This is a genomic window from Gordonia sp. B8661-1 (assembly GCF_059427765.1).
In genome coordinates this window covers 1-56,296 of the sequence record NZ_JCAHRL010000010.1, presented here as the reverse complement: position 1 = coordinate 56,296, position 56,296 = coordinate 1, and the positions used below count along the sequence as shown (strand labels likewise).

Below are 56,296 nucleotides of genomic sequence, written 5' to 3'. Positions count from 1 at the left end.
GCCGTGAGCGGCGGGAGCGCCCGACGGACACGGTGGATGCGTTGGCGGCGGTCGTCGACCGGCGGAGCTCGCCGCCCGCCCCACTGGTCACGCGGCTGGTGGAGGAATTCGTCCACGGGGAGGACATCCGGCGGCCGCTGGGCATCGTCGCCGACTATCCGCTCGACGCCGTCGTCGACGCTCTCGCCTATCAGCTGCGGACGTCGGTGGACTTCGGTGGCGGACGCCAGCGGGTCGACGGTCTCACGGTGGAGGCGATCGACGCGGATTTCACGCACGGTTCCGGGCCGGTGGTCTCCGGCCGTGCCATCGATCTGCTCCTCGCCGTATCCGGCCGGCCGGTACCCGAGGGGGCACTGTCCGGACCGGGCGCGTCGCGTCTGCCGACCGCCTAGACGGCCAGCGGGTCGGGCACCTCGCCCTCGCGGATGGGGCAGCGGGTGCCGCTGTATATCGTCGGCATGCAGAGGTTGCAGTGGACGCACTTCGAGGTGGTCGACGGATCCTGCGCGATGCGCAGCGGCAGGTCGGGTTCACGCAGCAGTGCCCGGCCCATCGCCACGAAGTCGAAGCCCTCCGCCAGGGCCATGTCCATCGATGCGCGGTCGGTGATCCCGCCGAGCAGGATCATCGGCATCGACACGGCGGCACGCAGATGCCGGGCGAGCGGCAGCAGGTATCCGTCGTGGTACTCGTACTTCTTGAGGAACACCGGGGCGCCGACCTTGAGGCCCGCGCGCAGCACGCCGGTGAACGCCGCCGCGAACTCCTTGCGCGGAGCATCGCCATGGAAGAGATACATCGGGTTCAGCAGCGAGCTGCCCGCGGTGGGCTCGATGGCGTCGATGTAGCCGTCGGATTCGAAGAGCTGGGCCACCGCGCACGCCTCGTCGACGTTGAACCCGGTGAATTTCCCGGCCCAGCCGTTGCCGTGGCCCGGTCCAGGAGTGCCGACACCGTCGAACATGTTGAGCTTCGCCCAGACGGCGGCCTCGTCGCCGACCTCCTCGCGGACGGACTCCAGGACCTCACGCGCGAGGCGGGCCCGATTGACGAGCGGCCCACCGTACTGATCCCGCCGCCGGTTGAGCGACGGCGACAGGAACGACGAGATCAGATAGTTGTGCCCGCAATGGATCTCGAGTCCGTCGAACCCCGAGTCCACGGCGATCCGGGCAGCCCGGCGGAACGTCACCCGGAGATCGGCGATGTCGTCGACGGACACCTTGCGGGTCAGCGACATGCCCATGGGGGCCGGGATGCGCGACGGTCCGAGCGCCCTTGCGCGATTCGACGCGGAATTCGCGACGGCCCCGGCATGCCCCAATTGCGCTGCGGCCAAGGCGCCCTCGGCGTGGATGGCGTCGGTGAGCCTGCGCAGTCCGGGCATCGCCTCGTCGCGCATCCAGATCTGATGCCGGTCGGTGCGGCCCTCCGGCGAGATCGCGCAGTAGGCGACCGTGCTCATCGCGGCACCGCCTGCGGCGACCTCGCGGTGGAAGTCCACCAGTTCGTCGGTGACGACGGCGTCCGGGGTGACGCCTTCGAAGGTCGCGCATTTGATCAGCCTGTTGCGCAACGTGAGTGGGCCCAGTCGGGCGGGCGCGAACGGGTCGGTACCGGTGGTCATGGCTGCTCCTGGAGATGGGCTGGGCTGTGGACGTCAGGGTGCTGGTGCCGACAGACCTGCCGTGGCGAAGGCGGCGAGGGCGTCGATGGCGGAGTCGGGGACCTCGACGTTGTCGCCGAAGCGGACGAGGATGAGCGCGAAGGCGAGCATCCAGCGACGGCGCGCCTCGGCGATGGTGAGGCCGGGGACGAGTTCGGTGAGCAACTCCGTCCACCGGTCGAGCTGGAACCACGGCTGAGTCCAGCCCGCGGTCGGGTGGGCGTGCACGAACCGGTTCAGGAGTTGCAGGTGCAGTCGTCCGAGTGGGGCGTCCTGGATCGTCAGGAACGGCGCGAGGACGCGGTCGACGAGTTCGCGGACGTCGTCGTGGGCGGGGTCGAAGGCGTCGAGCGGATCGGCCCACAGTGGCGCCAGCCGATCCTCGAGGAGTTCGGTGACGAGCTGTTCCTTGGAGCCGAAGTGATAGTGCACCGCGGCCGGGTTGGCCTCGGCCGCCGCGCAGATGGCGCGGACCGACACCCGGTCGTAGCCGCTGACCAGGAACAACCCTTCCGCGGCGGCCAGGAGGCCATCGCGGGTTGTCCGGGTCGTCGGTGCGCTCATGACTTCGAATCGAAGCATAGTTCCATCACTGTTTCAATCAATGATTGAAACAGGGCCGGAGATGGAGCCCCCGGGGAATGCCGAGGAGATCGGACCGGTTACTCCCGGGTACGGGGACGCGCTGCATCGGCGGCCGCTCGCGACGTAGGGTGGAAACCGTGGCTGAACACTTTGAAACAGTTGTCCTGGGTGCTGGTCCAGGTGGGTACGTGGCCGCGATCCGGTCCGCCCAGCTGGGCATGACAACCGCCGTCATCGAAGAGAAGTACTGGGGCGGTGTGTGTCTCAACGTTGGATGTATCCCGTCCAAGGCTCTCCTGCGGAACGCCGAGCTCGCGCACATCTTCAATCATCAGGCGAAGACCTTCGGGATGTCCGGTGACGTGACCTTCGACTTCGGCGCGGCGTTCGACCGCAGCCGCAAGGTCAGTGAGGGCATCGTCAAGGGCGTCCACTTCCTGATGAAGAAGAACAAGATCACCGAGATCGACGGATACGGCGTCTTCACCGATGCGCACACCATCAAGGTGGGCGACCGCGAGATCACCTTCGACAACGTCATCATCGACACCGGGTCGACCGTGAAACTCCTTCCCGGCGTTGAGCTCTCGGACAATGTGGTCACGTATGAGACACAGATCCTCACCCGCGACCTGCCCGAGTCCATCGTCATCGTCGGTGCGGGCGCCATCGGCATGGAGTTCGGCTACGTGCTCGCCAACTACGGCGTCGACGTGACGATCATCGAGTTCCTCGACCGCGTCCTGCCGAACGAGGACGCCGACGTCTCGAAGGTCATCGCCAAGGAATACAAGAAACTCGGCGTGAAGATCCTGACCTCCACCAAGGTGCAGAGCGTCACCGACAACGGCGACAACGTGACCGTCACCTACAAGGACGCCAAGGACAACGAGGGTTCCGTCACCGCCGACAAGGTGCTGATGTCCGTGGGCTTCGCGCCGCGCGTGGACGGCTACGGTCTGGAGAAGACCGGTGTGGAACTCACCGATCGTGGCGCCATCGCCATCGACGACTTCATGCGCACCAACGTCGACGGCATCTACGCCATCGGCGACGTGACCGCGAAACTTCAACTGGCACATGTGGCCGAGGCGCAGGGCGTGGTGGCCGCAGAGGTCATCGCCGGCGCGGAGACCATGAAGCTCGGCGACTACCGGTTCATGCCGCGCGCCACGTTCAGCCAGCCGCAGGTCGCCTCCTTCGGTCTCACCGAACAGCAGGCCAAGGACGAGGGCTACAACGTGAAGGCCACCAGCTTCCCGTTCAGCGCCAACGGCAAGGCCCAGGGCCTCGGTGAAACGGCAGGCTTCGCCAAGCTCATCACCAACGCCGACACCGACGAACTGCTCGGCGGACATCTGGTGGGTGACAACGTCTCCGAGATGCTCCCGGAGATGACGCTGGCCCACAAGTGGGATCTGACGGCCAAGGAACTGGCCCGCAACGTACACACCCACCCGACGATGTCGGAGGCGCTGCAGGAGACGTTCCATGGCGCGATCGGGCACATGATCAACATGTGAGTGCGCGTTGCGTTGGGGTTGCCACGGCGCGATCGGGCACATGATCAACATGTGAGTGCGCGTTGCGTTGAGGTTGCCACGGCGCGATCGGGCACATGATCACTATGTGAGAGAAAAGCGTTGCGTCGGGGTTGCATGTATGCGGCCGATATTCGTGATCAACGGATGAATCCGCTCCGATGATGATAAAAGACCGCCCGTCTGTCGACGGGCGGTCTTTTATGTGTCCTTTCGGAGGGCACTTCTCCGGGCGTTCGCATTTTGGCCGAATGGACGTCGACTCGGGTTCACTATCGCCAATTTCAGCGCCACCTCGACTGTTGGTCGAGGGTTTGTGAAACTGAAAGTATCCGAAAGGTGCACAGTCAACTGTTGACAGCAAATCAGTCAAACCGCTCTGACCAGTGACGATGCGTTTCAATATCTCGGTTGGATAACGGAGATCTTTGCGATCTGTCACGAATGTGACCGATGTGTCATGTTCGACATAGTTGATCGACTCGGTTGATCAGCTGAGCGTTACACGTCATTTCCATCCCCAGAGAGGACACCACCCATGTCTGATATCGCAGCTATCGGAGACATCATCAAGGCTGTCGGCGATCTCGTCGACAAGGCCGGTTCGAGCGGTGGCGCCGACGGCGGCAGCAGCGGCTCGGGCAGCTAAGACCCGAATGATCGTCATTCGTGGGTCGCGTCGCCTGACAGAGCGGCGCGACCCACGAATGCGTTAGAGCGTCATTGTTTACATTGTGTCGAATTCGTCAGGAGATCGTCATTCTCAGTGATTGCGCCGAGATGGCAGCGTCCGGAGCGGGCCGCGTCGCGGTGGCCGCGTCGGACGTGGCGATCCGCAGAGTCGACCGATCCGAGGTGGATCGGGTTGCCGAGCTCGTCGGAGCGGTGACCTCGGAGATCCCGCTCTTCGACTGGGCGCTCGGCGACGCCGGCCGTGATCCGGCAACCCGGATCTGGTTCGCACGAATCCTGTTGGAGCCGTTGGTGATCGCCGGCCAGGTGATCGGCGCGGTTCGTCAGGGTGAGATCGTCGGCGTCGTGGCGTATCAGCTCCCTCCGGCCGACCGCTCCGCCGAGCATGAGGCGGTGGAGCGCGACCCGCGTGACATCGAGATGGCCATGTCGATCCCCGGATTCGTCGAACGCGTCGCGCGGATGCTCGACGACGGTGCACTTCCACCGCCCGATGCCGATGCCGTCAATGTGCTGGCGGCGGCCGTCCGTCCGGACGCGCGCGGCGGAGTACTCCTGCGCATGATGGCGCCGGTCGTGGATCTGTGTGATCGGACCGATCGGCGGTTCTATGCCTGGACGGCCCGACCTGAGTTGCGAGACCGCTGGGCCGGGCTCTTCGACGCCGATGTCTTCGATGATCGGGAGGTCGACGGGATCACCCTGTACGGGCTGGCGTCGGGGCTCACGGAGGGTTAGCGATCTGCAATGTCTGAACCTCAGAGTGAGACTTTTCAGTCTCAAAAAGGCAAGAAGTTGCATGGTCAACCGTCCCAGTCAAGCGCTCCAAATCGCTTGGACCTGCGAATATGAGAGAATCTTATTTCGTTTAGATAACGGCAAATTATGACTCAGGTCACGACTGTCACCGATGTGTAATGTTCGACATCGTTGATCGGGGATCCGATCACACGCACCACGGTGCGGTTCCCCTCGCAAGAGAAAAGAGTTGAAAATGTCAGGTGACGCACTCGAGATCGCCGGCCTGTCCGAGCTCCTCAAGACCCTGAACGGCGTCCTCGGCGGCATCGGTTCGACCGAGAACGGTGGCAGCTTCCAGGGTGGCGACGGCGGCAGCGCCGGCGGCGGACTCGGCATGTAGTCGTCGTTCACCACTCGTGCAGTGGGTCGCGCCGCTCGGCGCGGCCCACTGCGCTGGTCACGGATATCGGTTCAGAAGTCTCGGAAAGGTGCGATAGGTGAAGGGGTTGGGTTCCGGTCGACGCGACATCGCCTCGCTCCGTGAACTCATCGGCTCCGCACTGCGTCGGCACCCCTGGCTCGTCGCAGGACTGATCGTCGCCCAGATCGTCTCGGCCGCCGGAACTCTCGCGCAACCCGCTCTACAGGGCGCGATCATCAACAACGGTGTCCTGGCCGGGGACTCCGCCTACATCAACCGGATCGCCGTACTCATGGTGATCGCCGCCGTGATCGCCTTGGCCGCGGGGCTCGGCGTCGCGGTGTTCGGCTCCGGGCTGTCGGCCCGTTCCGCCGCGGAACTCCGCGAACGCATCTACCGGCAGGTGATGTCCCTCGGCCGCGCCGATGCCGATCGGTTCGGCGCCGCGACGCTGATCACCCGGAGCACCGCGGACGTCGTCACCGTCACGGGAGCGCAGTTCTCCCTGCTCACCGTCGCCGCCTCGGCGCCCCTGCTCACTCTTGGTGCGGTGATCGGTGCCGTCGGCCAGGCCCCCGGATTGTCCCCGCTCATCGTGGTGATCGCGGTGGTGCTGGCAGTCGTCCTCGGATGGGCCGTCTCTCGCATGCTGCCGCTGGCGCGTCGTAACCAACAGGCGCTGGATTCGGTCAATTCGACGGTGCGTAGCCAGGTCACCGGGATCCGGGTCATCCGCGCGTTCGGGCGCGAGCGCCACGAGATCGGGCGCTTCGAGGAGCTCAACGACGAGGTGACCACCGTCGCGCGCAGGCTGGCGGTCCTGCAGATCATGATCCTGCCGGTGGTCGTCCTGATCGTGAATGCCACGACCGTGATCGCGATGCTCGCCGGTGCCCGGCTCATCGACGCGGGCACGATCCGGATCGGGCAACTCACCGCCTTCACCGGCTACCTCACCCAGGTCGCCGCCGGAGTCGCCATGCTGGTCGCCGTGACGGCGGTGTTGCCCAAAGGTGTGGTGTCCGCCAAGCGGATTCGTGAGGTACTCGATGTGTCGCCCGCCGATCGGGGAGAGTCGTACGCACCGGCCCGCGGGCGCGCGGTCACCCTCGAATTCCGTTCCACCGCATACCGTTATCCGGACACGACCCGAGATGCCGTCAGCAACGTCGACCTCGTCTGTTCGCCCGGGACGCTCACCGGAGTGATCGGCGGGACCGCATCCGGCAAGTCGACACTGCTGGCGCTCATCCCGCGTCTGCTCGATCCGACCGCCGGGGAACTGCGGGCCTGCGGCGTGGACACCAGATACTGGTCGCCCGCGGCCTTGCGCGCCCTCGTCGGATACGCCGGGCAGGGCCGGTCCCTGCTCGCCGGGGACGTCGCCGAGAACCTGCGACTCGGCCGTCCGGATGCCGACGACGACGAGTTGTGGCGCGCGCTCGAGATCGCTTGCGCCGCAGACTTCGTCCGCGCCCGGGAAGGCGGCTTGCATGCTGCGGTCACGCAGGGCGGTGCCAACTTCTCCGGTGGTCAACGACAGCGACTCGCGATCGCTCGGGCGCTCATCGGTTCGCCCGGGGTGCTGTGCCTCGACGACGCGATGTCCGCGCTCGATCGGGGCACCGCCGAGTCGGTGCTCCGGGGTATTCGTGCACACCTGCCCGCATGCACCGTGATCCTCGCATCCCAGCAACCCACTCTCCTGCGGCTCGCGGACAGCATCATCATGCTCGACGGTGGTGCGGTGATCGCTCGTGGGACGGATCAGGAACTGCGTGCCTGGTCGCCGGAATACCGTGAATTGGCCGGCATGAGCGAAGGCCTCCCGGCGTGAGCGGGGGCGCCGGGATCCGGTCCGAGATCGTGGGTCGGTGGCGGCTGAACACGGCGGTGCTGTGCGCGGTGATCGCCGCGGTCGCAACCGTTGTCGTGCCCTTCCTGCTGGCCCGGATCACCAACATCATTCTCGCGGGAGTCGTCGGGCGGCAACTGGATCCGGGACGGACCGTGGCCGAGGCCGCGGACGGCCTGCGCTCGGCGGGCAGGTCCGAACTCGCCGCCCTCGCCGAGAGTCCCGGCGTCGTCCCGGGCGAAGGTATCGACTGGACCGAACTCTGGTCGACGGCGCTCTGGCTCGGCGTCACCTTCGTGATCATTGCCGCAGCGAAGTCCGCGGGAGATCTGCTGGCCAACCACACGGTGCAGGAATCGTTGCGACGCTTACGTTCCCGCGTACAGCAGACGCTGCATCGACTACCGGTCGGCACGGTGGACGGCACTCGGCGCGGCGAGATCCTCAACACCGTCTCGGTCGACGTGAACAATGTCGGCACCCTCATCGCTCCGCTGTTCGTGCGACTGCCGGTCACCATTCTCAGCACCGTCGGCGTCTTCGTCGCGCTGTTCCTGCTGTCACCGATGTTCGCAGGACTGGTGCTGCTGATGGTGCCGGTGTCCGTGGTGGTCGTGGTGCTGATCGCGCGCTGGTCGCGTCCCGCGCTGGAGCGGCAGTGGGCCGAGACCTCCGAGATGACCGCACATATCGAGGACATCTACGGTGCGCGGGACACCCTGGTCGCGCTGAATGCGCAGCATGCCGTCGACGGTCGGATCAGGGCGACCAATCAGCGACTCCTGGAGGCCTCACGCCGGGCGCAGACACTCGGCGGCAGTATCAGTCCGTCACTGGCCGCAGTCAATTCGATGCTCTTCGTCGTACTCGCGGTCGTCGGTGCCCAGCGTCTGCTGGCCGGTGCGCTCACCCTCGGTGCGCTGCAGGCGATCATCATGCTGGCGCTGCAGTTGGCGTCACCGCTCAGCGAACTCGCCGGCATCCTGCCCCGTATCCAGTCCGGTCTGGTGTCACTCGGGCGGGTCCGCCGATTCCTGGCCACGGCATCCGAAGCGGCGCCCGCGGTCGACGATGAGGTCTGTTCGGCACGACGGCCGCGCCACGGTGCCCCACCGGAGATCGTGTTCGAGGACGTCCGCTTCGGCTACGCGGACGATGCTCCCGTCCTCGACGGGGTGAACCTGCGGATTCGCCCCGGCACCACCGTGGCGATCGTCGGGGCGACGGGTTCGGGCAAGACCACCATGTTGTCCCTGCTGCAGCGTTTCGAGGACCCGAATCGCGGGCGAATTCTGGTCGACGGCAGTGATATCCGCGATCTGACGCGAAGTGAGCTCCGCGCCGGCATGGCCGTCGTCGCACAGGATCCGTGGCTGTTCGCCGGAACGGCCGGCGAGAACGTCGCCTACGGCGGGAGCGCCGAGCACGCCCGTGCCGCCGAGATCGTGAACCGGCTCCCGAGTGGCGCCGGCACCCCGGTCTCCGATGACGCGGACAGCCTGAGCGCCGGCGAGAAACAACTCCTGACGGTGGCGCGTGCGCTGGCCGCCGAGCCCCGCGTCCTCATCCTCGACGAGGCGACGAGCGCCGCCGACCCGCGCACGGAATTGCTGATCCAGCAGGGGCTGGCCGACCTGCGTGCCCGCACCACAACACTCGTGGTGAGCCACCGGTTGTCCACCCTCGCCTCGGTCGACGAGATCGCGGTACTCGCGGACGGACGGATCGTCGAATACGGCACCTTGGATGAATTACGTTCCGCCCGAGGTCACTTCGCACGTCTGTACGGGCAGCATATGTCCGGGCCGGCGGACCGTGAGATGGAAGAAGCGCACGGATGACAGAGATACGGACGGTCACCCTCGACGAGACCGAGCAGGCCGTCGACATCACCGCGATGACGCTGCCGGACATACCGCTCTACGAGTGGGTCCTCGGTGATGTCTGCGCCGACGACGAGTACCGCCGATGGCTCGCAGGCTTCCTGATCGGGCCGCTCGTCGCGGCAGGCCAGGTGGTCGGTGGCTTCGATGACGGAGAGCTGGTGGGGCTCATCGGATATCAGGTCGTCGGGCAGCCCGTGCCGGACACCCCGCATACCGATCGCGATGAGGTCGTCCGCATGGCCACGTCGGCACCCGGGCTCGGCGAGCGCTTCCTCCGCCTGCTCTCCGGGACCGGGATGACCCCTCCCGAGGACGGCGCCATCGACCTGTACATCGCCGCGGTGCGCCCCGACCTCCGGCGCAGCGGCATCGTCTGGGACATCATGGCGCCCATCGAAGAGCGCTGCCGTCGCGAAGGACGTAGGTTCTTCGTGTGGACCGGCCGACCCGAACTGCGCGACGGCTGGACCGCCCGGTTCGGTATTTCGCTCTACGACACAATCGATCTCGACGGCATCGAAATGTACGGACTCCAGTCGGAGAATCCTCCCCGAGAAAGGGAAACCCTGTGAAGATCATGTCTCGTCGCGCGCTCGCGGCCGTGGCCCTGTCGGCCACCATGGCGGTCGCCTCGGTGGGCGTCGCCGGCACCGCCTCCGCGGATCGGCCGACAGCGCTCGTGTCGTCGAAGAGCACCGGGCCGACCACCTCGGACATCGTCGTTCACGCGGCGTCGATGAACCGCGACATCCCGCTGACCGTCATCCACCCGCGGAACCCGTCGAAGCCCGCCGGGGTGCTGTATCTGCTCAACGGAGCGGGTGGCGGCGAGGATGCCGCCACCTGGCAGGGCAAGACCGACGTCGTGAAGTTCTTCTCGGACAAGAACGTCTACGTGGTGATCCCGATGGAAGGTGCGTTCACCTACTACACCGACTGGATCAAACCTGAGCCGGCGCTCCACGGTGTCAACAAGTGGTCGACCTTCCTCGCCAAGGAACTGCCGACAGTCGTTAACACGACGTACAACACCAACGGGCGGAACGCGATTGCGGGGATTTCCTCCTCGGGGACATCGGTGTTGAACCTGGCAATTCAGAATCCCGGACTATACCGGGCAGTCGGTGCCTATAGTGGGTGCGCGGCGACGTCGAACACCTACGGCTCGGCGTTCATTCAAATAGTGGTAGAGGCCCGCGGGGAGGCCGACGTGAAGAATATGTGGGGCCCCGTCGGGGGCCCGCTGTGGAAGGCCAACGATCCGGTCATCCACGCCGAAGGACTGCGTGGCACCTCGCTGTACCTTAGTTCGGCAAACGGACTGCCGGGTCCGCATGACAATTTGCAGAACGAACCGAGCCCGGGAGATCTGGCCGATCGCATCATGCTCGGCGGGACCATCGAGGCCGCCACGAATTACTGCACCGAGCAGTTGGTGGCGAAGCTGAATCGGCTGAACATCCCTGCGACGGTTGACCGTCCGGGACCGGGTACGCACTCGTGGCCGTACTGGCAGGACCAGTTGCACAAGTCGTGGCCTCAGCTCGCACGGGCGATCCGGTGACCACGGGTAGACGTACGTCGCTCGCGCGGCTGCGCGTCGTCGCGGTGGCCGCGGTGGTGGTGACCGCCGTGGTAGTCGGTGCGGCGGACCACCGATCGGCCGGCACGGCGTCGGCGGTGCCGCCGACGAAGACCGCACCGTCGGCGCCGCCGACCAAGACCGCACCGTCGGCGCCGCCGACCAAGACCGCACCGTCGGCGCAGAACACCAAGCCCGGAGACGAGAAGAAGAAGAAGTCGAAGATCCTGCAGGCCGGTGACATCGCGCCGGACGGTAAGGAGTGCGTCGGTTCGCAGCACACCACGCTGGGACGGGTCGCCGACATGATGATCGACGGCATCGCGGCGATCCTGCCCGCAGACATGCGTGGCCAGGCCCCGGTCTGGAAGGCCAACGCGCAGCGCGACCTCAAGAACGCACGCGTGCAGATGCTGTCGGTGTCGGGACCGACGGCGGCGCTCTCGGACAACGAGGACGCACCGGTCCACAAGTATCGTGACCCGATCTCGCAGATGATCGTGACCCAGCTGATGAATGTGCGGGAAGGCAAGGCGCACAGGTCGATCACCGTGCAGAACCTGTCGCTGGCGCAGGCCGTCGAGACGGTCTATTTCTATGCGTACGTCGCGGTGATCGTGCCGTTGACCCTGCTGCGCCGCACCATCGGGCCGATCGGTCAGATCGGTCCGGTCTCGATCGGCATGGCCGTGTCGATCCCGATTCTGCTCGGCGTACTCGGCGTGAATCTGGTGTATCAGGCGATGAGCAAGGCCCTGATCAAAGCATGTATGACCACCGTGACGCCGGAGGAGAAGGCGTCCGTGGGTCAGCCGAACCTGCCCGGTGGTTCGCCGTCGGACATCCCGGCCGCATTCCGGGAGATCGCGTCCCAGGTGATGATCGCCGATCCGAAGACCTGTCCGGCCATCGGTGAGATGCCGCTGTCGCGTGTGGCGTCCCGCACCGTCGAGTACATGCTCGCGACGAACAAGAACCCGGCGGCGCGCGCCCAGATCTCGCGGATCGCCAAGGATCTGAACCGGGTCATGCGGACCACGTGGGCGCCGGTCGGTGCGATTCCGGCCGATCCCGCCGACTTCACGACCATCGAGTCGGTGACCTCGAGCCTGATGACACTGATCCCGTACATCGGCGGCGCTCCCACCGATATGGCGATCGGGTGGAAGCACAACCTGGACAACGGCAAGAACCCCGGGAAGATGGTGCCGCTCGCCGACGTCACCGTCACCAAATCGCTGACCGCGGCCTACTACGCGTGGGCGATGAGCGCTCATATCGCGTCGGAGGTGTGGAGTTCCGCGGGTTCCGACGGCGCGGCCTCGATCATCAACGGATTGCTGCCGGCCGGTACCGACGTCACCCCCCTCATGCCACGTACCGGGGGCATCCTGAACGCACCGAACCTGTACGGACTGGTGGTCTTCCACAACGTGCTGCGATCGGTGTGTCTGGCCAGTGACAACACGGCGGCCGCCGCCGACGAGGCGGTGGCGGTGCGGGCCAATCCGGCCGCCCGGAGGTGGTGACACGTTCCGGACGGTAGCGTCGTGAGGTGACCACCCCCAAGGTCCGTCGGTGGCGTCCACCCGGGCCGCTCGATCTCTCCGCGTCGCTCGGCCTGCACCGTCGTGGCGGCGGTGACCCGGCGTTCCGGTTCGGGCGTGACGGATCCATCTGGCGGGCGGTGTACACCCCCGACGGCCCGGGCACGCTCACCGTGGTGGCATCCGGCGACGAGATCGCCGGTCGCGCATGGGGTCCGGGCGCGGACTGGCTCATCGAACAGATGCCCGCGCTCCTGGGCGCCGACGACGATCCGGAGGCACTCGTGCCGCGGCATCCGGTGGTCGAACATCTGGTGTCACGGGCGGAGGGCCTGCGACTGGGACGCACCAATCGAGTGTGGGAATCGTTCGTCCCGGCAATTCTCGAACAGAAGGTCGTCGGCGCCGAGGCCTTCCGCGCCTGGCGCTACCTGCTGACGAGATTCGGCGAACGTGCGCCCGGACCGGTACCCGCGGATATGCGGGTGCCGCCGCCACGTGCCGCCTGGACCTCGATCCCCAACTGGGAGTGGCATCGGAGTGGCATCGAACCGGTACGGATGCGCACCATCCGGGGAGCCACCGCTCTCGACGTCGAGAAGTATCCGGACAACCTGACGATCCTGCGCGGCGTCGGCCCCTGGACGGCGGCCGAGACCCGCGCGCGAGCGCTCGGCGACGCGGACGCGGTACCGGTCGGCGACTACCACATCCCGACCATCGTGGGCCGGACACTGATCGGGGAACCGGTTGACGACGACGGCATGCTCGAACTGCTGGAACCCTATGCGGGACAGCGCTATCGGATCATCAGGATGATCGAGCTGTACGGCGCCGGACGACCGCGCCGCGGCCCCCGGATGTCGGTTCGCGACTACCGTTCCCTGTGAACCCGGCGGACGCTTCAGGATGCCGGTGTCGGCCGTTCCAACACCAGCAGTGTCGCCGCGGCCTCGGCATCCGCGCGCAGCGCATGGGTGACCTGTGCGTCGATGTGGATCGCCGAGCCGGGCCGCAACGTGACACGGTCGTCACCGATGGTGACCTCGACCTCGCCGCGTTGCCCGATGATGAGGATGGGGCGACCCGCGCGGTGATCGGCCATGACCTGTCCCGGGTGGAACGACAGCCGGATCACGGTGGCGCCCTCGGTCTTCGCGAGCACCGCGATGTCGGGTTTGGCGGCCTCGGCGTCGCCCGTGAGCTCGGTCAGCCCGGTGACCGACTGCCAGCCGTTCATGCGTCGGCGCCCGATTGCACCGCGATGACCGGCGTCGCGCGCCGGATTGTCAATTGCGACATCGTGGCTCCTCGGTCTCGACTGTTCTCCTGACGACCGACATTACGTCACATCAGGACGTCGGGTCGGCCGGTCTCTTCTTGGTGGCGACGACGTACTGCCCGAGTCCGGTGACGGTCTGTTCCACCTGGTCGGCGCCCGCGGCGTGCAGTCGATCGACGATCTCCTGCCGCCCGAAGATCCGTAGACCCGTCAGCCCGGTGACCTGCCGGACGCCGGGCAGACCGGTGAGTTCGGTGTGCACAGTGGTGAACACGATGACCTCGCCGCCCGGCCGGGTCACCCGCATCAGTTCGTCCAGCACGGGGAGCGGATCCGGGATCAGATACAGCGCGGCCAGGCAGGTGACGGTGTCGAAGGTGTTGTCTCCGAACGGTACTGCGTGTGCATCGGCGCGCAGATAGGCGGTTCGCGGCCCGGTGTTGGTGGCCGCCGCGCGGGCCAGCATCGACGGTGAGAAATCGATACCGACGCATCGGCCGTCACCGGTGAGTCCCTCGGCGATCCGCCGCACATACGTTCCGGGGCCGCAGGCGACATCGAGCATCAGCCGCTCGCCCGGACGCGACAGATACGCGGTCAGCGCCCGGTCGACGTCCGCGGTGTCCGATCCGCCCAGGCTGAACAGCCGGGTGAAGGTCGGGCGCCAGACACCCTCGTACACGCGTGAGAAGAGCGGATTCCGCATCAGTTGCTGCGCAATCGAATCCATGGAGCACCCCCGATGATCGGTCAGTTGGGTCAGACGCGTTCGTCGCGCTGGACCCGCAGCACGTCGAGAGTGGTGGCCAGCATGTCGTATTGGCCCACGAGGAGAACGAACGACACCAGATGCGACTCGTCGAGATGGCGGGTGAGTGCCGACCAGGTGTCGTCGCCGATGTCGCGCGTCCCGACGAGTTCGTCCGCGGCGCGCAGCAGCGTCCGCTCACGGTCGCCCCAGCCGGCATCCGGCCCCTCGAGGACACGCTCGATCTCCGCGGCGTCGAGTCCGGCGCGGCGACCGAGGCGCCGATGATGGTCGAGTTCGTACTCGCTGCCGCGCAGGTGGGCCACGCGGATGATGATCATCTCGGATTCCTTGCGCGACAACGCCCCGAACGGCATCAGTCGTGCGCCGAAGTGCAGCCAGGCGCGAAAGAGGCCCTTCGCTCGTCCGAGGGTCGAGAAGATATGCGCGTCCCGGACGCCGATCGCGCGTGCCGCGCCGCGGGAGAAGATCCAGTTGATCGGGCCCGAGTTCGGAGAAGCCGCCCGGTGCGACTCGGGGTGTGCCCATACCGACCACGGTAGACTACGGCGACTATGACGGGTATCACACAGAGAACCTTCACCAATGTCGACGAGATGAAGGCCGCGATCGGCGAGGATCTGGGATCGGGCGAGTGGCTGGAGATCACTCAGGAGCGCGTGAACGCGTTCGCCGAGGCCACCGGTGATCACCAGTGGATTCACGTGGATCCGGAGCGCGCCAAGGACGGCCCGTTCGGCGCTCCGATCGCGCATGGCTTCCTGACGCTGTCGCTGCTTCCGCTGTTGGCGGGCAGCATCTTCGGTGTCGAGGGCCCCAAGCTGGTCATCAATTACGGCATGAACAAGGTGCGTTTCCCGAGTCCGGTCCCGGTGGGATCGCGTATCCGCGCCAACGCCGCGATCGTCTCGGTCGACGAGGGGGACAAGGGCGTCACCATGGTCGTGCGGAACACCGTGGAGATCGAGGGCTCCGACAAACCGGCGTGTGTCGCCGAGAACGTCCGCGTCCTGGTCTACTGACGACGCGGTCAACCGAGCCCGGTCACCCGGGCCCGGTCAACCGATGTGCGGCTAGCGGCAGCCGGCGCGTGCCGGCTGCCCGCGTAGCCGCCGGTCCAGCCAGTCGATTGCGCCGGGGAATCCGGCGACCGCGGTGCTGACGTGTTCGCCCAGGTAGTCGTGATACTCGGCGCTGGCCCCCAGACGGCACTGCGCGCGGTAGAGATCGCGCGCCCCGGCCGCCGGGATCCACCATTCCTGTGCACCCTGGTAGATGTAGAGGGGGACAAGCGATTTCCGCTTGCTCATGGAGGTCACCTCGAAGATCCGCTCGGCCACCGGCGATCGGAACGGGTCCGGGTCGTTGGCCATCAACTGCATGGGCCAGAAGGTGCCCCCCGCCACCGTCGCGAGCAGGAAGCAGGAGTCCTTCAGCGGTGACGTGGCCAGCCATTCGGCGAAATGATTTGCCATGGGCAGGATCTCGGTCCGCTCCCGCGCGATGCCGAAGGTTGCCGCGTGCAGCAGTCCGGCGGCCAGGTTCGCGTTCATGCTGCCGAGCAGCATCCGGAAGTCGGCCGGTACCCCGCCGAGTGCGGCACCGACGAGTCGTGGCGCCACCTCCGGCGCATAGGTTCCCGCCAGGGCCGCGGCTCCCGACGTCGCAATGGCACCGCCCGAATAGCCGGCCATGGCGACCCGGCTGTCCCGGTACCGCTCGGGATACAACTGTGCGATCGCGCGGATGGCGTCCAGGATCACATGTCCGGCAACCGTGGGTTCGGCGTAGGCCATCCGCGGTCCCTGATGATCGGGTATCAGTACGGCGTAGCCGCGCGCGAGTGCCAGCTGGGTGAGCGGCGGGATCAGATCGGTGGTATTTGATGCGAATGAAATACCGTGTGCCAGAGTGTATCCGGGGTTACATTTGGTTCCGAGTGAATCGATCGGGAGATTGTTGACGACGACCGGGCGGGCGCCCCGGGCCGGTGCGCGTCCCGTCGGTTCGAGAAGGGTGGCGGTACCGAAGGACGGTTGGCCAACGGCATCGGTGGAACGGAACTTGACCAGCGTGGCCCGCGAAATCGGTGCGACGGCAAGCAGTCTCGCGGTTCCGAGCACGTCGCGGCTCGCGATCGGTGTGCCGGGCGACTGGCCGGCGAGATCGTCGGGCCACCGGTCGTACATCGGATCTCCCGTGGCGGTCGGTAGGACGGCCTCGCGGAATTCCAGTGTGCGATGGGAGAATCCGGCCACCTGCGCGCGTCGGGGAATGGTCCGGAGCTTCGGATAGGGGGCCGGTGGCACGAATCGGTCGATGGCCTGCGGGATCTGTGACGGCACGCCCATCATATTGGGTGGATCCGCGGGTGGCGCCGCCGCGGCGGTCGTGATGGTCGTCGGCCCCAGGAGGCCGACGGCGATGAGCACGGCCGGCCCCGCCACCATCATGCGGAGTCGTCTCCGCGAACGTCCTGCACTCCGCGCCATAGCGCACCTCCCCCAAGGCTGTGAGAGTGACCTCCCTCACACTTAGGACGCTAGGTTGCCGATCGTCTCGATGCCTGTCAACACGCCGGTCGGAATGTATGTCCCCTGAATGACTCTGCGGATTGCCCATATGTGTGCATACGCACGCATTAAGGTGTGAGCGTGAGTGCCGACGAGAAGGTCAACCTGCCGACGCTGACGGCCATGGTCGTCGGTTCGATGGTGGGATCGGGAGTCTTTCTGCTGCCGCAGCGGTTCGGTGCGGAGACCGGGGTCTTCGGTGCTCTGATCGCCTGGACCGTGGCGGGCGTCGGCATGCTGATGCTGGCATTCGTGTTCCAGCGACTGGCCACCCGCAAACCCGATCTCGACGCCGGCATCTTCGCGTATGCCAAAGCGGGATTCGGCGATTACGTCGGTTTCAACTCGGCATTCGGGTTCTGGGCCTCGGCATGCGCGGGCAACACCTCCTACTGGGTGCTGATCATGGCGACCACCAGCGCCCTGTTCCCGTCGCTCGGCGACGGCACGACGGTGCTCGCGGTCATCGTCTCGTCGGTCGGGGTGTGGCTGTTCTTCGGCCTGATCAGCCGCGGCGTCCAGCAGGCCGCCATCATCAACCGCATCGCCACCATCGCCAAGGTGGTGCCGCTGGTGGTGTTCATCGTCCTGGCGATCATCCTCTTCGACGCCGGATACTTTGCCGACAACTTCTGGGGTGGCAACGGTATCGAGGTCGGTTCCCTCTGGGATCAGGTCACCGGCACGATGCTCATCACCGTCTTCGTCTTCCTGGGCATCGAGGGTGCCAGCGTCTATTCGCGATTCGCCCGCAAGCGCGAGGATGTCGGCAAGGCCACGGTCTTCGGGTTCCTCGGCGTCCTCGGTGTCTTCTCGCTCGTCACCCTGGTGTCCTACGGCGCGATGACACAGGGCGACCTGGCCGCCGCCGGTCAGCCGTCGGTGGCCTCCGTTCTGGAATCGCTGGTGGGCGAGTGGGGTTCGGTGTTCATCCGGATCGGGGTGATCGTCTCGGTGCTCGGCGCCTATCTGGCCTGGACGCTGATGGCCGCCGAGATCCTCTACGTGCCGGCGCGGTCCGCCGACATGCCGCGCTTCCTGGCGCGGGAGAACTCGGCCGGGGTACCCGTGGCGGCATTGATCCTGGCGAGCGGTCTCGTGCAGGCGCTCCTGATCGTGGTCCTGTTCGTCGACGACGGACTGGACTTCATGCTCGATCTCACCGCGGCGCTGTCACTGATCCCGTACTTCCTGGCCGCCGCGTTCATGTTGCGGCTGGTGTGGCGTCGGGAAACCTACGAGGACGGGCGATCTCGCCGCCCGGATCTGGTGATCGCCGTCGTCGCGGTGGTGTACACGCTGTTCCTGATCTGGGCGGCCGGCCTCGACAAGCTACTGCTCTCCTGCATCCTCTACGCGGTCGGTGCCATCTTGTACGTGATGGCGAGACGTGAACAGCGCCAACGGGTGTTCACTCGTGCGGAGGCCGTGCTGTTCGGCGTGATCGTCGCCGGTGCCGTCGGCGGCAGCGTCTACCTGGCCTCCGGATCCGGGGACGTGTACGACCACCCCGAACAGGAACGTCACGCAGGCTACGTCACCGAACCGGCAGCCGACTGAGCTGTCCGGCAAACACATTCGCATCGGAAGGATGTCGTCATGACCCAGCCCTCGGCCACGTACGGAGTGCATTCGGAGGTGGGGCGGCTCCGCAAGGTGCTGGTGTGCGCACCCGGCCTCGCCCACGAACGCCTCACCCCGTCCAATGCCGACGACCTGTTGTTCGACGAACTGCCGTGGGTGCAGAACGCCAAACGGGATCACCTCGACTTCGTGCAGAAGATGCGTGATCGGGGAGTCGACGTCGTGGAACTGCACGAACTGCTGGCCGCCACCATAGACATCCCGGAGGCGCGAACCTGGCTGCTCGATCGCAAGATCGTCGCGAACGAGGTCGGCCTCGGGCTCGTCGCCGAAACCCGTTCGTATCTGGACGGGCTCGCGTCGGCGCAGCTGAGTGAACTCCTGATCGGTGGCATGGCGACGCAGGACCTGCCGGGGGAACTGGGCGACGGATACCGGGCACTGGCGCGTGAATCCTCCGGCGTCAACGAGTATCTGATGCCGCCGTTGCCGAATACGCTCTACACCCGGGACACGACCTGCTGGATCTACGGCGGCCTGACCCTCAATCCGCTGTATTGGCCTGCGCGGCACGACGAGACGCTGCTGATGAAGGCCATTTATCGGTTCCATCCGGACTATGTCGGGTCGACGGTCTGGTGGGGTGACCCCGAGAAGCAGTGGGGGACGGCCACATTGGAGGGCGGCGACGTCCTCGTGCCCGGCAATGGCGTGGTGCTGATCGGCATGAGCGAACGGTCGTCGCGGCAGGCGATCACCCAGACGGCGCTCGAACTGTTCCGGACCGGGGCGGCCGAGCAGGTCATCGTGGCGGGCATGCCGAAGCTGCGCGCGGCGATGCACCTCGACACCGTCTTCACCTTCGCCGACCGTGACCTCGTCAGTGTCTACCTGGCGATCGTGGACACCATCACGGCGTTCACCCTGCGGCCCACCGACGCCGCCCCGGGTCTCGAGGTGATCGAGGAGCCCGATCACTTCCTCGACGTCGTGGCGCGATCACTCGGCCTCGAGAAGCTCCGCGTCGTCGAGGCGGGTGGCACGGCCTACGAATCCGAACGGCAGCAGTGGGACAGCGGCAACAATCTCGTCGCCGTGGAACCCGGCGTGGTCTTCGCCTACGACCGCAACACCCACACGAATTCGCTGCTGCGCAAGGAGGGTGTCGAGGTCATCACGATCGTCGGCGCCGAACTCGGTCGTGGCCGCGGCGGCGGGCACTGCATGACCTGCCCCATCATCCGCGACCCGGTGCACTGACTGCTGATCGAGTAGCGTGCGAGCGCAGCGAGCCCGCGTATCGAGATCTCGCGCAGGTGATCTCGATACGGCGGCTCGCTGCGCTCGCGGCCTACTCGATCAGCGGGTGGGGCGCTCGCTCGCTACTCGATCAGCGGGTGGGGGCGCTCGCTCGCTATTCGATCAGCGGTTGGGCGGGTGCCGGGGCGGAGATGGTGTACGGGGAGACGCTGCTCTGGTGCTCCTCGATGGACAGGCTCGCACCGACGGGCGGGAAGGCGCGCTGCGCGCAGTTCATGCGTTCGCAGACACGGCATCCCGCACCGATCGGGGTGATCTGCGCCTGCGGTCCGATCTCCAGGCCGTCGGAGTAGACGACACGGCCGGCGTGCCGGAGTTCGCACCCGAGTCCGATCGCGAAGGTCTTCCCGGGCTGACCGTAGCGCGTGGCGCGTCGTTCCACGGTGCGGGCGACCCAGAAGTATTCGCGACCATCGGGCATCTCCACCACCTGCCGCTGGATCTTGCCCGGCCACGCGAACGTCTCGTAGACCGACCAGAGCGGACAGGTGCCGCCACTGGAGGAGAAGTGGAAACCGGTGGCGGACTGTCGCTTCGACATGTTGCCCGCGCGGTCGACGCGCACGAAGGACCAGGGGATGCCGCGCAGATTCGGGCGCTGCAGCGTGGACAGCCGGTGGCAGATGGTTTCGAACGACACCGAGTAGAAGGCCGACAACCTCTCGATGTCGTAGCGGAAATCCTCTGCGGCGCCGTGGAACTGGCTGTACGGCAGGATCGCGGCGGCGGCGAAGTAGTTCGCGAGACCGGTCAGGGCCAGCGATCGTGACTGATCGTCGGTGAAGTTGCCCTCGTCCACGAGTTCGCGGAGCAGGTCCCCGAACTCCAGATAGGCGAGTTCGGAGGCGAGCTTGAACGACCGCTGCCCGCCGGACAGCGCCGCCGACATCTCCAGCCTGCGGTTCTCCCGATCGAACCGGTGCAGCACCTGATCGCCCATATCGACGCGGTTGACGATGCGGACGCCGTGCACGTCCTCGAGCCGGTTCGCGATCTCGCGCCGGATGTCGGCCGAGTGCATGCGCATGCGGTCGGTCATCTCCTCGGCGGCCACGTCCAGTTCGTGGATGTAGTTGCGGCGCTGATAGAAGTAGTCGCGCACTTCTTCATGGGGCGCGGTGATCGAGCCGCGCCTGCTCCGGTCGCCGCGCTCGTCGGTGGCCGCCGCCAGCTGATCGGTGGCGATGCGGTAGCGGCGGTGCAGGTTCACCAGCGCCTGCGCCATCTCCGGATGCGACGACACCATGCTGCTGATCTCCGCGCCGTCGCGGGTGACCGCGGGTGCCTCGATGTCGTCGTCGTAGAGGGCTTCGCGGAGTTCGGCGACGAGTCGCACATTGTCCTGGGCGTCGAAGAACGACGCGTCGACGCCGTAGACCTCGGTGATCTTCGTGAGCACCTTCACCGTGAGCGGACGCGAGTCGCGTTCGATCTGGTTCAGGTACGACGGTGAGATGCCCAGTGACTGAGCGAGTGCCACCTGCGACAGTCCACGTTCGGACCGCAGTTGACGCAGCCTCGATCCGACGAAGGTCGGGCTCATGACGGGCTCCTTTCGGGGTACGGTGACCGCGTGATGCGTGGGGTCGTCGGTCGGGTGGTCGCGATATCGGTGGGGATCGTGCTGGTGGTCGCGGGGTGCGATCGCGGTGGCGGCCCCGATGCGCGCGACCGGCCCGTGGCGCCCGCGGACCTGCTGCCCGCGCCGACGGCACTGCCGCCCGGCTTCACCGTCACCCCGTTCTCCGTGCCCGATCTGGTGGCGCAGAACCGCGGGGTGATCGATGCGGCGAAGACCACGCGGGTCACCCCGGCCGAGTGTGCACCGACCGCCGATGCGGCGCTCAATCCGCTGCTCACCGAGGCGAATTCCGCGACTCTCGCGGCCCGGGCGTCCGCGGCGTCGTATGTCGCGCTGGTGACCACGCAGGACCGGGACGTATCGGCGGACCGGCGTGTGAGCACCGGTCCGTGCGCCGTGACCACGACGGTCATCGATGCGGGCACTCTCCGCGGCAGCCGTGTCGTCACACGTTTCATCCCGCTGCCGCAACCGGCGCTCGGTGAGCGGAACGCCGATGTCGAGCAGTCGCTCGCGGTGCGCTCGGAGGTGACGACGACCCTGCCCGACGGCGGCGTCCGGAAGCAGGTCGGCTTCGCCGGATATGCGGTCCTCACGAAACCCCAGCGGGTGAGCGTGCAGCTCACCATCACCGGTGACGGTGGTCCGGCGACGTCACCCGGCGAGCCGGGCGCCGCGTCGGGTCCCGCGCCGGAACCGATGTCGTCGGACGAATTCCGGACCGCGTTCACCACCGTCCTTCGCTCGGCTCTGGGTGACTGAGCCGTTCGGGGGCCTGTGAAAGGCCTCACAGAACCGGGTGCGCATGCGTGCGGAGCTCCCCGGTGCGCGCACCGCGGGCCCGGCGGCGGGTGGCCGTCGCGCGTCACGGAAAATGCAGTACGCGCGTACTTTTTGGCACCGACACCAACGACTTTCACATGACCAGTTTTGCAAACTTTGCAAAACTGTGCGGAATGATGGCCTAATTTTGCAGCACTCAAGGGTTGGACCTGCAGGTTTGTTGTGTGGCACCCTGTCTCCAGGCCCCAACGGAAGCCGTCGAAGAGTTCGCAAATCTGCGAGCGATTCACAGATCCACAGCGGTCACGGATCCACCGGGATCCGAGATCCACCGGACTACCGAAAGCGAAGTAGGCATGAGCAACGTCGGAAAGCCGCGCACCGCCGCGGAGATCCAGCAGGACTGGGACACCAACCCGCGCTGGAAGGGCATCACCCGCGATTACACCGCCGAGCAGGTCGCCGAGCTGCAGGGCAGCGTCGTCGAGGACCACACCCTCGCCCGTCGCGGCGCCGAGATCCTCTGGGACGGCGTGACCAAGGGCGACGGCAGCTACATCAACGCCCTGGGTGCCCTCACCGGCAACATGGCCGTGCAGCAGGTGCGCGCCGGCCTCAAGGCCATCTACCTCTCCGGCTGGCAGGTCGCCGGTGACGCGAACCTCTCGGGTCACACCTACCCCGACCAGTCGCTGTACCCGGCGAACTCGGTGCCGTCCGTCGTGCGCCGCATCAACAACGCACTCCTGCGCGCCGACGAGATCTCGCGCGTCGAGGGTGACGACTCGGTCGACAACTGGCTCGTGCCGATCGTCGCCGACGGCGAGGCAGGCTTCGGTGGCGCCCTCAACGTGTACGAGCTGCAGAAGGCCATGATCGCCGCGGGTGCCGCCGGTACCCACTGGGAGGATCAGCTCGCCTCGGAGAAGAAGTGCGGCCACCTCGGTGGCAAGGTGCTCATCCCGACCCAGCAGCACATCCGCACCCTGACCTCGGCTCGCCTGGCCGCCGACGTCGCGAACACGCCGACCGTCGTCATCGCCCGCACCGACGCCGAGGCCGCCACCCTGATCACCTCGGATGTCGACGAGCGCGACCTCCCGTTCATCACCGGTGAGCGCACCTCCGAGGGCTTCTACAACGTGAAGAACGGCATCGAGCCGTCCATCGCGCGTGCCAAGGCCTACGCCCCGTACGCCGACCTGATCTGGATGGAGACCGGCAAGCCGGATCTCGAGGTCGCCAAGCAGTTCGCCGAGGCCGTCAAGGCCGAGTTCCCGGACCAGCTGCTCGCCTACAACTGCTCGCCGTCCTTCAACTGGAAGCAGCACCTGGACGACGACACCATCGCCAAGTTCCAGAACGAGCTCGGCGCGATGGGCTTCACCTTCCAGTTCATCACCCTGGCCGGCTTCCACGCCCTCAACTACTCGATGTTCGACCTGGCCCACGGCTACGCCCGCGAGCAGATGAAGGCATACGTCGACCTGCAGGAGCGCGAGTTCGCCGCCGAGGAGCGCGGTTACACCGCCACCAAGCACCAGCGTGAGGTCGGCGCCGGTTACTTCGACCGGATCGCCACCACCGTCGATCCGAACACCTCGACCGCGGCTCTCAAGGGCTCGACCGAGGAAGGCCAGTTCCACTAGGAACTGACCCGCTGATGCGGAACATGCGTTGACGATCCCGGGGTGAGCAAGGGTTCCTCCTTGCCCACCCCGGGATCATTCGCACACACCTAGACTTTCGGGTGGACGGACACTCCCCACCCTGTACGACAACAGACTTCCAAGCCCCGCTATCGCACACGATGCCGATAGCCATCTCAGACACATCCGCTGTCCCAGTCACATGCGAGGAGCCGACAATGGCAAGCCAGAAGATCACTCGAGTCGGTGTCATCGGCGCCGGCCAGATGGGCGCAGGCATCGCCGAGGTGTGCGCCCGTGCCAACGCCGACGTGCTGGTCTACGAGTCCACCCGGGAACTGGCCGCGGCCGGTCGCTCCCGCATCCTGCGCTCGCTGGACCGCGGTGTGTCGAGCGGCAAGCTGACCGAGCGTGAGCGCGAGCAGGCGTCGTGGCGGCTGCGCTTCACCTCCGACCTCGGTGACTTCGCCGACCGCCAGCTGGTCGTCGAGGCCGTCGTCGAGGACGAGGCCGTGAAGACCGAGCTCTTCCGCGAGCTCGACAAGGTCGTCACCGACCCGAACGCGGTGCTCGCCTCGAACACCTCCTCCATCCCGATCATGAAACTGGGTATGGCGACGGAGAACGCGAGCCGCGTGATCGGCATGCACTTCTTCAACCCGGTGCCGGTGCTCCCGCTGGTCGAGCTCGTCACCACGCTGATGACCTCGCCCGAGGTGTCCGAGCGCGCCGAGGCCTTCGCCCACGATGTGCTCGGCAAGCAGGTCGTGCGCTCCGCCGACCGTTCCGGCTTCGTCGTCAACGCCCTCCTGGTGCCCTACCTGCTGTCCGCCGTCCGCATGGTGGAGAGCGGCTTCGCGACGGTCGAGGACATCGACAAGGCCATGGTGCTCGGCTGTGCGCACCCGATGGGTCCGCTGAAGCTCACCGACCTCGTCGGTCTCGACACCGTGAAGGCCATCGCCGACAAGATGTACGAGGAGTTCAAGGAGCCGCTGTACTCGCCGCCGCCGCTGCTGCTGCGCATGGTGGAGGCCGGCCGCCTCGGCAAGAAGTCCGGTCGCGGCTTCTACCAGTACGGCGAGAACGGCTCGAACAAGTAACCCACTCGAGCACGAACACTCGAGCACATAGCCCGGACTTTGGCGGATAGGGTCGACGAGATGACTAGCTCGGCGCAGGAGATCGAATACGGCTCATCGATTCTGGGGTATCCCCGGATCGGTGCTCGACGCGAGCTCAAGAACGCGTTGGAGGACTACTGGCACCGTGGTGGCAGCCGCGAGGATCTGCTCGCCGCGGGTCAGGAGATCAGCGACGGTCTGTGGCGCGAACTCGCCGCGATGGGCCTGGAACAGGTGCCCGGCAACACCTTCTCCTTCTACGATCACGTCCTCGACAACGCGCTGCTGTTCGGTGCCGTCCCGTCCCGCTTCGAACCGCTGCGCGACGAACTCGAGCCCATCGACCTGTACTTCGCGATCGCGCGGGGCAAGCCCGAATATCCGCCGCTGGAGCTGGTGAAGTTCTTCAACACGAACTATCACTACCGCCAGCCGGAGATCGGTCCGGACACCGAATTCTCACTGTCGAACTTCCCGGCGATGGCCGAGCGTCTGCTGGCCGAGCATGCCCGTGCCCGTGCCGAGGGCATCGAACTGCGTCCGGTCGTTCTCGGACCGGCCAGCCTTCTCCTGCTGTCCAAGGCGGCACCCGATGCGCCGGAGGGCTTCCGGCCCATCGACCGCCTCGACGACCTGCTCCCGGCCTACGTCGACCTGTTCGAACGTCTCGCGAAGCAGAACTGCAAGTGCATCCAGCTCGACGAACCGGCCTACACCAGTGACCGGACGGAGGAGGAGCTCGAGGTGCTCCGCCGCGCGTACACGCAGCTGGGCAGTGCAGGTCTCCGTCCGCGCCTGCTGGTCACCGGTCAGTACGGCGATCTCGGTGCGGCACTGCCGATCCTGGCGTCCACCAAGGTGGAGGCCATCGGCGTGGACCTGATCAGCGAGCCGATGTCGGCGGCACAACTCGCCGCGGTGCCCGGACTCAAGCGCAAGCGCCTGTACGCCGGTGTCATCGACGGCCGCAACGTGTGGAAGGCCGCCAAGGGCGGCAAGCTCGACTACCTGCTCGCGATCAAGAAACACATCCCGGACCTCGTGGTGTCGACGTCGTGCACACTCATGCACGTCCCCGTCGACAAGCTGATCGAGCCGGACATCCCCGGCGACGTCGCCGACCGCCTGTCCTTCGCGAAGCAGAAGGTGGGCGAGGTGGTGGCGCTGGCCAAGGCCATCAGCCACGGTGCACCCGAACACTGGTACACCCGTCCCACCAAGGTCGACTTCAAGCTCAAACACGATGTGCGCCAACGGGTTGCGAACATCCGGCCCGATCAGCGTGAGCGGGCGCCCTACGCCGAGCGCAAGAAGGCGCAGGACAAGGCCCTCGGTCTGCCTGCGGTCCCGACCACCACGCTCGGCTCCTTCCCGCAGACGAAGGAGGTGCAACTGGCCCGCTACTACTACGGCCAGGGGCGCCTCACCTGGGACGAATACGTCGACCGTCTCAAGGACGAGATCAAGCGGGTCATCGAGTTGCAGGAGGACATCGGACTCGACGTGCTGGTGCACGGCGAGGCCGAACGCAACGACATGATCCAGTACTTCGCGGAGCTGATGGACGGCTACGTGGCCACCCACATGGGCTGGGTGCAGGTCTACGGTTCGCGCTTCGTGCGGCCGCCGATCCTGTACGGCGACATCAAACGTCGCGGCCCGATGACCGTCGAGTGGATCACCTACGCGCAGTCGCTCACCGACAAACCGGTGAAGGGCATCCTCACCGGACCGGTCACCATGCTCGCGCGTTCCTTCGTGCGTCAGGATCAGCCGTTGCACGAGACGGCCGAGCAGTTGGCACTGGCGGTGCGTGACGAGGTCACCGATCTCGAGAAGGCGGGCATCAAGATCATCCAGGTCGACGAGCCGTCGATTCGGGAGTTGCTGCCGCTGCGCGAACGCGGACGTGAGGGATATCTGGACTGGGCCGTCGCCGCCTTCAAGCTGGCGGTCGGTGGCGCGAAGCCTGCCACGCAGATCCACACCCACCTGGGCTACTCGTCGATCGCGAAGGTCGTCGAGGCGTTCGACGCCCTCGATGCCGACGTCACGTCGATCGTCGCCACCCGGTCCATCGACTGGGTCCTCGACGAACTGACCAAGCGCGGCACCGTGATTCAGCGTGGAGTCGGTCCGGGTGTGTACGAGAGCCGCAGCGCCGCGATCCCCGACATCGACGAGATCGATGCACGAATCCAGCGGGCCGCCAAGGCGATCGATCCGGAACGGCTCTGGGCCAACCCGGATGGTGGACTGAAGACGCGCCACTACTGGCAGCTCGAACCGTCGCTGCGCAACATGGTGGCGGCCGCCCGGCGTGAACGCCGCCGTATTCAGGCGGGCGACGCCGGGGCCTGAGTCCGGTCGGGCGCGCCGGTTAGTCGGTGTCGGCCGCGGTTTCGCCGGGTGACGGTTCGCCGAGTTCGGTGAGACCGAGGCGCAAGGCCGTGTAGAAGGTCAGCAGGTCATCGACGACGGTGTCGATCTCCGCGTTCGGTTCGCTGCCCCGGCCCTCGCTCATCAGCAGGTGGTCGGTGACGACGTCGAAGATCCCGCCGATCAGCGCGACCGCGACCGTCCGCGACACCCGCACGCCGCGTGCGACCCAGAGCTCGTTGACGAAATCTGCTGCCCACAAGCGGTTTTCGCGCCGAACCTGCTCGGCCCGGACGGAGATCGCGCGCGAACTGCCGAAGGTGATCTGCGCCTTGCGGCGGTCGTTCAGCAGTACCCGGACATAGCGGTCGATCAGGGTGTGTGCGAGTGCCATCTCGTCGTCGGGCGCATCCGCGAGTGCCGCGGCCATCGCGTCGCGGTATTCGGCGGCGGTCCGCTCGTAGAGCGCGAGGTAGCACTCCTCGCGGTTGGCGAAGACCTGATAGAAGCTCTTGGTGCTGACGTAGGCGTTCTGGCAGATCAGTTCGACCGACGTGTTGTGGAATCCGCGATCGGCGAACAGGTCGAGGGCGCTGTCGAGGAGCAGGCCGCGTCGCTGGGCGACCCGCGCCTGCGCGTCCAGGCCGCGAATACGTCGGGGGCGCTGTGTGGTCGGGGACTGCCGGCTCGCCATGGTCCGAGCGTATATGGCGCCTCGATGACGTCTGGGGAAACGATTGCTTGTTCAAAACATGACTTCATGCTTGAATGCTCTTCGATGGTGACGCGGGTCACCACAGGGGAGGCTGCGGGCATGTCGAGAAGTCATCGTTGGGCGACCGGCATGGTGGCCGTGGTCGTCATGGCACTGTTCGTCGGTGCCGCTGGTGCGGGGGCGGCACCGACGAACCGTCACGAACCGGTACGGGTCCAGCCCGACCAGGGCATCGCGGTGCCGCCGGAACTTGATCCGGGCTTCTACGATCCGCCGGCCTCGGTGGTGGCATCGAAGAAGCCGGGCGAGATCATCGCGGCACGACGGACGACCATCGCGACCTATTCGCTGGTGCCGGTGCCGATCGACGCCTGGCAGTTGTCCTTCCGCTCGACCGACACCCACGGTAAGCCGATCGCCGCGGTCACGACCGTGATGAAGCCGCGCGGATCGTCGCGGGGGCCGCGGCCGCTGCTGTCCTTCCAGTCGGCGACCGACGGCCTGTCACGCTACTGCGAGCCGTCCTACACCTATCGCTTCGCGTCGGTGCCCCATCCGATCACCGGTTCGGCGGCGGTCGGCAACGAGCTCCTGCAGGTGCAGGCCGCCCTGACGCAGGGCTGGGCCGTGGTGGCCTCCGATATCCAGGGCCCCAAATCCGCTTATGCCGCAGGCCCTTTGGAGGGACGTATCGCACTCGACGGAATTCGGGCCGCACTCCGTTTCGCACCGATGGGACTCGCGCCGACGACCAAGGTCGGGATGGCCGGCTATTCCGGTGGCGCCATCGGTACGAACTGGGCCGCGGAGTTGCATTCGACCTACGCTCCGGAGCTGAACGTCGTCGGTGCGGTGGCCGGTGGCACGCAGCCCGATCTCGATGCGACGCTGAACATGGCGAACGGGCAGGCGACCGCGGGTCTGGTGCTGGCCGCGGTGCAGGGACTCGCCCGCGAATATCCGCAGCTGCAGTCCTATATCGATCGACGGATCACGCCGGCCGGGCGTGCGTTGCTCTCCGCCAAGGAGAATCTCTGTCTGAGCTGGACGGCGCTGCTGGTGCCGTTCCTGGACAACAAGGCTTTGCTGACCGGAGGCGATCCACTGCGGCATCCTCAGGTGGACAGCGTGATCGAGGCGACCAGGCTCGGCCGTACGGCGCCCGGGTTCCCGCTCTTCCAGTATCAGTCCACCTGGGACTGGATCGCGCCGCTGCGCCAGGTGGACCGCATGGTCGCGAAGTACTGCACGGACCCGGATGCGCGGGTGCTCTACACGCGTGACCATGTCTCGGAACACGTGACGCTCGACCTTGTCGCAACGCCCTCGTGGATGCTCTGGATGCGTGATCGCTTCGCGGGGAAGCCCGTCGCCACGGGCTGCGAGACCCGCAATGTCGACTCGATGGCGCTGGATCCGAAGACGTGGCCGGTGTGGGGTCAGGTCGTCGGTGACGTCCTCGCGGGCATGTTCGGCAGGCCCCTGGGAGCTGGTAAGTGACGACACAACGACCTTTGTCTGGACATCGTGTCACGAAAAAGTGACTTCTACCACGACTGTTAGCTGGTTGCTTGCATTTGCTAGCAGACGGTGGATACTGGGAGGTGCCAGAAACGAAATCGGCCGGCACGCCTTCGGCGCGCATGAGATCGACGTCCAGATATATGCAGTCAGATTTCTGGATCATCCGGCCAAACAAATCCACTGAGGAGTTTGCTGTGAGTGAGTCCACCCGCACCCTTGCCAACCCGCTGTATGCCGCCGTCGGTGCAGGCGATCTGGTCGTCACGCAGTTCAATGACGTCGTCGCCCAGCTCCGTGAGCGCGGCGAGACCGTGTCCGAGAACGCGCAGAGCCGTCTCGAGGAGACCCGGACCCGCCTGAACGCGCTGCCGGAAGAGCTGCCCGCCAGCATCGAGGAACTGCGCGGCAAGCTGAACGCCGACGAGCTCCGCAAGGTCGCCGAGGAGTACATCGAGGCCGCCACCGGCCTGTACAACTCGCTCGCCGAGCGCGGCGAAGAGGCCGTCGAGCGCCTGCGCAGCCAGCCGCTGTTCCAGGAGAATCTGGATCGCGCCGGCAAGGCCTACAACGACGCCGTCGACATGACCGAGGATGCCCTCGGTGTGGTGTCCTCGCAGACCCGCGGTGTCGGCGAGCGCGCCGCCAAGCTGGCCGGTCGCGTGAGCGGCAAGGTCGACGAGGCTGCTGACGCCATCGACGAGGCCGGCGCCACCGCCAAGGCCAAGGCCGACGCCGCAGCCGAGGAGATCTCGGGCGCCGCGGGCACCGTCGAGGCCAAGGGTCGCACCGCGAACTCCTCGCCGGCCAAGAAGATCGCCGCCGCCAAGAAGGCTCCGGCCAAGAAGGCCCCGGCGAAGAAGGCTCCGGCCAAGAAGACCGCCAACTGACACCGGTTTTCTTACCGCTCAACAACTCTCGGTCCCGCTCACCGTTTCGGTGGGCGGGACCGAGTCATGTCGGGGGTGTGTGGATGGTGAGCACGGCGTCCGCGCCGTTCTCGGTGGCGTAGCTGTGGTCGGTGTCGCTGACCCAGTGCAGGGTCTCGCCCGCGGCCGCGGATTTCTCGCGGCCGACCGGGCCTGCGACCAGCGCACCGGTGACCACATGCACGGTCTCGGTGACACGAGGGCCGTGAGCGGGTGAGGTGCGCGTACCGCCGGGGAGTACGCGTAGCCAGAACACCTCGGTGATCTCGCCGTCCGGATGATGTTCGACGTGCAGGATCTGTGCGTGGAGGTGATCGCCGTGACCTTCGGTGCCCGCGGTCTCGCCGAGTAGCGAGGTGAGTGGCACCAGCAGGGGACCGGCCAGGGCGTACAGCGTGTCCAACGTCGGATTGCGTTGGCCGGACTCGATTTCCGAGAGCGATCCCTTCCCGATGCCGGCTCGGCGGGCCAGTTCGGACAGGGATAACCCTCGTGCGCGACGGACGGCCCGGATGCGGTCGCCGACCGCCCGGCGGATATCCGCCTGCCGGGTGTCCGGGTTGGTCATCGTTGGTCCTTGCGTCAGAGGGCGCCGCGACAGGGTGTTCCGTAAACAGAACGATATCGTTACGCTGTCGGCATGACTACTGCTACCAGAGGTATACAGCAGCCGGTCATCGCCGGGGTGGTGACTGCGCTCGTCGGTTTCACCTCGTCCTTCGCCGTGGTGATCGCCGGGTTGCGGGCCGTCGGGGCGAGTGCCGAGCAGGCGGCGTCCGGGTTACTCGCGCTCACCGTGGTGTTCGGTCTCGGGATCATCGTGCTGTGCGTTCGTTCCCGGGCGCCGGTGACGCTGGCGTGGTCGACGCCGGGTGCCGCGATGCTGGCCGGTATGGGCGCCGGGTATCACGCGGGTTGGTCGGCGGCGGTCGGCGCGTTTCTGGTTGTCGGTGTGCTGATCGTGGTGACCGGTCTGGTGCCGGCGCTGGGGGAGTTGATCGGCCGGATACCGGTGCCGATCGCGCAGGCGATGCTCGCCGGGGTGTTGATGACACTGTGTCTGGCGCCCATGCATTCACTTGCCGCCGAGCCGTTGCTCACGGTTCCGGTGTTGATCGTGTGGCTCGCCGCGACGCGGTGGCTGACCCGTTGGGCGCTGCCGCTGGCGTTGGTGACGGCACTGGTCGTCATCGGCATCTATGTCGGTGTGCACGGGATCGATGACGGTGTGCCGCAGCATTGGTGGCCGACACTCACGTTCACGGCGCCGTCCTTCGATCTCGCCGCCGTCATCGGTATCGCGGTGCCCCTGTACATCGTGACGATGGCGTCGCAGAACATCCCGGGTGTCGCGGTGCTGTCCTCCTTCGGTTATGTCACGCCGTGGCGGGCGGCGATGACGGTGACGGGTGTGGGTACCGGTGTCGCGGCGCTGTTCGGTGGGCATGCGATCAATCTGGCGGCCCTGTCCGCGGCTCTCGCGGCCGGTGACGAGTCCGGTCCCGATCGGTCGCGCCGATGGGTGGCGGGTGTCAGCGCCGGCATCAGCTATCTCGTGTTGGCCGGGTTGTCCGGCGCGCTCGTCACCATCGCGGCCATTGCCCCCGGTGGACTCATCGAGGCTGTGGCCGGGCTTGCTCTGCTCGGCACGTTCGCGGCCGCGATCGTCGGCGCGTTCACGGCGGAGGCCACTCGTGTCCCGGCGGCCTTGACCTTCGTCGCCGCAGCGGGCGGCGTGACGTTCTTCGGTATCGGTGGTGCCTTCTGGGGTTTGGTGATCGGCCTGATCGCATATCGATTGCTGGTGTCGTCGAAGCACCGCCGGGCGACGGCGGCGTGACGCCGGATCATTGCTCCGCCAGCAGGTCAACGGATCGAAACATGAAGTCCGGGTGTGCTGTTCGTGGTTGAGTCAAGATCTGACGCAGCGCGAATTCGGCTCGGGACGTGGTAGGTGACTGAGGCGATGGCGACCGTCGTCGTGTCACGAGTTCGTCGACGAGGTGGATGTGGTTTGTTCGCGGTGTGTCGGGTGGCACTCCGTCGGTGGTGTTGCGGGTCCAGCCGTAGCGTCCGCGGTCGGGGCCGGTGCGGATCTTGATGGTCGACAGTTGTCCGGTTTTGGGTCCGACGAGTCGGTTGTGTGGTGGGCAGGCCGGTGCCATGGCGTTGGCGTCGGTGGTGCCGCCGTCGGTCCAGTCTTGTTCGGCGTGATGCATTTCGGTGTGGGAGAACGGCCGCGGACAACCCGGCACCGAACACCCGCCGTACTGCACGAAACCCATGAACCTCTGGGCCTGATTCGCCAACCGTTTGGCTCGCCCCAGATACAACGGTTCATTGGTGTGGTCGGCGAACACCGCCAAATACATCTGGGCGTCGGCCGCCAGCTTGATCACATCACCGATGGGCAGATCGGCGCCGGTGGTGGTGTGGCCCAGACCCGCCCGCTCCCGCAGTTCGGATTCGGTGATCTTGATGATCAGATGTGGTGGCAACCCCCGATGGGATTTGCCGAGAACACCACCATCGAGTGCGCAGCGCAGTAGGGCTTTGAATGCGTCGTGCTGGCGTTCGGCTGCACCGCGTGAATCCCGTTGTGCCGCTTCCTTCACTCGTTCGGGATCGGCTTCGTCGATATGTCCGACCGGCGACTGCTCGTCGTCGGGATTGTTCATGCCCGGCGCGGCCCACGCGGCCATCACCACATCGAGCATCGCCCGGGTTTCGGGGTCGAGATACCCATAGATTTTCGACATCTGCTGCGAGTCCGCGTCGAGCACCGACAACCGGCGCCGACGTTTCCGATCACGGTCGTCGGTCAACGATCCATCCGGATCCAAGTGCGCGAGAATCCGTGCACCGACCTGCCGGATGCTCTTGGGTGTCAACTCTCGTGCGTATTCAGCAAGTGTCGCCTCGGCAGCTTCCCGGTCCTCGACCGACACCGCCGCCGGTAGCTTTTTCATCACGTCCAGCACCGCGCCGACGTGATCGGGGTTGATGGCGCCTTCGGCCAAAGCGGCTGCGGTGTCGGGGCATTCGGGTTCTTTCACCTCGCCCTGCAGGGTGTAGGTGGGCATCAGTGCGCTCATCGCATCCATGCGACGGCGGACATCGGTGATGCGTAGCCGCGTAAACATGAAGTCCTGCATCGAACGACAGCCCGCTGACCGGTGTGCGTCACGATCGGCCACATCCATCACCCGCCGATGCCCCGCGAACGCCATCCGCCGATACAACCGTTCATGCGTTTCGGCGAGGGAGACGAGTTCGGCTTCCGAACACGACTGCGACGACGCGGCAACGATGCCATCGACCAACGATTCCAGTTGCGCGTACATGTCCGTCAGCGATAACGATGGTTCGACCGATGCGGTCATATGGTTCACCCCCCGATGCCATGACCTGCGAATAACCTAACGATATCGAACACACGTTCGATTATCAAGGGCGTTGGTTCGAGGAACAGTGGTCCGAGAATGGTGCGGGGCCGTGTGGTTGCTCGTTCGACGGCCGGGCTCAGTCCTCCAGTGCCGCAACCCTTTTCTTCTCGGCCTCGACGTCGAAGTCCGCGGGCGGCCAGTCCAGGTCGAGGCCCTCGAGGGCAGCGATGAGCAGTTCACAGACGGCGAGTCGGGTGAACCACTTCTTGTCCGCGGGCAGTAGATACCAGGGTGCGTGGTCGCTGTCGCAGCGGTCGAAGATGGCCTGGTATGCCTCGAGATATTCGTCCCAGTAGGCGCGTTCGTCGATGTCGGCCGGGTTGTATTTCCAATACTTGTCGGGACGTTCGAGACGTTCCTTCAGTCGGAGCGTCTGCTCGGCCTTGGAGACGACCATGGCGCACTTGATGATCGTCGTCCCGGAGTCGACGAGTTCGCGCTCGAACTGGTTGATGACCTCGTACCGCTTCTCCCACTCGGACTTCGGGACGAGGTTGTGCACCCGCACCGGCAGGACGTCCTCGTAGTGCGAACGGTCGAAGATGCCGATCCGTCCGCCCGCGGGGAGTTCCTTGCGGATGCGCCACAGGAAGTCGTGTTCGAGTTCCTCGGGGGTCGGCTTGCCGAAGCCCCGGATCTGCAATCCCTGCGGATCCATCAGGCCGCCGACATGGCGGACCACGCCGCCCTTGCCCGCGGTGTCCATCCCCTGCAGGACCAGCAGCACCGAACGGTGGTCTCCCGCACGGCCGTTGGCGTAGAGGATCTCCTGCAGGTCGGCGAGATCGGCGCCCCGCGACTGCAGCAACGTCTCGCCGGTCTCCTTGTCACCGGAGAAGCCGGGCGTGCTGTCGGGATCGAAATCGGTGATCGGCCCGACCTCGGTGACCCGGAGTGCTTCGGCGGGCGGGGTCGTCCAGCCCGCGCTCTTGGTGTGTTTGCCCACGGGGATGTCCTCTCGTCAGGTGGCCGGTGGGAAGATCGGGCCGCCGCCGAACGCGCCGCGATGCGAGTCCGGTACGGTGCCGTCGTTGTTCGCAAGTCCGTGTCGCGCACCGTATTCCGCGGTGACGACGGTGTGCCCGGAGAGTGTGGGCAGATCGGGGTCGTCGGCGAGGGCGGCGATCACCCGGCCCACGAATTCCGGATCCTCGGCCTTCTGCAGGGAGAAGCCGGCGAACTCGTCGACGCCCAGCGACAACAGGAGTTCGGTGCGAATCAGGCCGAGCCACAAGGAGATCGTGCTCACTCCGGTGCCGGCCAGTTCGTGGCCCATGTCGAAGGACATCTTGTCCAGGGCCGCCTTGCTCATGCCGTACAGCACCGAATGCAAGTGGCCGCGGGAACCGAAGGAGGAGATCGACGCGATCAGCCCGCGTCCGCGCGGCACCATGCTGCGGGCGGCGTGGACCGACGCCACATAGTGTGCGCGCAGGCCGACCTCGATGAGGGTGTCCCAGTCGTCGACGGGACGCTCCCAGAACCGGTCGGAGAATCCGCCGAACCCGCGGGGTGCCGCCCAGGCGTTGTTCACCAGGAGATCGAGCCCGTCGGTCTCGGATTCGATCCGCTCGAAGACCCCCGCAACGGCCTCGTCGTCGGTGTGATCGCAGGCTACCGCGACGGTGCCCTTCGGACCCTCGCCCTTCCGGGAGGTCACGTACACCGTCCAGCCGGCGTCGGCGAGTGCGCGGGCCACGCCCTTGCCGACGCCGCGACTGCCACCGGTCACCAGCGCGGTCCGGCTCATCGTGGGTCCTCCGGGTCGGTCAGCGGTGGTGGCAGCGGCGGCGGATTCGCCATGAACAACTCGGGTGATCCGTTCGCCGCGGCGATCCCGACGATCGCGCTCCACGTCATCATCGTGAGGTAATCGATGAGATCCGTCACGGGAATCGGCCGATCCGCCATCCACCGGTCGACGGATCGCTGGATGCCACCGACGAGCGTGTAGGACCACACCTCCGCGCCCGAACTGTCCGCATCACGTTCGGCCATGCGGTAGACGAGGGTCGCGGTCAGCAGTTGCGCGACGAGTGTCTCGGAATCGGCGGTGGCCTTCGACGACGCGGGTGAACTCGCCAATGCGAACTTGTACAGATTCGGTTCGTCGGCAACGGCATTCACATAGACGCCGATCACGGTCCGGGTCAGGGTGTACTCGTCGGCGGTGTCGGTGATGGCCTCGGTCAGCCGCGGCAGCAGGGTGTTCTCGAAGAAGCGGGTGGCGGTGGCGACGCACAGATCGTTCTTGTCGGTGAAGTACCGGTAGAGCACGGTCTTGGACACGCCGATATGCGCGGCGATCTCGTCCATGCCGACATCGGCGCCGAGTTCGCGGACGGCGTCCATCGTGCCCTGGGTGAGCTCGGCGCGGCGGGCGACCTTGTGTTTTTCCCAGCGCCGGCGGCGGCCGTCGGGTTTGGCGTTGCTGTCGGAGACCGAGTTGAGCACCTGCTCGATCCCACGCGTCACGTTGGCGGCCGCCGATACCGCCGCACGTGCTGCGGCACTCGGGCTCGGTCGATTCGCCATCACCGGACCAGCCTAATGAGTGACAGGCCACATTCAGTGCCCGAGCCCCACGGGCGAGTCCGTCCCGTGCCGCCGTGGTGTGGTCACCGGACCGGTCGACCGGTAAAACTGGTGCAATGGCACCAACAGTCATTTCGGACGCCCCCAACGGAGCGGGGCAGCCCGCCGTGGAACCCCCGCGGCCCTCTCTCGGCTTCGCCGCCGATGGTGCCGGCGATGCGAAGCGCCGCCGCGATCTGCGCAAGATGAAGATCGTCGCCACCGGATTCCTGATCTTCGCCGCGATCGTCTACCTGTTCACGCGCTACCTCGAACATCGCGACGGCGAGGACGTCGCCGCCTGGGTGGGGTACGTGCGGGCCGCCTCGGAGGCGGGGATGGTGGGTGCGCTCGCGGACTGGTTCGCGGTCACCGCGCTGTTCAAACATCCTCTCGGACTACCGATTCCGCACACCGCCCTGATTCGGAAGAAGAAGGACGACATCGGTGATCAGCTCGGCGGGTTCATCGAGGAGAACTTCATGACCCCCGAGGTCATCGAATATCGCGCGACGAGTCTCGAACTGCCCCGGCGGCTGTCGTCGTGGCTGGCCGACCCGGTGAACGCGCCGCGTGTCTCCGACGAGGCCGCCCGCATGATCCAGCTCGCCGCGGAGATGCTGCGCGACGAGGACATCGAGAAACTCATCCAGTACGCCATCAAGTGGGCGGGCGAACCGGAGTGGGCGCAGCCGCTCGGCCGAGTCCTCGAGCAGCTCGTCGCCGAGGACCGGCTCGATCCGGTGTTCCAGCTGGCCTGTGATCGTGCCCACGAGTGGGCGCTGGGCAGCCAGGACATCATCGACCGTGTCGTCGACCAGGACGTCGGGCCGTCGTGGAAACCGAAGTTCGTCAACAACCTGCTGGGCGACAAGATCTATCGCGAACTCGTCGACTTCACCTACAAGGTCAAGACCGACCCCGATCATCAGTTGCGGCGCAACATGCATCAGTTCGTCGAGAAGTTCGCCGACGACCTGCAGCACGACCCGGTGATGATCGCGAAGTTCGAGGAGATCAAACAGGAACTCATCGGCAGCGACGAGGTGTCCGATGCGGCGTCGACCGCGTGGACGACCGGCAAGGCGGTCATCGAGCAGATGCTCACCGACCCCAACAGCACGCTGCGGAACTCGTTGTCGGAGGCGGCCATCAAGCTCGCCGTGCGCATCCGCGACGACCGGCCGCTGCAGGAGAAGATGAACGGATGGGTGGCCCGCGCCGCGCGCCACATCGCGATCAACTACTCGCAGGAGATCATCTCGGTCATCACCGAGACGGTGCGCGGCTGGGATGCCGACGAGACCAGCCGCAAGATCGAACTCCAGGTCGGCCGCGATCTGCAGTTCATCCGCATCAACGGCACGGTCGTCGGCGCGCTCGCCGGTCTGGTGATCTATACGGTGTCGGTGCTGATCTTCGGCTGACCCGGATTCGGCAACGCTGCGGTTAGCGGCCTGCTTGCACTTGCTAGCACTCGTGCGGATACTGGGTGTTGACCGAATGGAGAGTCATGAGCCAGCAGGCGAGTCCAGAACCCGATCCGGAACCGAGTGGTCCGGTCGAGGCGGTGGCCAACGCGGCCCAGGACATCGGTTCCTTCATCCGGTCCCAGCGGGTCGGGGCGCAGGTGTCGCTGCGCCAATTGGCCGAGCGCGCCGGTGTGAGCAATCCGTATCTGAGCCAGATCGAGCGCGGATTGCGGAAACCGTCCGCCGACGTCCTCGCGCAGATCGCCAAGGGCCTGCGACTCTCGGCCGAGGTGCTGTACGTTCGCGCGGGCATCCTGGAGGAACGTCCGGCGAGTCCGGTGCGTGATGCGCTGCTCGCCGACGACTCGATCAGCGAGCGGCAGAAGCAGATGCTGATGGAGATCTACGACTCCTTTCGCAAGGAGAACGCCGAGGCCAAGGAGTGAGAATGCCCGAGAATCCCTTCCCCGCCAATCCGTTGTCGACAGTGGTCGCGCAGGTGACCGCGCTCGTCGTCGAACTGCGCGAGCGCACCGACGCGGCCGGGGAGCAGGCTCAGGCCCGGCTCGCCGAACTGCCCGCCGAGATCGCCGAGATGGTCAACCGGTTCAGCCCCGATGAGCTCCGCAAGGTGGCCGAGGCCTATCTGGCCGTCGCGACCAGCATGCTGAACGCATTGTCCGATCGTGGTGAGGAGGTCGTCGAGAGGCTCCGCGCGCAGCCGATCGTCGGCCTGACCGAGGATGCGCTGGGCACCATCTCGATGCAGACCCGCGCGGTCGGCGAGCGTGCCGTCGCGATCGCCGGACTCACCTCGGACAAGCCGGACGAGGTCGTTCTCCCGCCCGCGAAGAAGACACCGGCGAAGAAGGCGCCTGCACAGAAGGCGCCTGCACAGAAGGCGGCAGCGAAGAAGGCCGCTCCTGTGAAGAAGAGCGCGGCGAAGAAGAGCGCAGCGAAGAAGGCGCCCGCCACGAAGGCACCCGCCGCCAAGAAAGCAGCGGCGAAGAAGGCAGCCCCCACGAAGGCAGCGGCGAAGAAGGCGCCCGCCAAGAAAACAACGGCAACCGCGGCGACGAAGACCCCCGCGAAGAAGGCCGCTGCACAGAAGGCGTCCGCGAAAAAGGCGGCCCCCAAGAAGGCAGCACCGAAGAAGGCCTGAGCCGTCTCGTCCGCCCGACGACCGAACCACTGGAGTGAACAACACCATGAACTTCTTCAACGGCATGGCCTATGCGCAGAGCATGATCCTGCTGATCATCACACTGGTCGCCGGTGTGGCCTCGGCGGTCGCGCTGATCCACGCCGCGATGCAGCGCAAGGACGCGTTCCCCGCCGTGGACCGCCAGAGCAAGGTCATCTGGGTGTCGATCCTCGCCGCCTCGACCCTGGTCATCTGGGTCTTCGGTGCCGTCAGCCTGCTCGGCCTGATCGGTGTCGTCGCGATGCTCGTCTACATCGTGGACGTCCGTAAGCGTGTCGACGAGATCCAGGGACGGTCCTGGTTCAAGAAGGTCTGACGGCCGGGGTCCGGCGTGTAGATCGTGCGACTGAATAGACTGACGTGGTGGCGGAGTATCGGATCAATGACCTGGCCGAGGCATCGGGGGTCAGCGTGCGCAACATCCGGGTCTATCAGGATCGCGGGTTGTTGCCGTCACCGACGATCCGGGGACGCACTGGCTGGTACTCCGAGAAGCACCTCGTCCGGCTCAACCTGATCTCCCGCATGCTGGAGCGCGGCTACACCTTCGCCACCATCAGCGAGCTGCTGCAGGCCGCTCATCACGGCATGCGCGTCGAGCAGGTCCTCCGCGGTGCGCCGCGCGGCGGTCGTTTCCGCAACTTCAAGCGGGCCGCGACCATCACGATGACCGAGCTGCGCAAGACGCTCAACGCCTCCGATCGCTCCATCGCGCTCAGCCAGAAACTCGGGCTGCTCGCGAAGGACGGCGCCCACTACGCGATCCGCAACCCGGAACTCCTCGAGGGGGCCGAGGCGCTGGTGAAGAACGGCATCGACATCGATGTGCTGCTCGACCGCTGGGTGCGGGTGCAGGGCGACCTCGAGGATGTCGCGAAGAGCTTCGTCTCGATCATCACCGACACCTACTTCGACGAGAACCTCCCGGATCTCGGCGAGGAAGGGGTCAGCCGGATCGCCGAACTGATCGCGACCGTCCGGCCCATGGCGCACGAGATCGTCGAGTCGACGTTCCGGAAGGCGCTCGACCGGGAGATCTCGCAGGCCATCGGGGAGGCCAGCACCTACTTCGAGGCGGCACCCGACGGTGACGCCGACCAGCCGTCCGTGCCCGACCGCGTGGACTGACCGAACACCAACCAACCGCATATCGTCCCGCCGACCGCACCGTCGGCGGAAACACTCCAGGGGGATCGATGAACAAGCGCAGAGCTCTGCTCACCGCCGCGGGCGCCGTCGTGGGCGCCGGCGCCGGAGCGGCGGCCATCGGCTTCGGCACCATCGTCGGACGCATGGCATATGACGCCTTCCGCGCCGAGCGTGCTGTCGACGACGGGCCCGACGATCTGCTGGCCACACCCGCCAAGGCGCCGACGCGCCAGGAGGTCGTCACCGACGACGGCACCCGGCTCAATGTGGAGGCCTACGGTCCGGCGATCGAGGACACCGACGGCGACATCCTCGTCCTCGTGCACGGCTGGACGTGCAACACGACCTTCTGGAACCCGCAGATCAATCACTTCGCGGGCGACCGTCCGGTCGTCGCCTACGACCAGCGCGGCCACGGCCGCAGCGAACTCGGCCGGATGCGTCCGACCGTCGCGATGCTCGGTCGCGATCTCAACGCGGTGCTCACCGCGATGATCCCGGCGGGCCGCCGCGCCGTGCTCGTCGGCCACAGCATGGGCGGCATGACGATCATGTCGTGGGCCGCGCAGTACCCCGAGCGCGTGTCACAGGTCGTCTCGCAGGTGGTGCTGACCTCGACCGCAGCGCAGGCCGTGGTGCAGAACCACGGGCTGGTCCCGGCGAATCTGCCGCGCTACACCAAGCCGTTCGAACAGTCGCTCAGCCGGATGATCATGGGCACGCCGCTGCCGATGCGGCACTCCGCGGCCGGTTCGGTGCTGGCCCACCACTTCACGCTCGGGCCGCACGCCCGCAAGGCGCACGTGGATTTCGTCGACGGCATGATCATCAGCTGCGCGCCGCGCGCTCGTGCGGGCTGGGGTTCGGCCATGGGCAAACTCGATGTGCTCGCCGGCCTCGAAGCGCTCGACGTGCCGACCTCGGTCGTGGTGGGCAGCGACGACCGGCTCACGCCGCCGAAGCACTCCACGCGGATGGCCGAGGTCCTGGAGGGCACCGGGCAGCTGCGCGAATTCGTGACCTACCCGGGCATGGGACACATGGTCACCATCGAGGCGGACACCGAATACAACGCCCTGCTCGAGAAGCTGCTCGACTAGAGCGAGCAGTTCACCAGCACGGGTTCGGGGTGGAGTTCCACCCCGAACGCCTGATGCACGCCGTCCCGGACGTCGCGGGCCAGCCCGAGTAGTTCGTCGGTGCTGGCGTCGCCCCGATTCGTCAGTGCCAGAGTGTGTTTCGTGGACAACCGGACCGGAGACCCCGGTCCGGGATAGCCACGGGCGAATCCCGCGCGTTCGATCAGCCAGCCCGCGGACAGCTTCGTGCCGGGCGCACCGGCCACCGGGTACGTGGGCACGGTGATGTCGGCGCCCACCCGGTTGCGGATGCGGGACAGGATCGCGGGGGCGTCGTCGTCGGCGATGACGGGATTGGTGAAAAACGAACCGGCACTCCAGGTGTCGTGATCGTCGGGGTCGAGGACCATGCCCTTGCCACGGCGCAGTGACAGGACCTGCGCGCGTACCGCGTTCGCGTCGGCGCGATCACCGGGCGACACCCCCAGGGCGGAGGCGAGTTCGCCATAGCGCAGTGGCCGGCTACGCAGATCGGGGTTGAGTACGAACGAGACCGCGATTACCACCTCGTCGTCGCGATGTTTGAGCCTGCTGGTGCGGTACCCGAGTTCGAGGTCGTCGGGGGACACCCAGCGCAGGGCGCCCGTCCGGCGGTCGAGGAGCCGCACCCCGCGCAGTACGTCGGCGACCTCGACGCCGTAGGCGCCGACATTCTGGATCGGGGTGGCGCCGGCCGAGCCCGGGATCCCCGAAAGGCATTCCAGGCCACCGAATCCCGCGTCGAGGGTCGCGGCGACGAGGTCGTCCCAGCCCACGCCCGCGTCCGCGGTGACGGTCGGCAGGCCGGTGTCGTCGTCGTGGCCGAAACCGACTCCGGAACTCTCGATCACCACCGCGGTGCCGTCGAATCCCTCGTCGGCGATCACCAGATTCGATCCGCCCGCGATGAGCAGCGTCGGCTCGCCCGCGCGGTCCAGATCGGCGAGAGTGGAGACTAGGCCGGTGGTGTCCGGACACCGCACGATCGCATGTGCCGGACCGCCGAGCCGGAGCGTGGTCAAGCGCGAGAGCAGCGGTGCGGTGGTCACCGGGCCAACGGTAGTCGGCAGCCGGTAACCTCATGCGCATGGCCAGCAAGATGGAACACACAGTGTCCTATCCGTTCTCGGTACAGCGACTGTGGGAGGTGCTCTCGACCGAGCAGTACTGGCACGATCTGCTGCAGGCGATCAACTCCAGCCACGGCAAACTCCGGTCCTTCGAGGCGAGTGGCACCACCGTCACCGTCGACCTCGAACAGGGGGTGCCCGCCGAGAAGCTGCCGTCCATCGTGACCAAGGTGCGTCCCGGCGATCTCGAGATCCCGCGGCGCAGCACCTTCACCCTCGACGGGGACCGGATCACCGGTGTCATCACGGCGACGGTGAGCGGCGCCCCCGCGAAGGTCGACGGGACCCTCGACGCATCCGGCGACCCGGCATCGGCCACCTACACCGCGAAGGCCGACGTCAGCATCCCGTTCGTCGGCGGCAAGATCGAACAGGCCATCCTCGACCAGCTCGTCGAACTGCTCGACGCCGAGCACGACGAGACCGTGACCTGGGAAGCCGCCCACCGCTGAGGCGTTGGAGCCCGGTCGCGGCACGCCGTGACTTGGGTGCGCCCTTCGTCCTCACGTAGGGTGATTCGTCATGGCACGACGGCTCAGCTATTCGGCGCGCTTCACCGAACCGGTGGAGAAGCTCTATCAGGCACAGCGCTCCCGGCAGTACTGGGACGACATGATGGCGGGATTCCAGATGATCTCGCCGCACTGCGAGGTCGCCGAATTCGAATCGAATGACGAGAAGGGCATGCGGGTCGTCCTCAAGCAGACGATCGGCCGCGACCAGCTCCCGCCACTCGCCCAGACGGTCCTGATGAAGGACATGATCATCACGCGGGTCGAGTCCTTCGGACCGTTCGACCCCAGCAACACCACGGGCGACTACACCGCGTCCATCCCCGCGGGACCGGGCAGCCTGCACGGCAAGCAGGAACTGTTTCCCACCGAGACCGGCTGCACCATCCGCAAGACCACCGAGGTGAAGGTCTTCATCCCGTTCGTCGCGGGCAAACTCGAGCAGCTCATGCTGGTCAATCTCGTCGACCTGTTCCGCGCCGAGGCCGCCTACGCAGACGACTGGGTCAAGAAGAACATGTGACCCGGCGCGATCCCGGCAGCGCAGGCGGATCGATCCCCCGGGGTCGGATCACCCGCGGCACCACCAACCTCAACCGGCTGCGTCGTGTCGATCGGTGGATGACCGCCCATTCCGGGATACGCGCGGCACTGGGCTCGGTCGCCGAACCACTGGTCGTCGACCTCGGGTACGGCGCGCGCCCCGACACCACCCTGGAGATGGCCTCCCGGCTGCGCACCGTCGCACCGGAGGTCGCCGTGACCGGTCTGGAAATCGATCCCGATCGGATCGTCCCGGATCGCGACGGTGTGCACTTCGCCCTCGGCGGTTTCGAACTCGCGGGACTGCGACCGCACCTGGTGCGTGCGTTCAATGTGTTGCGTCAGTACGACGAGACCGAGGTCCACGACGCCTGGGCGCGCATGCGGTCGGCACTCGCACCCGGCGGTCTGATCGTCGAGGGCACCTGCGACGAGATAGGTCGTCGATGCTGCTGGGTCCTCCTCGACGCCGACGGTCCGCGCACCCTGACACTGTGCTGGGCCCCCACACACGCCGAACGGCCGTCGGACCTCGCCGAGCGGCTGCCCAAGGCGCTCATCCACCGGAACGTGCCGGGTGAACGCGTCCACGATCTGCTGACGCTGGCCGATCGCTGCTGGGACGTCGCCGCGGGCCACGCGACCTTCGGTCCGCGCGTGCGCTGGCGGCAAACCCTCGCCCTGCTGCGGGAGGCGGGGGTGCCGTGCGACGTGCCGCGCGGCCGGAGCGTCGACAATCTGCTGACCGTGCCGTGGTCGGTGGTGGCACCGGGCTGACCGCGTCCGTCCGGCGGTACCCGATGACTACGCTGGTGCCATGCGAAATGCCCCGCTCCGGCTCGCCATGGCGCAGATCAACTCGGGTACCGATCCGGCCGCGAACGCCGCACTCGTCGACGCCACGGTCGCCGACGCGGCGGCCGAGGGTGCCGAACTGGTGGTGTTCCCGGAGGCCATGATGTGCCGCTTCGGCGTGCCCCTGGGGCCGATCGCCGAACCGCTCGACGGCCCCTGGGCCGACAAGGTGACCGACACCGCGGTCCGGCACGGGGTCACCGTGATCGCGGGCATGTTCACTCCGGATGCCGACCGCGTGCGCAACACACTGCTCATCGCGCTGCCGGACGGGACGCGTCGCTCCTACGACAAGATCCATCTCTACGACGCCTTCGGGTTCACCGAGTCGTCGACCGTGTCACCGGGCGGCGAGCCCGTCGTCGTCGACGTCGGCGGGCTGACCGTCGGCGTGGCCACCTGCTACGACATCCGGTTCCCGGCCCTGTTCACCGAGCTCGCCCGGCGCGGCGCGGAACTGATCGTGGTACCCGCATCCTGGGGGGCGGGTCCGGGCAAGGTGCGGCAGTGGGAGGTCCTCGCGGCCGCCCGCGCACTCGACGCGACCGCGTACGTCGCGGCCGTCGGACAGGCTCGTCCCGGCGATCCGGAGCTGCTCACGGCGAAGGCCCCGACCGGCGTAGGGCACAGTCAACTCACAGATCCCTTCGGTACCGTGGTCGCCGCATATGACGCCGACGCCCACGTCGCCGTCCACGAGATCGACCCGGACACCGTGGTCGACGCTCGCACGGCCCTGGCCGTGCTCGACAACCAACGGCCCATCCCGCAGGCCCCGCGCGACCGGGCCGCGACGCCGAACTGAGGACCGCCATGACCGACCGCGACAACCCCGGCGAACAGACGCCGGGTCCCGACGATCACGCGGAGACCAGCCGTATCGAGTCGTCGCCGACCGATCCCGGCCCGCGCGCCTATTCGCAGGCCGGTCCCGGCCCCGATGCCGGGCGACCGCCGACCAAGCAGTTCGAGGACCCGGGGGCCACGACCGGGCTGCCGCCCGCCGGTGGCCCGATGCCCGACGACTTCACCCCGATCCCGCCGCAGCGTGACGTCGTCTCCACCTCCCCGTCCCGGCGCGGGCGGGGCCGGATGCTCGCCGGCATCGCGCTGGCCTCCGTCCTCGTGCTGGTGATCGCCGCGGTGGGCAGCGAGCTGTACTTCCGCAACAAGACCAAGGACTGCATGCAGGATGCGTTCACCAGCCTGACCGGTGCGCCCGCGACGGTGTCACTCAGCAGCAAGCCGATGCTGCTGCAGCGCATCAGCGGTGAGGTGCCCTACGTCCAGGTCGACACCGACGACTCGGGCAGCGAGAACATCCGCCTGCACGCCCGCGCGGACGGCATCACCGATCTCGGTGACAACCCCACCGTCCGTCAGCTCGTCGGTTCCGGTTCCGCGCCGTTCCAGCGGGTCGTCGCGATGAGCAAGGACGCGATGGCCAACGGATCGCAGGAGCAGACGGACCCGTCGAACCAGGGCGAGGGCGGATTCCTCTCCGGTCTCGCGCAGGGCGCCACGATCGAGTCCGTCACCGGCGACGCCGGTGCGGGGACAATCAAGGTCGACACCACCGTGCAGGTCGCGATCCTGCCGGTGCCGGTGACGACCACGATCAAACCGGTTCTCGACAACGGCAAGGTGCGTTTCGAGGTCGTCGAGGCCCGGGCCTTCGTCCTCGGACTGCCCAAGGACTACGCGCAGACGGTCGTCGACGACGTGAGCACGACCATGTTCGGGAACCTGCTCGACGAGGTGACCGTTACCGATTTGAAGGTCACCGACAGCGGCGTCGACTTCGCGTTCACCGGAACCGATGTCACCGTGGGCAATCAGTTGGGCAACAGCTCACAGTGCTCGGGTCTCTAAGTTCCGGACTCTGAGTCCCGGTCTCTGACCGAACCGGCCGGAATCCACACATGGAGGCACGGCCGATCGGGTCGGTACGCTCGGTGATGTCCGATTCGTCTGTTCGGAGGACAGCATGGAAACCCTGCTCCTGATCGCTCTCGTCGTGGTGGTCGTCGTCGGCATCGTCGTGGTGTCGCAGCGACGGACCGGTGCGTCCACCGCCCGCTCACTCGACGACGCTAAGGCCGATGCCCGGCAGGCGATCGAGCGCCTCGGCGGCCAGGTCTTCATGCTCGTCGGCGACGATGCCGCGTCGAAGCAGGCCCTCGCCGATGCGGGCGAGCGGTACAACGCCGCGGGTTCGCAGATCGAGCAGGCCACCTCACCCGCGCAGGCCCGTCTCGCCAAGCAGACGGCCCTCGAAGGCCTGTACTACGTGCGAGCCGCACGGGCCGCGATGAATCTCGATCCGGGCCCGCCCATTCCGGAGCTCGACGGACAGAAGAGTGCGGGCGCCGTCACCGAGGACCGGACCGTGGACTTCGAGGGCCGGCAGGTCGAGGCATCGCCGAATCCCTCGCAGCGCACCCCGAACTACTACCCGGGCGGCCGCGTCGCCGGACGACCCGTCCCGGCGGGCTGGTACTCGGAACCGTGGTGGAAGCCCGCGCTCGTGGGCGGCGCCTGGGGTCTCGGTTCGGCCCTGCTGTTCACGTCGCTGTTCTCCGGCATGCACGGTGTGGGCTATGACGCCAACGCCTTCGAGAGCGGTGCGGGCGACGGTTCCGACATGGGCGCCATCGACGGTGGCGGCGATGGCGGTGACTTCGGGGGCGACGGCGGCGGCGACCTCGGTGGCGGTGACTTCGGTGGCGATGGCGGCGGCGACTGGGGCGGCGGAGACTTCGGTGGTAGCGATTTCGGGGGCGGCGATTTCGGCGGGTTCGACTTCTGAGTCGACCCGCGATGCCACGCGCTAGTTGAACACGCCCTAGTTGAAGATGACCGTCTTGCGTCCGTGGACCAGGACCCGATCCTCCAGATGCCAGCGAAGACCACGTGAGAGCACCAGGGTCTCGATGTCGCGTCCCTGACGGACCATGTCCCCGACGGTGTCGCCGTGATCGATGCGGATCACGTCCTGCTCGATGATCGGTCCGGCATCCAGATCGGCGGTCACGTAATGGCAGGTCGCCCCGATCAGTTTCACCCCGCGCGCGAAGGCCTGATGGTAGGGACGCGCACCGACGAAGCTCGGCAGGAAGCTGTGGTGGATATTCAGCGCCCGCCCCGCCCACGCCTCGCACAGGCGCGGCGGCAGGATCTGCATGAACCGGGCCAGCACGATCGCATCGGGCGCATAACCGTCGACGATCCGGGCGATCTCGTCGAAGGCCTCGTCCTTGGCCTGCTCGCGGTCGGCCGCATCACCGGTGCCCGCCGCCGGAAACGGCACATGGTGGAACGGCACACCGAAGCGTTCGGACAGCTCCTGCAGATCGCGATGGTTGCCGATCACCGCGGACACCGTCGCGGGCAGCTCCCCGCGATGCGCCCGTCCCAGCAGATCGACGAGGCAGTGGCTCTCCTTGCTCACCAGCAGGACCGCGGACTTCGGGCGCCCGGTATCGGTGAGCTGCCACTCGGTCTCCGGACCCAGTTCGGCCGCGACCTCGGCGGCGAACCGGGCATGGAGTTCGTCGAATCCCATGGCCACCGAATCCGCGCGCACGGTCTGGCGGGTGAAGAACCAGCCGGTCTCGTCGTCGGAGTGATACGCGGCCTCGACGATCCAGCCGCCGACCTCCGCGAGGAAACCCGAGATCCGGGCCACGATGCCCATGCGGTCGGGGCAGCCGAGAGTCAGGACATAACGCCGGTCGGACTGCTCGCTCGCCGCGGGAGGCGGTGTCGTCTGTGATGCCACGGACTTCAGTGTGCCAAGCTCGTGCATGTGAGCATCACGCACCTGACCCGTCGCGACGTGGCGGCCATCATCGACCACACCCTGCTCAAGCCCGAGGCCACCCGCGCCGACGCCGAGGCGACCATCGCCGAGGCGGCCGATCTCGGCGTCTACGCGGTGTGTCTGTCACCGTCGATGCTGCCCATCGACACCGGTGCGCAGAAGACGTGTGTCGTGGCCGGATTCCCGTCCGGTAAGCATCATTCGCTGGTGAAGGCCTCCGAGGCGCGGCTCGCCGTGGACAGCGGCGCCGACGAGGTGGACATGGTCATCGACATCGGGGCCGCCGTCGACGGCCGGTTCGACGAGGTCTTCGCCGACGTCCTGGTGGTGCGCGAGGCCGTCGGCCCCGAGACCGTGCTGAAGGTGATCATCGAATCCGCGGCGCTGCTCGACCTCGCCGGCCCGGACACCGTCACCGAGGTGTCCACCCGCGCAGCCCAGGCCGGGGCGTCGATCGTGAAGACCTCCACCGGTTTTCATCCCGCCGGCGGTGCGAGCGTCGAAGCGGTCCGGCTCATGCGTGCCGCCGTCCCCGCGAACATCGGCATCAAGGCCTCCGGTGGCATCCGCACCGCCGAGTTCGCCGCCGAACTCATCGACGCCGGTGCCACCCGCCTAGGATTGTCGGCGTCACGCGCTGTGCTCGACGGCTTCCCCGACAGCTGAGGCGCCCGCCCGGCGCGCATCCTCGGCCACCAGGTCGGCGTTGATGGCCGCGCCGGCCATCACACCCGCGCCCATCGACACCGACACCATCGCCGACAGATCTGCGGCATTGCCCGCCGCCCACACGCCGGGGAGGTCGGTCTGTCCGCGCTCGCCGGTGGCGATGAAGGCACCGAAGGGATGGTCGGTCGGCGTGCCACCGAGTTGTGTGTAGAGGTCGGCGCGGGAGGTGAACCGCGGCGCCACCACCAGGGCGTCGACGGCGAGCTCCGATCCGTCGGCGAGGGTGGCGACCGGTGCGCCGTCGCGATCGTCCACGCGCGTCACCGGTCCGTCGACGATCCGCACGTTCAGTGCGGCAAGCTGCGCCGCCTCGTCCGCCGACGGCGCGGGCATGTCGTGCGCGATGATCGTCACGTCGTCGCTGAGCTGACGGAACATCAGCGCCTGATGGATCGACATCGGACCGGTGGCGAGTACGCCGACGCGTTGCCCGCGCACTTCGTAGCCGTGACAGTACGGGCAGTGCAGCACGGTCGATCCCCACAGCGCGTCGATTCCGGGGATGTCCGGCAGTTCGTCGACGAGTCCCGACGCCAGCAGCAGCCGGCGCGCCATCACCGTTGTGCGGATGGCACTTTCGGTGCCGGTCGCCTCGACGACGAAGTGCCCGTCGGCATCGCGCCGCACATCCGTGACCGTCGCGGCCCGGATGTCGGCGCCGTAACCGCTCGCCTCGGACCTGCCGCGGGCGAGCAATTCGGGCGGGGCGATGCCCTCGTTGCCGAGAAGGTTATGGGCACCGGCCGCGGGCGCGTTGCGCGGGGATCCGGCGTCGAAGACCACCACGGAACGCAGTGATCTGGCGAGAGTTGTTGCGGCACTGAGTCCTGCGGCGCCGCCGCCGACGATGGCGACGTCGAATATCTCGGGAGTGATCGGTGAATCGGGTGTGGATTGCATGATGTTCGATCCTTCGGTGTCGTCGGCGGCGGTCGGTCTCGGGATGGTCGGTATTCGGGCCGGGCGGGTTGTCAGTCGCGGCGTGCGAGCCAGGCGGTCCGTCGTGCGCGCACGGACAGATCCGTTCTGTGCAGCACACGTGCCGGGTCGTCGGAGAGCAGGCGGTCGAGGTGCGCGCGGTCGGCTGCCGTGAGCGCCTCGCCGAGTCCGGAACGCATGCGGCCCAACAGCAGTCGGGCGTAGTGGGCGGTTCCGGCGGGCGGATCGTGGAGGTCGACGTCGATCGGCCACGATGTGACGTCGGTGAACCCGGCCGCGGTGAGGTGATCCGTCCAGTCCGGGTAGTGGTTCCAGCCCCGCGCCACCGCGGCCGCCAGCACGCGGTCCTCGAGGGCACCGTCCACGGTGCCGACGGGCAGGAACGCGGGCAGCCGATCGATCTCGACGACCGCGAGCGCGCCGCCCGGGATCAGCGCCGACCGGATGGACCGGAGGAGGGTGTCCGGATCGGCCACGTGATGGAGCGACGACGATGCCCAGGCGAGGTCGATGCCGTGCAGTTCGTCGGGCAGCGGATCGTCGAGGTCGGCGACCATCGTGCGGATGCGGCCGTCCAGGCCCGCGTTGGTTGCCGCCTCGGTGATCCGGTCGAGCATGCCCGGGTCGGAGTCCACCGCGATGACCTCGGCATCACCGAACCGTCGGGCGAGCGCGATGGTCCCGGCGCCGGTGCCTGCGCCCAGGTCGGCGATCCGGGACGGCGCCGCCGCGATCGCGGCGAGCCGGTCCGGTACGTCGGTGAGGTAGCGGCCGTTGATCCGTGCGTCGAGGTCGAGCACCTCGGCCACGCCGGAGTCGTGCTCTCCGTGGTGATGGACGTGCTGGGGGTGTTCGTGCGGCATGTTCTCGACGGTAGCGGTGGCGTGCGTGATGCGCATACTCTCTTGCGTATGGAGCAAGAACTGGATGCGGTGGTCCGGCAACGAATCCGCGGCATGCGCCTGGCGCGTGGCTGGACGCTCGACGCGCTCGCGGCGCGCTGTTACCTGAGTCCCTCCACGTTGAGCCGGATCGAGACGGGGCATCGCCGGGTGGCGCTCGACCAGTTGGTTCCCATCGCCCGCGCACTCGGCACCACCCTGGATCAGCTGGTGGAACCGGCGAATGACGAGGACGTCGTGATCCGGCCGGAGCCGCACGCCGATGCCGGACTCACCATGTGGAAGCTGTCACGGACCGGTACGCCGGGTGGCGTGACCGTCGCGAAGATGCGTGTGACCTCCGAACACGTCGTCGATCCGGCGAACCTGCGGGTGCATCCGGGCCGCGAATGGTTCACGGTCATCGCCGGAACGGTGCGGCTCTACCTGGGCGAACGGATCATCGAGGTGCCGACCGGTCAGGCCGCCGAATTCTCGACGATGATCCCGCACGGAATCGCGGCGGTCGGCGATGCCGCGGAGATGGTGTCGATCTTCGATCACGAGGGCGAGCGGGCGCATCTGCCCGGATGAGGGTTCGGCCGCGGATGTGGAGTCTGAAGGTGCGTAGTCTGAAACGGTCATGTCCAACAATCCGTATCTGACTCGTCGTTCGCTCCTGGCCGCCGCAGGTGTCGGGGCCGTCGGTGTCGCAGTCGCCGCCTGCAGCACCGATTCGGACTCGGGATCGTCGAAGCCCAAGGGCCCTGACGCCCGGGTCACCTTCACCCCGGATCCGCAGGCTCCCGACGCCCCGAATCCCACGGCCGAATTCTCGGTGCATGCCGAGAACGGCGTACTCAACCCGGATGTCGCGTTGGTCAACGCGAAGGGCACGGTCGTCAAGGGACAGATGTCCGACGACCGCACGACGTTCACCGTGTCCGAACCGCTGGGCTACGGCACCGAGTACACGTGGCGTGGCAGCGCGGTCGGCGCCGACCGGAAGCCCGTCCCGGTGAACGCCACGTTCACCACGCTGGCGCCGCAGTCGACGCTGAGCGCCGTCGTGAATGTCGGTGACGGGCAGGAAGTGGGCATCGCCGCACCGATCATCCTGAAGTTCGACGGCACGGTCGAGGACAAGGCGGCCGTCGAGAAGGCGCTCACCGTCACGACGAAGCCGGAGACCGAGGGCAGCTGGGCCTGGCTGGGCGAGGACAACGGTTCGCGCGTGCACTGGCGGCCGAAGGAGTACTTCGCACCCGGCACCACCGTGCACATGGACGCCAAGCTCTACGGCCTCGACATGGGGGCGGGTGCCTACGGCGGCGCCGACATGACCGTGGATTTCCGGATCGGTCGCTCGCAGATCGTCAAGGCGGAGAACGCGTCTCACCAGATCGTCGTGGTCCGCGACGGCGGCGTGCTGATGACGCTGCCCTGCAGTTATGGCGGCGGCGACCTGGACCGCAACGTGACGCGGTCGGGTATCCACGTGGTGACCGAGAAATATGAGGACTTCTACATGAGCAATCCGGCGGCCGGATATTTCAACATCCGGGAACGCTGGGCGGTCCGCATCTCCAATAACGGCGAGTTCATTCACGCGAACCCGGAAACCCTTGGGGTGCAGGGGGCGTCGAATGTCACCAACGGTTGCATCAACCTGTCGCTGGAGAATGCGCAGCGGTATTACGAGTCCGCGATCTATGGCGACCCGGTGGAGGTGACCGGCACGCGCATCGCCATGTCGGAGGCCGACGGCGACATCTTCGACTGGGCCATCGACTGGGACACGTGGAAGGGGATGTCGGCGCTCAACGGTGAGGTGACCGAGAAGAATGCTCCGGCCACGCCGTCGGATGCGCCGCTGCCCCAGTCGAATGCACCCCAGTCGGATGCACCCCGGTCGGGTGCGCCGCGGCCGACTGGTTAACCCGTCCGGATGTTGCGGCGGGCCGAGGCCTGATCGCGCGGCTTGAGCACGATCTGATCCAGGTTGACGTGCGGCGGTCGGCTCGCGACGAAGCCGATGACCTCGGCGACGTCGTCGGCGGTCAGCGGTGTCACGCCCTGGTAGACGGCGTCGGCGCGTTCCTGATCTCCGTCGAAACGGACGAGGGAGAAGTCGGTTTCGACCATTCCGGGTGCGATCTCGGTGAGCCGCACAGGTTTTCCGATCAGTTCGAGACGAAGTGTGCGGTGCAGGACGGCCTGGGCGTGTTTCGCCGACGTGTAGCCGGCGCCGTTGTCGTAGGGTTCGATGGCCGCGATCGACGTGATGGTGACGATCAGGCCGTCGCCGGATGAAATCAGCGCGGGTAAAAGTGCCTTGGTGAGGCGGAGGGTCCCGATCACGTTGGTTTCCCACATCCACCGCCAGTCGTCCTCGTCGGCGGTGGCGACGGGGTCGAGTCCCTTGGCGCCGCCCGCGTTGTTCACGAGGACGTGGACCTGTTCGAGACCGTCGACGAAGGCCGCGACGGATGCCTTGTCGGTGACGTCGAGTTGCCGTCCCTCACCGCCGATTTCGTCGGCAAGTGCGCTGATCCGGTCCATGCGGCGCGCACCGATGATCACGTGATAGCCCTGCGCGGCTAGTTGCCGGGCGGTGGCCGCCCCGATCCCGGAGCTGGCCCCGGTGACGACGGCGACCTTCTTCTCGCCGGCGTCGGGAGTGGTGGTGGATGCGCTGTGTAAGGGAGTAGTGCCGTCGTCCATACGGACACCATAGTCTCGCGATAGATTCGAGACATGTCGCTGTCCGGAGTGGTGCCCGCCGCCTTGCAGGTCGGATCCACCCCGGCCGCCGCGGTGCTGCACGCGGTGCGTGTGGGTGCCCCGATCGTCCGCGATCAGGTCGTCGCCGCGACGGGGTTGTCGCCTGCGACGGTCAATCGGCAGGTGAATCAGCTTGTGGGGCTGGAGTTGCTGGTCGAGCGCCCGGATCTGGTGGATCCGGGCGGGATCGGCCGCCCGAAGCATCCGCTGACCCTGGATCGCGACAAACTGTGCGTGGCCGGGATGCACATCGGTGCGCGGCGCACGTTGCTGTCGATCGCGGATCTGGGTGGGCGTGCGCTCTACAGTCACGCGGTGCTCACGCCACGGGACGGCGCCGAGGTCGCCGATCTGTGTCACCAATTGCGTGATCTCGCAGCCCGTTTCAGTGGCCGGCGGCTGTTGTGGGCGGGTGTGGCGTCGGGCGGGATCGTCGACGCGACGACCGGCTGCATCGATCATCCGGTGCTGGGCTGGCAGCGCATTCCGGTGGGGCTGATGCTCGCCGACGATCTGGGTGTCCCGGTCTCGGTGTGTGAACATGTGCAGGCGATGGCGGCCGCGGAATTGTTGTTCGCCCAGTTGCGTGATCTCGACGGAACCGCCCTGTTCTTCTATGCCCGGGAGACGGTGGGTATGGCGATGTCGATCGACGGCAAGGTGCATATGCCGCATCGGGGGGCGGGAAGTATCGCGCATCTGCCGGTGGAGGCGCCGCATCTCGCTCCGGGCGGTCCGACGACCCTGCAGGAGGTGATCGGAAGTTCGGCCACCGATGCCGCCGCCGATCGTCTGGGTCTTCCGGTGGATGATGCGGCGATCCTGACCGAACGCGCGGACGTGCTCGGCGTCGCCGTCGCGATGATGCGTGATGTGATCAACCCGGACACCATCGTGGTGGCGGGGGATGCGTTTGCCGCCCATCCTCGCGGCTTGGCGCCGGTGCAGGCCGCTTTCGATGCGGCGACCACGAACCGGTCGCCGCTCGAGCTCAGTCCGTCGCGATTCGGGGTGCGGGTCCAGGAGGGTGCGGCGATCGTGGTCGCACTCAGTTCTATTTACGCCGATCCGGTCGCGGCGGTCCGCTAGGAAGCCGGCCGTTCTCATCATCCGGTGCTGCCGATCTCGATCCGCTGGATGTCCCAGCCGGCGGCGAGGATGCGTTGTCGCCGTTGCTCATCCAGGCCGATGACGGTCGATGGGTCGGGTGGTCGTTTTCGCCGCTCGACGAGTTCGTCGACGAGGTGGATGTGGTTGGTCTGCGGTTTGTCGGGTAGAACTCCCTTATTGGTGTTGCATCTCCAGCCGTAGCGTCCGCGGTCGGGTCCGGTGCGGATCTTGATGGTCGACAGTTGTCCCGATTTGTGGCCGACGAGTCGGTTGTGTGGCGGGCACGCCGGAGCCATTGCGTTGGCGTCGGTGGTGCCGCCGTCGGTCCAATCCTGTTCGGCGTGATGCATTTCGGTGTGGGAGAACGGTCGCGGACACCCCGGCACCGAACACCCGCCGTACTGGACGAAACTCATGAACCTCTGGGCCTGATTCGCCAACCGTTTGGCTCGCCCCAGATACAACGGTTCATTGGTGTGATCGGCGAACACCGCCAAATACATCTGGGCGTCGGCCGCCAGCTTGATCACATCACCGATGGGCAGATCGGCGCCGGTGGTGGTGTGGCCCAGACCCGCCCGCTCCCGCAGTTCGGATTCGGTGATCTTGATGATCAGATGTGGTGGTAGTCCCCGATGGCTCTTGCCGAGGACACCACCATCCAACGCGCAGCGCAGTAGGGCTTTGAACGCGTCGTGCTGGCGTTCGGCCTCGCTGCGTGAATCCCGTTGTGCCGCTTCCTTCACCTGCTCCGGATCAGCCTCGTCGACATGCCCCACCAGCGACTGCTCGTCGTCGGGATTGTTCATGCCCAGCGCGGCCCACGCGGCCATCACCACATCGAGCATCGCTCGGGTTTCAGGGTCGAGATAGCCATAGATTTTCGACATCTGCTGCGAGTCCGCGTCGAGCACCGACAACCTGCGCCGACGTTTCCGATCCCGCTCATCACTCAAAGAGCCGTCCGGATCCAAGTGCGCGAGAATCCGCGCACCGACCTGCCGAATACCTTTCGGCGTCAACTCTCGTGCATATTCGGCAAGCGTCGACTCCGCAGCTTGCCGGTCCTCGACCGACACCGCCGCCGGCAACTTTTTCATCACATCCAGCACCGCACCGACATGATCGGGATTGATCGCGCCCTCGGCCAAAGCGGTTGCAGTGTCGGGGCATTCGGGTTCTTTCAGCTCCCCCTGCAAGGTGTAGGTGGGCATCAACGCCCCCATCGCATCCATACGACGGCGAAAATCAGTGATGCGTAGGCGCGTAACCATGAAGTCCTGCACCGAACGACAGC

55 protein-coding genes (1 of these 55 cut by a window edge) are annotated in these 56,296 nt (G+C 66.8%); 36 read left to right on the top strand and 19 right to left on the bottom strand.

Annotation, left to right across the window (positions count from 1 at the left end; translation table 11 throughout):
- Positions 1-395 carry the 3' portion of a maleylpyruvate isomerase family mycothiol-dependent enzyme gene (locus AC4JJG_RS18330; protein ID WP_495398759.1) on the top strand. It extends 256 nt beyond the left edge of the window, so only the last 395 of its 651 coding nucleotides appear in the window; the start codon falls outside the window, past its left edge; the stop codon is at positions 393-395.
- On the opposite strand, the gene AC4JJG_RS18325 is transcribed toward AC4JJG_RS18330, so the two are convergent.
- Both AC4JJG_RS18325 and AC4JJG_RS18320 read right to left on the bottom strand, forming a co-directional pair.
- Positions 392-1,630, bottom strand: a complete 1,239-nt coding sequence (locus AC4JJG_RS18325) for an oxidoreductase (protein ID WP_495398760.1) — start codon at positions 1,628-1,630, stop codon at positions 392-394. The genes AC4JJG_RS18330 and AC4JJG_RS18325 overlap by 4 nt on opposite strands.
- Before the next feature lie 33 nt (positions 1,631-1,663).
- Positions 1,664-2,233 (bottom strand): TetR/AcrR family transcriptional regulator, encoded by a 570-nt coding sequence (locus AC4JJG_RS18320; RefSeq protein WP_495398761.1) that lies wholly within the window; start codon positions 2,231-2,233, stop codon positions 1,664-1,666.
- A gap of 158 nt (positions 2,234-2,391) precedes the next feature.
- On the opposite strand from AC4JJG_RS18320, the gene lpdA reads away from it, so the two are divergent.
- From lpdA to AC4JJG_RS18275, 9 genes are all read left to right on the top strand, one after another.
- Positions 2,392-3,777 carry a dihydrolipoyl dehydrogenase gene (lpdA, locus tag AC4JJG_RS18315; protein WP_495398762.1) on the top strand — a complete coding sequence of 462 codons (1,386 nt, stop codon included), beginning with the start codon at positions 2,392-2,394 and terminating at the stop codon, positions 3,775-3,777.
- A gap of 798 nt (positions 3,778-4,575) precedes the next feature.
- Complete coding sequence (locus tag AC4JJG_RS18310) at positions 4,576-5,226, top strand: hypothetical protein (RefSeq protein WP_495398763.1); 651 nt, start codon at positions 4,576-4,578, stop codon at positions 5,224-5,226.
- Between the two features lie 256 nt (positions 5,227-5,482).
- Positions 5,483-5,629 (top strand): hypothetical protein, encoded by a 147-nt coding sequence (locus AC4JJG_RS18305; protein WP_495398764.1) that lies wholly within the window; start codon positions 5,483-5,485, stop codon positions 5,627-5,629.
- Positions 5,630-5,726: 97 nt separating this feature from the next.
- On the top strand, positions 5,727-7,487 hold the full coding sequence (locus AC4JJG_RS18300; protein ID WP_495398765.1) for an ABC transporter ATP-binding protein: 1,761 nt from the start codon (positions 5,727-5,729) through the stop codon (positions 7,485-7,487).
- Positions 7,484-9,346, top strand: coding sequence for an ABC transporter ATP-binding protein (locus AC4JJG_RS18295; RefSeq protein WP_495398766.1), 1,863 nt, complete (start codon positions 7,484-7,486; stop codon positions 9,344-9,346). The genes AC4JJG_RS18300 and AC4JJG_RS18295 overlap by 4 nt, the downstream gene beginning before the upstream one ends.
- On the top strand, positions 9,343-9,963 hold the full coding sequence (locus AC4JJG_RS18290) for a hypothetical protein (RefSeq protein WP_495398767.1): 621 nt from the start codon (positions 9,343-9,345) through the stop codon (positions 9,961-9,963). The genes AC4JJG_RS18295 and AC4JJG_RS18290 overlap by 4 nt, the downstream gene beginning before the upstream one ends.
- A gap of 5 nt (positions 9,964-9,968) precedes the next feature.
- Entirely contained in the window at positions 9,969-10,955 is a 987-nt protein-coding gene (locus AC4JJG_RS18285; protein WP_495399596.1) for an alpha/beta hydrolase, read from the top strand.
- A complete protein-coding gene (locus tag AC4JJG_RS18280; protein ID WP_495398768.1) occupies positions 10,952-12,502 on the top strand; it encodes a hypothetical protein in 1,551 nt (516 codons plus the stop codon). Before AC4JJG_RS18285 ends, AC4JJG_RS18280 begins: the two co-directional genes overlap by 4 nt.
- 26 nt (positions 12,503-12,528) lie before the next feature.
- Positions 12,529-13,410 carry a DNA-3-methyladenine glycosylase family protein gene (locus AC4JJG_RS18275; RefSeq protein WP_495398769.1) on the top strand — a complete coding sequence of 294 codons (882 nt, stop codon included), beginning with the start codon at positions 12,529-12,531 and terminating at the stop codon, positions 13,408-13,410.
- Positions 13,411-13,424: 14 nt separating this feature from the next.
- Here the strand turns inward: AC4JJG_RS18275 and AC4JJG_RS18270 are convergent, their stop codons facing one another.
- From AC4JJG_RS18270 to AC4JJG_RS18260, 3 genes are all read right to left on the bottom strand, one after another.
- Positions 13,425-13,760 carry a cupin domain-containing protein gene (locus tag AC4JJG_RS18270; RefSeq protein WP_495398770.1) on the bottom strand — a complete coding sequence of 112 codons (336 nt, stop codon included), beginning with the start codon at positions 13,758-13,760 and terminating at the stop codon, positions 13,425-13,427.
- Between the two features lie 112 nt (positions 13,761-13,872).
- Positions 13,873-14,532, bottom strand: a complete 660-nt coding sequence (locus AC4JJG_RS18265) for a class I SAM-dependent methyltransferase (RefSeq protein WP_495398771.1) — start codon at positions 14,530-14,532, stop codon at positions 13,873-13,875.
- Between the two features lie 29 nt (positions 14,533-14,561).
- Positions 14,562-14,927: a carboxymuconolactone decarboxylase family protein gene (locus AC4JJG_RS18260; protein WP_495398772.1), complete on the bottom strand. Its 366-nt coding sequence runs from the start codon at positions 14,925-14,927 to the stop codon at positions 14,562-14,564.
- A gap of 198 nt (positions 14,928-15,125) precedes the next feature.
- Between AC4JJG_RS18260 and AC4JJG_RS18255 the strand changes: the two genes are divergently transcribed.
- Positions 15,126-15,593 (top strand): MaoC family dehydratase, encoded by a 468-nt coding sequence (locus AC4JJG_RS18255; protein WP_495398773.1) that lies wholly within the window; start codon positions 15,126-15,128, stop codon positions 15,591-15,593.
- Positions 15,594-15,644: 51 nt separating this feature from the next.
- On the opposite strand, the gene AC4JJG_RS18250 is transcribed toward AC4JJG_RS18255, so the two are convergent.
- Entirely contained in the window at positions 15,645-17,063 is a 1,419-nt protein-coding gene (locus AC4JJG_RS18250; protein ID WP_495398774.1) for a lipase family protein, read from the bottom strand.
- Positions 17,064-17,219: 156 nt separating this feature from the next.
- Between AC4JJG_RS18250 and AC4JJG_RS18245 the strand changes: the two genes are divergently transcribed.
- On the top strand, positions 17,220-18,704 hold the full coding sequence (locus AC4JJG_RS18245; protein WP_495398775.1) for a basic amino acid/polyamine antiporter: 1,485 nt from the start codon (positions 17,220-17,222) through the stop codon (positions 18,702-18,704).
- Between the two features lie 39 nt (positions 18,705-18,743).
- Positions 18,744-19,988, top strand: a complete 1,245-nt coding sequence (locus AC4JJG_RS18240) for an arginine deiminase (protein WP_495398776.1) — start codon at positions 18,744-18,746, stop codon at positions 19,986-19,988.
- 154 nt (positions 19,989-20,142) lie between these two features.
- Here the strand turns inward: AC4JJG_RS18240 and ramB are convergent, their stop codons facing one another.
- Complete coding sequence (ramB, locus tag AC4JJG_RS18235) at positions 20,143-21,591, bottom strand: acetate metabolism transcriptional regulator RamB (RefSeq protein ID WP_495398777.1); 1,449 nt, start codon at positions 21,589-21,591, stop codon at positions 20,143-20,145.
- Positions 21,592-21,624: 33 nt separating this feature from the next.
- On the opposite strand from ramB, the gene AC4JJG_RS18230 reads away from it, so the two are divergent.
- From AC4JJG_RS18230 to metE, 4 genes are all read left to right on the top strand, one after another.
- The gene (locus AC4JJG_RS18230; RefSeq protein WP_495399597.1) at positions 21,625-22,392 is read left to right on the top strand and encodes a hypothetical protein; all 768 of its coding nucleotides are present in this window, start codon (positions 21,625-21,627) and stop codon (positions 22,390-22,392) included.
- A 377-nt stretch (positions 22,393-22,769) separates the two neighbouring features.
- On the top strand, positions 22,770-24,062 hold the full coding sequence (gene aceA, locus AC4JJG_RS18225) for an isocitrate lyase (RefSeq protein ID WP_495398778.1): 1,293 nt from the start codon (positions 22,770-22,772) through the stop codon (positions 24,060-24,062).
- Positions 24,063-24,280: 218 nt separating this feature from the next.
- The gene (locus AC4JJG_RS18220) at positions 24,281-25,165 is read left to right on the top strand and encodes a 3-hydroxybutyryl-CoA dehydrogenase (protein ID WP_495398779.1); all 885 of its coding nucleotides are present in this window, start codon (positions 24,281-24,283) and stop codon (positions 25,163-25,165) included.
- Positions 25,166-25,225: 60 nt separating this feature from the next.
- Complete coding sequence (gene metE, locus AC4JJG_RS18215; RefSeq protein ID WP_495398780.1) at positions 25,226-27,547, top strand: 5-methyltetrahydropteroyltriglutamate--homocysteine S-methyltransferase; 2,322 nt, start codon at positions 25,226-25,228, stop codon at positions 27,545-27,547.
- A 19-nt stretch (positions 27,548-27,566) separates the two neighbouring features.
- Here metE and AC4JJG_RS18210 read toward each other — a convergent pair whose 3' ends face one another.
- Entirely contained in the window at positions 27,567-28,259 is a 693-nt protein-coding gene (locus tag AC4JJG_RS18210; RefSeq protein WP_495398781.1) for a TetR/AcrR family transcriptional regulator, read from the bottom strand.
- Positions 28,260-28,379: 120 nt separating this feature from the next.
- Here AC4JJG_RS18210 and AC4JJG_RS18205 point away from each other — a divergent pair, with 120 nt between their 5' ends.
- Positions 28,380-29,780 carry a lipase family protein gene (locus tag AC4JJG_RS18205; protein ID WP_495398782.1) on the top strand — a complete coding sequence of 467 codons (1,401 nt, stop codon included), beginning with the start codon at positions 28,380-28,382 and terminating at the stop codon, positions 29,778-29,780.
- Positions 29,781-29,998: 218 nt separating this feature from the next.
- Entirely contained in the window at positions 29,999-30,691 is a 693-nt protein-coding gene (locus AC4JJG_RS18200; RefSeq protein WP_495398783.1) for a heparin-binding hemagglutinin, read from the top strand.
- A 64-nt stretch (positions 30,692-30,755) separates the two neighbouring features.
- Here AC4JJG_RS18200 and AC4JJG_RS18195 read toward each other — a convergent pair whose 3' ends face one another.
- Positions 30,756-31,298 carry a helix-turn-helix domain-containing protein gene (locus tag AC4JJG_RS18195; protein WP_495398784.1) on the bottom strand — a complete coding sequence of 181 codons (543 nt, stop codon included), beginning with the start codon at positions 31,296-31,298 and terminating at the stop codon, positions 30,756-30,758.
- Between the two features lie 72 nt (positions 31,299-31,370).
- On the opposite strand from AC4JJG_RS18195, the gene AC4JJG_RS18190 reads away from it, so the two are divergent.
- On the top strand, positions 31,371-32,570 hold the full coding sequence (locus AC4JJG_RS18190; RefSeq protein WP_495398785.1) for a benzoate/H(+) symporter BenE family transporter: 1,200 nt from the start codon (positions 31,371-31,373) through the stop codon (positions 32,568-32,570).
- A gap of 7 nt (positions 32,571-32,577) precedes the next feature.
- Here AC4JJG_RS18190 and AC4JJG_RS18185 read toward each other — a convergent pair whose 3' ends face one another.
- From AC4JJG_RS18185 to AC4JJG_RS18170, 4 genes are all read right to left on the bottom strand, one after another.
- On the bottom strand, positions 32,578-34,113 hold the full coding sequence (locus AC4JJG_RS18185) for an HNH endonuclease signature motif containing protein (RefSeq protein ID WP_495398786.1): 1,536 nt from the start codon (positions 34,111-34,113) through the stop codon (positions 32,578-32,580).
- 139 nt (positions 34,114-34,252) lie between these two features.
- Entirely contained in the window at positions 34,253-35,122 is an 870-nt protein-coding gene (locus AC4JJG_RS18180; RefSeq protein ID WP_495398787.1) for a polyphosphate kinase 2 family protein, read from the bottom strand.
- Between the two features lie 15 nt (positions 35,123-35,137).
- A complete protein-coding gene (locus AC4JJG_RS18175) occupies positions 35,138-35,926 on the bottom strand; it encodes an SDR family NAD(P)-dependent oxidoreductase (protein ID WP_495398788.1) in 789 nt (262 codons plus the stop codon).
- The gene (locus tag AC4JJG_RS18170; RefSeq protein WP_495398789.1) at positions 35,923-36,711 is read right to left on the bottom strand and encodes a TetR/AcrR family transcriptional regulator; all 789 of its coding nucleotides are present in this window, start codon (positions 36,709-36,711) and stop codon (positions 35,923-35,925) included. Before AC4JJG_RS18170 ends, AC4JJG_RS18175 begins: the two co-directional genes overlap by 4 nt.
- Positions 36,712-36,827: 116 nt before the next feature.
- Here AC4JJG_RS18170 and AC4JJG_RS18165 point away from each other — a divergent pair, with 116 nt between their 5' ends.
- The 6 genes from AC4JJG_RS18165 to AC4JJG_RS18140 all read left to right on the top strand — a co-directional run bounded on the left by AC4JJG_RS18165 (position 36,828) and on the right by AC4JJG_RS18140 (position 41,675).
- Positions 36,828-38,177 (top strand): DUF445 domain-containing protein, encoded by a 1,350-nt coding sequence (locus AC4JJG_RS18165; protein WP_495398790.1) that lies wholly within the window; start codon positions 36,828-36,830, stop codon positions 38,175-38,177.
- A gap of 86 nt (positions 38,178-38,263) precedes the next feature.
- Entirely contained in the window at positions 38,264-38,668 is a 405-nt protein-coding gene (locus AC4JJG_RS18160) for a helix-turn-helix domain-containing protein (protein WP_495398791.1), read from the top strand.
- 2 nt (positions 38,669-38,670) lie between these two features.
- On the top strand, positions 38,671-39,384 hold the full coding sequence (locus AC4JJG_RS18155) for a heparin-binding hemagglutinin (protein ID WP_495398792.1): 714 nt from the start codon (positions 38,671-38,673) through the stop codon (positions 39,382-39,384).
- A gap of 46 nt (positions 39,385-39,430) precedes the next feature.
- On the top strand, positions 39,431-39,742 hold the full coding sequence (locus AC4JJG_RS18150; RefSeq protein ID WP_495399598.1) for a DUF2516 family protein: 312 nt from the start codon (positions 39,431-39,433) through the stop codon (positions 39,740-39,742).
- A gap of 47 nt (positions 39,743-39,789) precedes the next feature.
- Complete coding sequence (locus tag AC4JJG_RS18145) at positions 39,790-40,554, top strand: MerR family transcriptional regulator (protein ID WP_495398793.1); 765 nt, start codon at positions 39,790-39,792, stop codon at positions 40,552-40,554.
- A 68-nt stretch (positions 40,555-40,622) separates the two neighbouring features.
- Positions 40,623-41,675, top strand: a complete 1,053-nt coding sequence (locus AC4JJG_RS18140) for an alpha/beta fold hydrolase (RefSeq protein WP_495398794.1) — start codon at positions 40,623-40,625, stop codon at positions 41,673-41,675.
- Here AC4JJG_RS18140 and AC4JJG_RS18135 read toward each other — a convergent pair.
- Positions 41,672-42,742, bottom strand: coding sequence for a UDP-N-acetylmuramate dehydrogenase (locus tag AC4JJG_RS18135; RefSeq protein WP_495398795.1), 1,071 nt, complete (start codon positions 42,740-42,742; stop codon positions 41,672-41,674). The two genes, AC4JJG_RS18140 and AC4JJG_RS18135, sit on opposite strands and share 4 nt — an antisense overlap.
- A gap of 38 nt (positions 42,743-42,780) precedes the next feature.
- On the opposite strand from AC4JJG_RS18135, the gene AC4JJG_RS18130 reads away from it, so the two are divergent.
- The 6 genes from AC4JJG_RS18130 to AC4JJG_RS18105 all read left to right on the top strand — a co-directional run bounded on the left by AC4JJG_RS18130 (position 42,781) and on the right by AC4JJG_RS18105 (position 47,542).
- Positions 42,781-43,275: a DUF2505 domain-containing protein gene (locus AC4JJG_RS18130; RefSeq protein WP_495398796.1), complete on the top strand. Its 495-nt coding sequence runs from the start codon at positions 42,781-42,783 to the stop codon at positions 43,273-43,275.
- A gap of 70 nt (positions 43,276-43,345) precedes the next feature.
- Positions 43,346-43,858, top strand: coding sequence for a DUF2505 domain-containing protein (locus AC4JJG_RS18125; RefSeq protein WP_495398797.1), 513 nt, complete (start codon positions 43,346-43,348; stop codon positions 43,856-43,858).
- A gap of 47 nt (positions 43,859-43,905) precedes the next feature.
- Positions 43,906-44,655 carry a class I SAM-dependent methyltransferase gene (locus AC4JJG_RS18120; protein ID WP_495399599.1) on the top strand — a complete coding sequence of 250 codons (750 nt, stop codon included), beginning with the start codon at positions 43,906-43,908 and terminating at the stop codon, positions 44,653-44,655.
- Positions 44,656-44,695: 40 nt separating this feature from the next.
- Positions 44,696-45,538: a carbon-nitrogen hydrolase family protein gene (locus AC4JJG_RS18115; protein ID WP_495398798.1), complete on the top strand. Its 843-nt coding sequence runs from the start codon at positions 44,696-44,698 to the stop codon at positions 45,536-45,538.
- 8 nt (positions 45,539-45,546) lie between these two features.
- On the top strand, positions 45,547-46,605 hold the full coding sequence (locus AC4JJG_RS18110; RefSeq protein WP_495398799.1) for an LmeA family phospholipid-binding protein: 1,059 nt from the start codon (positions 45,547-45,549) through the stop codon (positions 46,603-46,605).
- 115 nt (positions 46,606-46,720) lie between these two features.
- The gene (locus AC4JJG_RS18105; protein WP_495398800.1) at positions 46,721-47,542 is read left to right on the top strand and encodes a DUF1542 domain-containing protein; all 822 of its coding nucleotides are present in this window, start codon (positions 46,721-46,723) and stop codon (positions 47,540-47,542) included.
- Between the two features lie 36 nt (positions 47,543-47,578).
- Here AC4JJG_RS18105 and purU read toward each other — a convergent pair whose 3' ends face one another.
- Positions 47,579-48,541, bottom strand: coding sequence for a formyltetrahydrofolate deformylase (gene purU / locus AC4JJG_RS18100; RefSeq protein ID WP_495398801.1), 963 nt, complete (start codon positions 48,539-48,541; stop codon positions 47,579-47,581).
- Here purU and deoC point away from each other — a divergent pair, their 5' ends adjacent.
- Positions 48,542-49,222, top strand: a complete 681-nt coding sequence (gene deoC, locus AC4JJG_RS18095; protein ID WP_495398802.1) for a deoxyribose-phosphate aldolase — start codon at positions 48,542-48,544, stop codon at positions 49,220-49,222. It begins immediately after the preceding gene.
- Here the strand turns inward: deoC and AC4JJG_RS18090 are convergent.
- Positions 49,187-50,185: an NAD(P)/FAD-dependent oxidoreductase gene (locus AC4JJG_RS18090; RefSeq protein WP_495398803.1), complete on the bottom strand. Its 999-nt coding sequence runs from the start codon at positions 50,183-50,185 to the stop codon at positions 49,187-49,189. The two genes, deoC and AC4JJG_RS18090, sit on opposite strands and share 36 nt — an antisense overlap.
- A gap of 71 nt (positions 50,186-50,256) precedes the next feature.
- Positions 50,257-51,087, bottom strand: a complete 831-nt coding sequence (locus AC4JJG_RS18085; RefSeq protein ID WP_495398804.1) for a class I SAM-dependent methyltransferase — start codon at positions 51,085-51,087, stop codon at positions 50,257-50,259.
- A gap of 48 nt (positions 51,088-51,135) precedes the next feature.
- Here AC4JJG_RS18085 and AC4JJG_RS18080 point away from each other — a divergent pair, with 48 nt between their 5' ends.
- Positions 51,136-51,699: a helix-turn-helix domain-containing protein gene (locus AC4JJG_RS18080; RefSeq protein WP_495398805.1), complete on the top strand. Its 564-nt coding sequence runs from the start codon at positions 51,136-51,138 to the stop codon at positions 51,697-51,699.
- Between the two features lie 49 nt (positions 51,700-51,748).
- On the top strand, positions 51,749-53,044 hold the full coding sequence (locus AC4JJG_RS18075; protein ID WP_495398806.1) for a L,D-transpeptidase: 1,296 nt from the start codon (positions 51,749-51,751) through the stop codon (positions 53,042-53,044).
- On the opposite strand, the gene AC4JJG_RS18070 is transcribed toward AC4JJG_RS18075, so the two are convergent.
- On the bottom strand, positions 53,041-53,829 hold the full coding sequence (locus AC4JJG_RS18070) for an SDR family NAD(P)-dependent oxidoreductase (RefSeq protein ID WP_495398807.1): 789 nt from the start codon (positions 53,827-53,829) through the stop codon (positions 53,041-53,043). The two genes, AC4JJG_RS18075 and AC4JJG_RS18070, sit on opposite strands and share 4 nt — an antisense overlap.
- Before the next feature lie 33 nt (positions 53,830-53,862).
- Between AC4JJG_RS18070 and AC4JJG_RS18065 the strand changes: the two genes are divergently transcribed.
- Entirely contained in the window at positions 53,863-54,978 is a 1,116-nt protein-coding gene (locus AC4JJG_RS18065; protein WP_495398808.1) for an ROK family transcriptional regulator, read from the top strand.
- Between the two features lie 17 nt (positions 54,979-54,995).
- Here the strand turns inward: AC4JJG_RS18065 and AC4JJG_RS18060 are convergent.
- On the bottom strand, positions 54,996-56,296 hold a 1,301-nt coding region (locus tag AC4JJG_RS18060), incomplete at its 5' end, for an HNH endonuclease signature motif containing protein (RefSeq protein WP_495405797.1).

What these genes read in the sequence shown, in the direction of transcription:
- AC4JJG_RS18310 (WP_495398763.1), top strand. Translation starts at nt 4,576, where the DNA reads ATGGCAGCGTCCGGAGCGGGCCGCGTCGCGGTGGCCGCGTCGGACGTG.
- AC4JJG_RS18065 (WP_495398808.1), top strand. Translation starts at nt 53,863, where the DNA reads ATGTCGCTGTCCGGAGTGGTGCCCGCCGCCTTGCAGGTCGGATCCACC.
- AC4JJG_RS18210 (WP_495398781.1), bottom strand. Translation starts at nt 28,259, where the DNA reads ATGGCGAGCCGGCAGTCCCCGACCACACAGCGCCCCCGACGTATTCGC.
- AC4JJG_RS18205 (WP_495398782.1), top strand. Translation starts at nt 28,380, where the DNA reads ATGTCGAGAAGTCATCGTTGGGCGACCGGCATGGTGGCCGTGGTCGTC.
- AC4JJG_RS18160 (WP_495398791.1), top strand. Translation starts at nt 38,264, where the DNA reads ATGAGCCAGCAGGCGAGTCCAGAACCCGATCCGGAACCGAGTGGTCCG.
- AC4JJG_RS18155 (WP_495398792.1), top strand. Translation starts at nt 38,671, where the DNA reads ATGCCCGAGAATCCCTTCCCCGCCAATCCGTTGTCGACAGTGGTCGCG.
- AC4JJG_RS18070 (WP_495398807.1), bottom strand. Translation starts at nt 53,829, where the DNA reads ATGGACGACGGCACTACTCCCTTACACAGCGCATCCACCACCACTCCC.
- AC4JJG_RS18075 (WP_495398806.1), top strand. Translation starts at nt 51,749, where the DNA reads ATGTCCAACAATCCGTATCTGACTCGTCGTTCGCTCCTGGCCGCCGCA.
- AC4JJG_RS18140 (WP_495398794.1), top strand. Translation starts at nt 40,623, where the DNA reads ATGAACAAGCGCAGAGCTCTGCTCACCGCCGCGGGCGCCGTCGTGGGC.
- purU (WP_495398801.1), bottom strand. Translation starts at nt 48,541, where the DNA reads ATGCACGAGCTTGGCACACTGAAGTCCGTGGCATCACAGACGACACCG.
- AC4JJG_RS18320 (WP_495398761.1), bottom strand. Translation starts at nt 2,233, where the DNA reads ATGAGCGCACCGACGACCCGGACAACCCGCGATGGCCTCCTGGCCGCC.
- AC4JJG_RS18105 (WP_495398800.1), top strand. Translation starts at nt 46,721, where the DNA reads ATGGAAACCCTGCTCCTGATCGCTCTCGTCGTGGTGGTCGTCGTCGGC.
- AC4JJG_RS18110 (WP_495398799.1), top strand. Translation starts at nt 45,547, where the DNA reads ATGACCGACCGCGACAACCCCGGCGAACAGACGCCGGGTCCCGACGAT.
- metE (WP_495398780.1), top strand. Translation starts at nt 25,226, where the DNA reads ATGACTAGCTCGGCGCAGGAGATCGAATACGGCTCATCGATTCTGGGG.
- AC4JJG_RS18185 (WP_495398786.1), bottom strand. Translation starts at nt 34,113, where the DNA reads ATGACCGCATCGGTCGAACCATCGTTATCGCTGACGGACATGTACGCG.
- AC4JJG_RS18090 (WP_495398803.1), bottom strand. Translation starts at nt 50,185, where the DNA reads ATGCAATCCACACCCGATTCACCGATCACTCCCGAGATATTCGACGTC.
- AC4JJG_RS18270 (WP_495398770.1), bottom strand. Translation starts at nt 13,760, where the DNA reads ATGAACGGCTGGCAGTCGGTCACCGGGCTGACCGAGCTCACGGGCGAC.
- AC4JJG_RS18115 (WP_495398798.1), top strand. Translation starts at nt 44,696, where the DNA reads ATGCGAAATGCCCCGCTCCGGCTCGCCATGGCGCAGATCAACTCGGGT.
- AC4JJG_RS18165 (WP_495398790.1), top strand. Translation starts at nt 36,828, where the DNA reads ATGGCACCAACAGTCATTTCGGACGCCCCCAACGGAGCGGGGCAGCCC.
- AC4JJG_RS18125 (WP_495398797.1), top strand. Translation starts at nt 43,346, where the DNA reads ATGGCACGACGGCTCAGCTATTCGGCGCGCTTCACCGAACCGGTGGAG.
- AC4JJG_RS18195 (WP_495398784.1), bottom strand. Translation starts at nt 31,298, where the DNA reads ATGACCAACCCGGACACCCGGCAGGCGGATATCCGCCGGGCGGTCGGC.
- AC4JJG_RS18265 (WP_495398771.1), bottom strand. Translation starts at nt 14,532, where the DNA reads ATGGATTCGATTGCGCAGCAACTGATGCGGAATCCGCTCTTCTCACGC.
- AC4JJG_RS18305 (WP_495398764.1), top strand. Translation starts at nt 5,483, where the DNA reads ATGTCAGGTGACGCACTCGAGATCGCCGGCCTGTCCGAGCTCCTCAAG.
- ramB (WP_495398777.1), bottom strand. Translation starts at nt 21,591, where the DNA reads ATGAGCCCGACCTTCGTCGGATCGAGGCTGCGTCAACTGCGGTCCGAA.
- AC4JJG_RS18240 (WP_495398776.1), top strand. Translation starts at nt 18,744, where the DNA reads ATGACCCAGCCCTCGGCCACGTACGGAGTGCATTCGGAGGTGGGGCGG.
- aceA (WP_495398778.1), top strand. Translation starts at nt 22,770, where the DNA reads ATGAGCAACGTCGGAAAGCCGCGCACCGCCGCGGAGATCCAGCAGGAC.
- AC4JJG_RS18170 (WP_495398789.1), bottom strand. Translation starts at nt 36,711, where the DNA reads ATGGCGAATCGACCGAGCCCGAGTGCCGCAGCACGTGCGGCGGTATCG.
- AC4JJG_RS18285 (WP_495399596.1), top strand. Translation starts at nt 9,969, where the DNA reads ATGTCTCGTCGCGCGCTCGCGGCCGTGGCCCTGTCGGCCACCATGGCG.
- AC4JJG_RS18255 (WP_495398773.1), top strand. Translation starts at nt 15,126, where the DNA reads ATGACGGGTATCACACAGAGAACCTTCACCAATGTCGACGAGATGAAG.
- AC4JJG_RS18250 (WP_495398774.1), bottom strand. Translation starts at nt 17,063, where the DNA reads ATGGCGCGGAGTGCAGGACGTTCGCGGAGACGACTCCGCATGATGGTG.
- AC4JJG_RS18175 (WP_495398788.1), bottom strand. Translation starts at nt 35,926, where the DNA reads ATGAGCCGGACCGCGCTGGTGACCGGTGGCAGTCGCGGCGTCGGCAAG.
- AC4JJG_RS18150 (WP_495399598.1), top strand. Translation starts at nt 39,431, where the DNA reads ATGAACTTCTTCAACGGCATGGCCTATGCGCAGAGCATGATCCTGCTG.
- AC4JJG_RS18220 (WP_495398779.1), top strand. Translation starts at nt 24,281, where the DNA reads ATGGCAAGCCAGAAGATCACTCGAGTCGGTGTCATCGGCGCCGGCCAG.
- AC4JJG_RS18190 (WP_495398785.1), top strand. Translation starts at nt 31,371, where the DNA reads ATGACTACTGCTACCAGAGGTATACAGCAGCCGGTCATCGCCGGGGTG.
- AC4JJG_RS18230 (WP_495399597.1), top strand. Translation starts at nt 21,625, where the DNA reads ATGCGTGGGGTCGTCGGTCGGGTGGTCGCGATATCGGTGGGGATCGTG.
- AC4JJG_RS18325 (WP_495398760.1), bottom strand. Translation starts at nt 1,630, where the DNA reads ATGACCACCGGTACCGACCCGTTCGCGCCCGCCCGACTGGGCCCACTC.
- AC4JJG_RS18085 (WP_495398804.1), bottom strand. Translation starts at nt 51,087, where the DNA reads ATGCCGCACGAACACCCCCAGCACGTCCATCACCACGGAGAGCACGAC.
- AC4JJG_RS18290 (WP_495398767.1), top strand. Translation starts at nt 9,343, where the DNA reads ATGACAGAGATACGGACGGTCACCCTCGACGAGACCGAGCAGGCCGTC.
- AC4JJG_RS18260 (WP_495398772.1), bottom strand. Translation starts at nt 14,927, where the DNA reads ATGCCGTTCGGGGCGTTGTCGCGCAAGGAATCCGAGATGATCATCATC.
- AC4JJG_RS18130 (WP_495398796.1), top strand. Translation starts at nt 42,781, where the DNA reads ATGGCCAGCAAGATGGAACACACAGTGTCCTATCCGTTCTCGGTACAG.
- AC4JJG_RS18080 (WP_495398805.1), top strand. Translation starts at nt 51,136, where the DNA reads ATGGAGCAAGAACTGGATGCGGTGGTCCGGCAACGAATCCGCGGCATG.